The organism is Streptomyces sp. S3(2020) (assembly GCF_013044505.1).
In the GTDB taxonomy this organism is placed as follows: Bacteria; Actinomycetota; Actinomycetes; order Streptomycetales; family Streptomycetaceae; genus Streptomyces.
Genome location: NZ_JABERD010000014.1, coordinates 1 through 57671, shown reverse-complemented (window position 1 = coordinate 57671; position 57671 = coordinate 1). Strand labels below are relative to the sequence as shown.

Annotated in this window: 40 protein-coding genes (1 of these 40 running past the window's edge); 20 read left to right on the top strand and 20 right to left on the bottom strand. The window is 70.9% G+C overall.

All coding sequences use genetic code 11. The features are described from left to right. The 6 genes from HLK59_RS07440 to HLK59_RS07415 all read right to left on the bottom strand — a co-directional run. Nucleotides 1-1426, bottom strand: the 5' portion of a protein-coding gene (locus HLK59_RS07440; RefSeq protein WP_171140460.1) for an RICIN domain-containing protein. Its footprint begins 380 nt before the window's first position; 1426 of the gene's 1806 nt are visible here — the first part of the coding sequence; it begins with the start codon at nucleotides 1424-1426; its stop codon lies beyond the left edge, outside the window. Between the two features lie 41 nt (nucleotides 1427-1467). Beyond that, complete coding sequence (locus HLK59_RS07435; protein ID WP_171140459.1) at nucleotides 1468-3612, bottom strand: beta-galactosidase; 2145 nt, start codon at nucleotides 3610-3612, stop codon at nucleotides 1468-1470. Between the two features lie 55 nt (nucleotides 3613-3667). Continuing rightward, nucleotides 3668-4522: a carbohydrate ABC transporter permease gene (locus HLK59_RS07430; protein ID WP_240982268.1), complete on the bottom strand. Its 855-nt coding sequence runs from the start codon at nucleotides 4520-4522 to the stop codon at nucleotides 3668-3670. Nucleotides 4523-4602: 80 nt separating this feature from the next. Then, nucleotides 4603-5544 (bottom strand): sugar ABC transporter permease, encoded by a 942-nt coding sequence (locus tag HLK59_RS07425; RefSeq protein WP_171140457.1) that lies wholly within the window; start codon nucleotides 5542-5544, stop codon nucleotides 4603-4605. Nucleotides 5545-5624: 80 nt separating this feature from the next. Continuing rightward, nucleotides 5625-6977 carry an extracellular solute-binding protein gene (locus HLK59_RS07420; RefSeq protein ID WP_171140456.1) on the bottom strand — a complete coding sequence of 451 codons (1353 nt, stop codon included), beginning with the start codon at nucleotides 6975-6977 and terminating at the stop codon, nucleotides 5625-5627. A 456-nt stretch (nucleotides 6978-7433) separates the two neighbouring features. After that, entirely contained in the window at nucleotides 7434-8567 is a 1134-nt protein-coding gene (locus HLK59_RS07415; protein WP_171140455.1) for a LacI family DNA-binding transcriptional regulator, read from the bottom strand. A gap of 689 nt (nucleotides 8568-9256) precedes the next feature. Here HLK59_RS07415 and HLK59_RS51905 point away from each other — a divergent pair. Then, nucleotides 9257-9388, top strand: a complete 132-nt coding sequence (locus tag HLK59_RS51905) for a hypothetical protein (RefSeq protein WP_277349457.1) — start codon at nucleotides 9257-9259, stop codon at nucleotides 9386-9388. Between the two features lie 292 nt (nucleotides 9389-9680). Here the strand turns inward: HLK59_RS51905 and HLK59_RS07410 are convergent, their stop codons facing one another. The 3 genes from HLK59_RS07410 to HLK59_RS07400 all read right to left on the bottom strand — a co-directional run bounded on the left by HLK59_RS07410 (nucleotide 9681) and on the right by HLK59_RS07400 (nucleotide 16810). Beyond that, nucleotides 9681-10292, bottom strand: a complete 612-nt coding sequence (locus HLK59_RS07410; protein ID WP_171140454.1) for a glyoxalase — start codon at nucleotides 10290-10292, stop codon at nucleotides 9681-9683. Nucleotides 10293-10379: 87 nt separating this feature from the next. Next, complete coding sequence (locus HLK59_RS07405) at nucleotides 10380-12014, bottom strand: response regulator (RefSeq protein WP_171140453.1); 1635 nt, start codon at nucleotides 12012-12014, stop codon at nucleotides 10380-10382. Nucleotides 12015-12016: 2 nt separating this feature from the next. After that, nucleotides 12017-16810, bottom strand: coding sequence for a hypothetical protein (locus HLK59_RS07400; RefSeq protein WP_171140452.1), 4794 nt, complete (start codon nucleotides 16808-16810; stop codon nucleotides 12017-12019). A gap of 296 nt (nucleotides 16811-17106) precedes the next feature. On the opposite strand from HLK59_RS07400, the gene HLK59_RS07395 reads away from it, so the two are divergent. Beyond that, entirely contained in the window at nucleotides 17107-17724 is a 618-nt protein-coding gene (locus HLK59_RS07395) for a hypothetical protein (protein ID WP_171140451.1), read from the top strand. A gap of 102 nt (nucleotides 17725-17826) precedes the next feature. Here HLK59_RS07395 and HLK59_RS07390 read toward each other — a convergent pair whose 3' ends face one another. After that, nucleotides 17827-20838, bottom strand: coding sequence for a glycosyl hydrolase (locus HLK59_RS07390; RefSeq protein WP_171140450.1), 3012 nt, complete (start codon nucleotides 20836-20838; stop codon nucleotides 17827-17829). Between the two features lie 200 nt (nucleotides 20839-21038). On the opposite strand from HLK59_RS07390, the gene HLK59_RS07385 reads away from it, so the two are divergent. After that, nucleotides 21039-21470, top strand: a complete 432-nt coding sequence (locus HLK59_RS07385; RefSeq protein ID WP_171140449.1) for a hypothetical protein — start codon at nucleotides 21039-21041, stop codon at nucleotides 21468-21470. Between the two features lie 54 nt (nucleotides 21471-21524). On the opposite strand, the gene HLK59_RS07380 is transcribed toward HLK59_RS07385, so the two are convergent. Continuing rightward, complete coding sequence (locus tag HLK59_RS07380; RefSeq protein ID WP_171140489.1) at nucleotides 21525-21920, bottom strand: RidA family protein; 396 nt, start codon at nucleotides 21918-21920, stop codon at nucleotides 21525-21527. 145 nt (nucleotides 21921-22065) lie between these two features. Between HLK59_RS07380 and HLK59_RS07375 the strand changes: the two genes are divergently transcribed. Further along, the gene (locus HLK59_RS07375) at nucleotides 22066-23040 is read left to right on the top strand and encodes a WYL domain-containing protein (protein WP_171140448.1); all 975 of its coding nucleotides are present in this window, start codon (nucleotides 22066-22068) and stop codon (nucleotides 23038-23040) included. 70 nt (nucleotides 23041-23110) lie between these two features. On the opposite strand, the gene HLK59_RS07370 is transcribed toward HLK59_RS07375, so the two are convergent. Together HLK59_RS07370 and HLK59_RS07365 are read right to left on the bottom strand one after the other, a co-directional pair. Next, on the bottom strand, nucleotides 23111-24505 hold the full coding sequence (locus tag HLK59_RS07370) for a hypothetical protein (RefSeq protein ID WP_240982266.1): 1395 nt from the start codon (nucleotides 24503-24505) through the stop codon (nucleotides 23111-23113). A gap of 109 nt (nucleotides 24506-24614) precedes the next feature. After that, nucleotides 24615-25538 carry a MurR/RpiR family transcriptional regulator gene (locus HLK59_RS07365; RefSeq protein WP_171140447.1) on the bottom strand — a complete coding sequence of 308 codons (924 nt, stop codon included), beginning with the start codon at nucleotides 25536-25538 and terminating at the stop codon, nucleotides 24615-24617. Between the two features lie 112 nt (nucleotides 25539-25650). Here HLK59_RS07365 and HLK59_RS07360 point away from each other — a divergent pair, with 112 nt between their 5' ends. Genes HLK59_RS07360 through HLK59_RS07335 form a run of 6 tightly spaced genes read left to right on the top strand, consistent with a single transcriptional unit; the run spans nucleotide 25651 to nucleotide 32161 of the window. Beyond that, the gene (locus HLK59_RS07360; RefSeq protein ID WP_171140446.1) at nucleotides 25651-26802 is read left to right on the top strand and encodes a C45 family peptidase; all 1152 of its coding nucleotides are present in this window, start codon (nucleotides 25651-25653) and stop codon (nucleotides 26800-26802) included. Between the two features lie 51 nt (nucleotides 26803-26853). Continuing rightward, nucleotides 26854-28491, top strand: a complete 1638-nt coding sequence (locus tag HLK59_RS07355) for an ABC transporter substrate-binding protein (RefSeq protein WP_171140445.1) — start codon at nucleotides 26854-26856, stop codon at nucleotides 28489-28491. A gap of 6 nt (nucleotides 28492-28497) precedes the next feature. Then, complete coding sequence (locus tag HLK59_RS07350) at nucleotides 28498-29451, top strand: ABC transporter permease (RefSeq protein WP_171140444.1); 954 nt, start codon at nucleotides 28498-28500, stop codon at nucleotides 29449-29451. After that, nucleotides 29448-30302, top strand: coding sequence for an ABC transporter permease (locus HLK59_RS07345; RefSeq protein ID WP_171140443.1), 855 nt, complete (start codon nucleotides 29448-29450; stop codon nucleotides 30300-30302). The genes HLK59_RS07350 and HLK59_RS07345 overlap by 4 nt, the downstream gene beginning before the upstream one ends. A gap of 6 nt (nucleotides 30303-30308) precedes the next feature. After that, nucleotides 30309-31340, top strand: coding sequence for an ABC transporter ATP-binding protein (locus HLK59_RS07340; RefSeq protein WP_171140442.1), 1032 nt, complete (start codon nucleotides 30309-30311; stop codon nucleotides 31338-31340). Next, complete coding sequence (locus tag HLK59_RS07335) at nucleotides 31337-32161, top strand: ATP-binding cassette domain-containing protein (RefSeq protein WP_171140441.1); 825 nt, start codon at nucleotides 31337-31339, stop codon at nucleotides 32159-32161. The genes HLK59_RS07340 and HLK59_RS07335 overlap by 4 nt, the downstream gene beginning before the upstream one ends. A 16-nt stretch (nucleotides 32162-32177) precedes the next feature. Here HLK59_RS07335 and HLK59_RS07330 read toward each other — a convergent pair whose 3' ends face one another. After that, nucleotides 32178-32822 carry a hypothetical protein gene (locus HLK59_RS07330; protein ID WP_171140440.1) on the bottom strand — a complete coding sequence of 215 codons (645 nt, stop codon included), beginning with the start codon at nucleotides 32820-32822 and terminating at the stop codon, nucleotides 32178-32180. Nucleotides 32823-33055: 233 nt separating this feature from the next. Between HLK59_RS07330 and HLK59_RS07325 the strand changes: the two genes are divergently transcribed. Further along, nucleotides 33056-34147 carry an LLM class flavin-dependent oxidoreductase gene (locus tag HLK59_RS07325; RefSeq protein ID WP_171140439.1) on the top strand — a complete coding sequence of 364 codons (1092 nt, stop codon included), beginning with the start codon at nucleotides 33056-33058 and terminating at the stop codon, nucleotides 34145-34147. A gap of 107 nt (nucleotides 34148-34254) precedes the next feature. Then, nucleotides 34255-35115, top strand: coding sequence for a nuclease (locus HLK59_RS07320; protein WP_171140438.1), 861 nt, complete (start codon nucleotides 34255-34257; stop codon nucleotides 35113-35115). Between the two features lie 11 nt (nucleotides 35116-35126). Here HLK59_RS07320 and HLK59_RS51900 read toward each other — a convergent pair whose 3' ends face one another. Together HLK59_RS51900 and HLK59_RS07310 are read right to left on the bottom strand one after the other, a co-directional pair. After that, complete coding sequence (locus HLK59_RS51900) at nucleotides 35127-35810, bottom strand: peptidoglycan DD-metalloendopeptidase family protein (RefSeq protein ID WP_171140437.1); 684 nt, start codon at nucleotides 35808-35810, stop codon at nucleotides 35127-35129. A 9-nt stretch (nucleotides 35811-35819) separates the two neighbouring features. Next, the gene (locus HLK59_RS07310; RefSeq protein WP_171140436.1) at nucleotides 35820-36536 is read right to left on the bottom strand and encodes a peptidoglycan-binding protein; all 717 of its coding nucleotides are present in this window, start codon (nucleotides 36534-36536) and stop codon (nucleotides 35820-35822) included. Nucleotides 36537-36690: 154 nt separating this feature from the next. Here HLK59_RS07310 and HLK59_RS07305 point away from each other — a divergent pair, with 154 nt between their 5' ends. Both HLK59_RS07305 and HLK59_RS07300 read left to right on the top strand, forming a co-directional pair. After that, entirely contained in the window at nucleotides 36691-37512 is an 822-nt protein-coding gene (locus HLK59_RS07305) for a BTAD domain-containing putative transcriptional regulator (RefSeq protein ID WP_171140435.1), read from the top strand. Next, on the top strand, nucleotides 37419-38297 hold the full coding sequence (locus HLK59_RS07300; RefSeq protein WP_171140434.1) for a peptidoglycan-binding domain-containing protein: 879 nt from the start codon (nucleotides 37419-37421) through the stop codon (nucleotides 38295-38297). Before HLK59_RS07305 ends, HLK59_RS07300 begins: the two co-directional genes overlap by 94 nt. 21 nt (nucleotides 38298-38318) lie before the next feature. Here HLK59_RS07300 and HLK59_RS07295 read toward each other — a convergent pair whose 3' ends face one another. Together HLK59_RS07295 and HLK59_RS07290 are read right to left on the bottom strand one after the other, a co-directional pair. Then, nucleotides 38319-40274 carry a phospholipase D-like domain-containing protein gene (locus tag HLK59_RS07295; RefSeq protein ID WP_171140433.1) on the bottom strand — a complete coding sequence of 652 codons (1956 nt, stop codon included), beginning with the start codon at nucleotides 40272-40274 and terminating at the stop codon, nucleotides 38319-38321. A 40-nt stretch (nucleotides 40275-40314) separates the two neighbouring features. Then, a complete protein-coding gene (locus HLK59_RS07290) occupies nucleotides 40315-41508 on the bottom strand; it encodes a DUF2235 domain-containing protein (RefSeq protein WP_171140432.1) in 1194 nt (397 codons plus the stop codon). 197 nt (nucleotides 41509-41705) lie between these two features. Here HLK59_RS07290 and HLK59_RS07285 point away from each other — a divergent pair, with 197 nt between their 5' ends. From HLK59_RS07285 to HLK59_RS07260, 6 genes are read left to right on the top strand one after another with little or no spacing between them, the layout of a single operon-like run. Beyond that, on the top strand, nucleotides 41706-42929 hold the full coding sequence (locus HLK59_RS07285) for a hemopexin repeat-containing protein (protein WP_171140431.1): 1224 nt from the start codon (nucleotides 41706-41708) through the stop codon (nucleotides 42927-42929). Further along, nucleotides 42929-43276, top strand: a complete 348-nt coding sequence (locus HLK59_RS07280) for a hypothetical protein (protein ID WP_240982265.1) — start codon at nucleotides 42929-42931, stop codon at nucleotides 43274-43276. The genes HLK59_RS07285 and HLK59_RS07280 overlap by 1 nt, the downstream gene beginning before the upstream one ends. A gap of 39 nt (nucleotides 43277-43315) precedes the next feature. Further along, nucleotides 43316-44386 (top strand): WD40 repeat domain-containing protein, encoded by a 1071-nt coding sequence (locus tag HLK59_RS07275; RefSeq protein WP_171140430.1) that lies wholly within the window; start codon nucleotides 43316-43318, stop codon nucleotides 44384-44386. 12 nt (nucleotides 44387-44398) lie between these two features. Further along, on the top strand, nucleotides 44399-47299 hold the full coding sequence (locus HLK59_RS07270) for a DUF6603 domain-containing protein (RefSeq protein WP_171140429.1): 2901 nt from the start codon (nucleotides 44399-44401) through the stop codon (nucleotides 47297-47299). Beyond that, nucleotides 47296-49785: a hypothetical protein gene (locus HLK59_RS07265; RefSeq protein ID WP_171140428.1), complete on the top strand. Its 2490-nt coding sequence runs from the start codon at nucleotides 47296-47298 to the stop codon at nucleotides 49783-49785. Before HLK59_RS07270 ends, HLK59_RS07265 begins: the two co-directional genes overlap by 4 nt. A gap of 30 nt (nucleotides 49786-49815) precedes the next feature. Continuing rightward, nucleotides 49816-55725, top strand: coding sequence for a hypothetical protein (locus HLK59_RS07260; protein WP_171140427.1), 5910 nt, complete (start codon nucleotides 49816-49818; stop codon nucleotides 55723-55725). Between the two features lie 53 nt (nucleotides 55726-55778). Here the strand turns inward: HLK59_RS07260 and HLK59_RS07255 are convergent, their stop codons facing one another. Continuing rightward, on the bottom strand, nucleotides 55779-56531 hold the full coding sequence (locus HLK59_RS07255; RefSeq protein WP_171140426.1) for a hypothetical protein: 753 nt from the start codon (nucleotides 56529-56531) through the stop codon (nucleotides 55779-55781). Between the two features lie 104 nt (nucleotides 56532-56635). After that, nucleotides 56636-57499, bottom strand: coding sequence for a hypothetical protein (locus tag HLK59_RS07250; protein ID WP_171140425.1), 864 nt, complete (start codon nucleotides 57497-57499; stop codon nucleotides 56636-56638). Between the last annotated feature and the right edge of the window lie 172 nt (nucleotides 57500-57671).

The following is a 57671-nucleotide window of genomic DNA, read 5'->3' as shown; positions in this document are numbered from 1 at the left end:
TCCCGGTCCCGATCACCTGGTCCGTCCTGCGGTTCACCAGTTGGTAGTAGGCGCCGTCCGAGTGGCCGAGGTCGACCTCGGCGAACTTGAGCGTCGACGTGCCCTGGTTGTTGAGGATCACGACGCGGCCGGTGCCGTCGACGTACTGGAGGTTGCGGCTGTACGCGGCCGGTGAGGTCGTCTGGTACTCCGTCCACGTGCCGTCGACGCGTCCGCTCTCGTTGACCCAGACGTTGCCGCTGCCCGCGGCGTTGTAGACCAGGCGGCCACCGGGGAGCCTGATGAGGACCGGGCTGCCGTTCATGCTGAGGGGGTGCGAACCGGTGGCGACCGGCAGTGAGTCGACCCCTGTCCCGGTGGCCGATCCGGTGAAGAACTTCAGCGGGTCGTCGGCGAACTGGTAGCGGGTGTTGGCACCGCCGCCCCAGTACTCGTAGGTGATCATCCACTTGCCGTCCGTGGTGCGGACGACGTTGGTCATGCCGGGCCGGCCGCCTCCGATCTCCGTCTTGCCGCCGCCCATGTCCTGGGTCATACCGGCGATGTCGACGACGGGAGCGCTCCAGCTCGTGCTGCGGCCGTCCCAGGTCCTGTGGACGAGGATCTGGCCGAGGGAGTCCGTGGCGGTGTCGTTCGCGGGGTCGAGGGTCGGGACACCGGTGGTCGCGTCGAAGCCGGTGTAGTCGTTCTCGTCGGAGTAGTAGCAGACGAGCCGGCCCTTGTGGACCATCAGATAGGGCTCCCAGAGGGGGTCCACCTGGCGGTTCGTGTTGGCGGCGGCGATGTTCTGGCCAGTGGCGCCGGCGCTGCCGCCCTGCCAGCCTCCGGTGGCGACGACGTTGTTGATCTTCCAGGTCGCGCCGTCGTCGGTGCTGGAGTACAGGGCGATCGCCAGATCCTTGCGGTCACCGTCGTTGGACGGCGTCCAGTTGGGGTCGGCCGCCTTGTGCTCCTTGTAGTAGTGGTCATCGCCCGAGACGACCGTGGCGAGGAGCAGGGTGCCCTGCTTCAGGTCCCCGACGTCCTGGGGAAGCGTGTAGAGGTACGGGTTGGTCCAGTTGCTCGTGTACTTCGCGTACTGGGGATCGGTGGAGAGGTACGCCGGGGCCTTGACCTCGGACAGCGGCTGCCACGAGGTGCCGTCGTCATCGCTTTTGTAGACCGGGAGGGTCTGTCCGTCGGCGCTGCCCGTCGAGGTGACGACGGTGGACTTCTCGAACGCGGCCACCAGCCGACCGCTCGGCAGCTGGGCCGACTTGGGGTAGACCGCGCAGTTGCCGCGCCCCTTGAGGCACGGCTCGCTGCCGAGTTGGTACAGGGTGCCGCCCGTCGGGTTGTACGCCTGCGCGCCGGAGGCGGGTATGGCCAGCAACGCGGACGCGGCGGCGAAGGTGCCCAGCGCCCTGCCCAGGGATCTTCTCTGCATGGTTCCTCCGTCTGTGAACGGCCACGGTGGGGCCGGGGGGTTCAGCTGTTGTCGGCGGCGACAAGGACGCGTACGTCCCAGGGGCCCAGCTCCAGGGCGGTGCCGGCCGGAACGGGGGCGTCGCTCAGGACGTCGGAGAGGTCGACCGGGGCATAGGCGCGTGCGGGCTCCCAGCTCCAGTTGTGCACGATGTGGACGCGGCGTCCGTCGGGGGAGACACCGGTCGTCGCCGTCACGGATGTCGGGAGCCCCTGCCACCCGCTCTGTGCGGCCGGAGCGAGCCAGTCGGCCAGTGTCCGGGCGAGGTCGCGGCCGGGCACCGTGCCCACACAGGTGATGCGTCCGGCGCCGTGCCGACGGGTGGTGACAGCGGGCCAGCGGCCGAAGTGCGGGTGGTCGTAGGAGGCCAGCACGTCGGCGTCCACGGCCGTGAGGCACTCGATCCAGTGCGTCGCGGTCCCGTTCGCCCTGAGCGGGCCGCCGGGTTCGACATGGACGGGCACGTCGTGGGTGAGGTTGCTGAACTCGTCGTAGTGGATGCCAGCGGCCTCGGTGAGACGCCCTGGGGCAGGCTCGGTCCGGGCGCGGGCCTCGTGGTCGGCGTACGCGGTGCGCGGACCGAGCACGAGGTGGCCGCCCGCGTGGGCGTAGGCGGCGAGCCAGTCGAGCGTGGCGTCGTCGACGAGGTACAGGGCGGGGGCGACGAGGACCGGATGGCGTCGCACGGCCTCCTCGGCCGTCATTCCCTCCCGCTGTCCGCTGGGGTCGTGCAACTGGCGTGCGTGGACGATGCGGACCTGGCGGCCGGCGTCGAAGGCGCCGCGGTAGAAGGGGTCGAAGACGCGATGGTAGGAGGCGGGGTCGGGTTCGCCGTTCGGCCGGGACAGCGGCGGGTACTTCTGCATCAGCCACTTGCTCGGCAGCGAGTAGACCATCGTGATGTCGGCGTCCGGTTCGAGCCCGGCGACGAGGGGGCCGGCCTTGTCGAACTCGACGCCCAGGCGGGCCAGTTCGGCGTAGGTGCGGCCGGGCCGTCCACTGTGCGGCAGCACCCCGCCCCAGTACGTCTCCGCGCCGAAGCGCAGGGTCTGCCACTGCCAGTACTCGATCATCCGCGCACCGCGCGCGACGTGCGCCCAGGCGGCCTGCCGCCACTGGCCGTCGTAGCCCGGACGGTTGTCCCAGGGGAAGCCGATGGAGTTCGCGTTGGTCTCGGTGACGAGGAACGGCTGCTGCCGGGAGGAGAACATCCGGTCGGCCGTCTGGTACATCGCCCACACGCCGGTGCTCTTCCAGGCCTGCTCGTGCTCGTCCGGTGTCGGGTCGGGCAGCAGCAGCCCGTCCTGCATGTCGTAGTACGGGTTGCCGGAGGCGATGTCGAGACGGTCCGTCATCGCGTCGTCCTCCACCCCCTGGCGGGTGTACGAGATGCAGGTCGTGACGAAGTGCCCGGGGTGGGCGTACTCGCGGACGATGTCGGCCTGCCAGCCGATGAACTCGGTGACCTGCCGGGCCTGGAACTCCCGCCAGGCGACGTCGTACTGGGGCTGCTCGTTGCCGTCCGGGGTCCACAGATCGGCCCAGGTCGACAGGCGGTGCGACCAGTAGACCAGGCCCCACTCGCGGTTGAGGGTCTCGACGTCGCCGTACCTCTCCCGCAGGTGGTCCACGAAGCGCTGGAAGACGCCGTGGTTGTGGAAGAGGTGCAGGCCCGGTTCGTTGTCGACCTGCCAGCCGATGACCGCCGGGTGGTCGGCGTACCGGGCGACGATCTCGCGGATCACCCGCTCCGCGTGGAAACGGAACGCGGGGTGGGTGAAGTCGACCTCCTGGCGGGCGCCCCAGCCGATGCGCTCGCCGGTGCGCCGCTCACCGGTGATCTCCGGGTACTGGCGTGCCAGCCACGGCGGCACGGCGTACGTCGGTGTGCCGAGGACGACGGAGATGCCGCGCTCATGGGCGCCGTCGAGGACGGGTTGCAGCCAGTCGAGGTCGAAGCGGCCGCTCGTGGGCTCCCAGGTCGACCAGACCGACTCGCCCACCCGGATCACGGTGAAGTGCGCCTCGGCCATCAGGTCCAGGTCGGTCTTCAGCTGTTCGTCGGGACGCAGTCCGGGGTCGTAGGCGGGCGTGTACTCGTGGTAGTACGCGGCGCCGAAGAGGACACGGGCAGGCAGAGCCGCCATGAAGGGAAACCTCCGATGAGACGGGGAAACGGGGAAGGTACGAGCGTGGTGCGCGCTATTGCTTGACGCCGCCGGAGGCCAGTCCGCTCTGCCAGTAGCGCTGGAGCATCAGGAAGGCCACGACGAGGGGCAGGATCGAGATCAGGGATCCGGTCACGACGAGCGCGAGCATGTCGCTGCTGGCGCCCGCCCCGCCGTTCTGGGCCTGCGCGGCCCAGGACGAGAGACCGACCGTGATGGGGTACAGGTCCGGATCGTTGAGCATGATCAGCGGCAGGAAGTAGTTGTTCCAGGTCGCCACGAGGGTGAACAGCAGGACGGTCACCAGACCGGGGCCCAGCAGCCGCAGAACGATCCGGAAGAAGATCCGGGCCTCGCCGGCGCCGTCGATGCGGGCGGCCTCCAGGATGCTGTCCGGTACGGCGTCCTCGGCGTAGACGCGCATCAGGTACAGGCCGAACGGGTTGACGAGCGAGGGCAGGATGATCGCCCAGGGGGTGTTGACCAGGCCCGCCTTCGCGAAGAGCAGGTAGGTGGGGATCGCCAGGGCCGTGGTCGGCACCATGACGGCGCCGAGGACGAGGTTGAAGGCGGCCCGGTTGCCGCGGAAGCGGAACTTGGCGAACCCGTAGCCGCTGGCCGCGGCGAGCAGGGCGGCGCCGATCGCGCTGACACCCGCGTACGCGACCGTGTTGAGCAGCCAGCGCAGGAAGACGCCGTCGTCCTGGGTGAAGGTCTCCTTGATGTTCGTCAGGAGCTGAGGGGCGTGGGAGAACCACAGGCCGAAGCTGTTGAAGAGGTCCTGGGTGCTCTTGGTCGAGGCGATCAGCAGCCAGAACAGGGGGAGGAGGAAGTAGGCGAGGGCGGCGAGCATGGCGATGGTCAGCGGGGTGCTGCGACGACCGGACAACGGCCTGCGGCCCTTGGTGCGGTCCTTGCCGGCAGTGCGCCGAGAGGTGGGTTCGACGGCGGCCGGGGGAGTGAGGGTCGTCACGAGGTCCTCCTGCGGTTGGCGGTGAGCAGGACGCCGTAGGAGGCGATCACGATGAGGAGGCCCAGGAGGAAGGACACCGTGGCCGCGTAGTTGACCTGCTGGCCGGTGAAGGAGAGGGAGTAGGCGTACAGGTTGGCGGTGTAGGAGCTGCTGATGACGTCCGGGGCGACGTTCATCAGGAGCTTGGGTTCGTTGAAGAGCTGGAAGCTGCCGATCACGGAGAACAGCAGGGTGAGCAGCAACGCCGGGCGCAGTGCGGGGAGTTTGATGGACCACGCGATACGCCAGGCGCCCGCTCCGTCCACCGCGGCCGCCTCGTACAGCTCGGTGGGGACGGTGCGCAGCGCGGCGTACAGGATGATCATGTTGTAGCCGACGAACTCCCAGGTCACGATGTTCGCGAGGCTGCCGAGCATCCAGCCGTCGCTCAGGAAGTCCGGGACCGGCAGATCCAGGTGCCGGCTCAGCTGGGCGAACGGGCCGAAGTCCGGGCCGTAGAGGTAACCCCACATGAGGGTGGCGACCACGCTGGGCACGGCGTAGGGCACGAAGATGCCGAGCCGGATCACCCGGGCGAGCCGTAGCAGGCCGCTGTCCAGGGCGAGCGCGAACAGCAGCGCGAGCAGCAGCATGACGGGGACCTGGATCAGGAAGAACAGCGCCACCCGTCCGACTCCGTGCAGGAACTGCGAATCGCCGAGTGCCTGGGCGTAATTGTCGAGTCCCACGAACACCGTGCCGCCGATGAGGCGTTCCTGGAAGAGGCTCAGGTAGGCGGCGTAGCCGAGCGGCGCGAGGAACAGCAGGAGGAACAGCACCATGAACGGTGCGACGAACAGCGGCCCCGCCGAGGGGCGGTGGCCCTTGCCGCCGCGTCGGGGACGTGTCGGCCCGTCCCGGCGCCGGCCCTTGGCAGCGGCCGCGGTCGTGGCAGTCATCATCGGCCCTTTCTGGGGGAGGGGTTGGGCTGAGGTGGGACGGGCGGGCCCCGCGCCGGCGCGCGGGACCCCGCGAACCGTCAGGAGTGGACGGTGAAGCCCTGCTTCTTGGCGTAGGTGACGAGCCGCTCCTGCCAGCTGCCGAGCGCCGCGACCGTGTCGGACTTGTCGGCCAGGGAGGTGCCGACCGTCTCGGTCCAGTCGGTCGCCGCCTGGTCGAGGAACGGCGGCCACTGGAAGGAGGGCGAGACGGTGTCGCCGATGTCGGCGAAGACCTGGTTGACCTTCTGGCCGCCGTAGAAGGTGGGAGCGTCGCCGGTGAACGACGCGTCGGTGAGCAGGGCCTTGGTGGCGGGGAAGAAGAACTGCTCGGTGGCGAACATCTTCGCGCTCGCCGGGTCGCTGTTGAGGAACTGGGCGAACATCGCCGCCGCGACCGGGTTCTTGGTGGAGCGGATGACCGCGGTGGTGGAGCCGCCCCAGTTGCCCGAGCTGGGCTTGGCGGCGTCCCACTGCGGCAGCGGGGCCGCCCGCCACTTTCCGGCGGTGGACTTGGCGGAGCCGGAGAGGAAGACCGGGCCCCAGGCCGCGGTGAGCCAGGTGGCGTACTTGCCCTTGTTGAGGGCCGCGTACCAGGAGTCGGTGAAGTCCGGCTCGACCCCGATGACCCCTTCCTTCGCGAGAGTGCCCCAGTATTCGCCGAGCTTCTTCGAGGCCGCGTCGTCGACGCTGATGGTGATGTCGCTCTTGCCGGCGGTGACATACGGCTTGGCGTCCGCCTGCCACAGCAGGCCGTGCCAGGCGGCGGGCTGGTTGGCCGCGAGGTTGGTGAGGTAGACGTCGGGGTCGGCCGCGTGGAGCTTGCGGGCCGCCTCGGCGAACTCGTCCCAGGTCTCCGGCACTTCGATGCCGTGCTTGTCGAAGATGTCCTTGCGGTACAGCATGCCCATCGGGCCGGTGTCCTGCGGGATCGCCCAGACCTCACCGTCGCTTCCGCTGATCTGGCCCCAAGTCCAGTCCACGAAACGGTTCTTGAGAGCGGACGCGCCGTACGGCCGCAGATCCAGCAGGCTGTCGGTGATGGTGAAGGTCGGGATGGCCTGGTACTCGATCTGCACCATGTCCGGCGCGCCGCTGCCGGCCTTCAGCGCCGTGCGCAGCTTGGTGTACTGCGGGGTGCCCTGACCGGCGTTGACGACCTTGACCTTGATCGCCGGGTACTTCTTCTCGAAGAGGGCGACTTCCTTGGCGATGTTCGGGACCCAGGTCCAGAACGTCAGCTGGGTCGGCGTCTTCATCGCCTTGTCGATGTCGGCCTGGCTGACCGGCTTGGCGGAGCCGGACGAACTGCCGCTGTCGCCACTGCCGCAGGCGGACAGTACGGCTCCCAACGAGACCGCTCCCGCGGTGGTGAGGAAGAGCCGACGGCTCATCTGGGAAGGGCTGGGGGTGGAACTGGTTCTGCGCACGGTGAACTCCCGCCGATGACTGGGTGAAGGGCACGCCGGAGGCAGGCGTGCGGAGGAGGAGGTGACGAGGGAGAGGTGACGAGGGAGAAGGAGGGCTCGGGCGTGCCGGCCGTCAGGACCCTGGGGTCGACAGGGTGTGGGCGTACGTCCTCGGGACCTTCGCCGGTGGGCGTTCCGCTGCCGCTGAGCGGGAGGCCTGCGGCCGGGGAAGGCATGGGACGGAACGGAGCGTTGTCGCGGCGGACCTACTCGGCGGCAGCCGCGTGAGAGGAGAGGACGCGTCGCCCGGGTGACGGGGTCTCCGTGCCGTGCGAGGACGCGGTCGGTGAAGCGGCGAGGGATGCGGGGAGCGGTGCGGCGGCCCGCCGGGTGACCCCGCGCCCGGCGCTGACGGGCCCGGCTCGGGCCGGACCGCTCCGGTCAGTCATGGGCGGACGGACCTCCTTCCAGCGCCGGACCGTGCCGGGCCGCGCTCGGACGGGAGCCGGTGCCCCTACGACGACCTCGGGGTGTCCGGGCCGGTGGCGGAGCGGTCGAGGCGCGGACCACGAGGTCCACCGGTGGCTCACTCGCCGGCAACGGGTCCGCCCGCGGGTTCTCGATGGTGTGCACGAGACGTTTGACGGCCTCCTGCGCCACCACGTCGAACGGCTGACGCACCGTGGTGAGCGGAGGAGACACATAGGCCGCTACGGGAATGTCGTCGAAGCCGACGACACTGACGTCCTGCGGCACGCGCAAGCCGGACTCCGTGAGCGCCCGGATGAAACCGATCGCCATGTCGTCGTTGGCGGCGAACACCGCGGTCATGTCTCCGACACCGGCCAGTTCACGGCCCGCCGCATGACCGGAGGCCGCCGACCAGTCGCCCTCGACGACAGGTGGCACCGCCCTGCCGTTCGCGATGAGCGCGGATCGCCAGCCCTCCGTACGGTCACGGGCGGAGTACCACCGTCGTGGTCCGGCGAGGTGGTGGACCGTCGGGTGTCCCAGGTCCAGCAGATGCTCGGTGGCCGTCCGCGCCATCAGATCGGCGCCGACGCCGGCGGCGAGTGCCCTGGGCGCTGGCAACGGTGGCGCGCCCAGGACGAGGACCGGTACGTCGAGGCGGGCCGCGAGGTCACCGTCCTGCCCGTCATCGATCGGCTCGGAGATCACGATGCCGTCCACGCCCTGGTCGAGGAGCGAGTCGACGGCCCCGCCGATCCCGCCCGAGTCGCCCTCCATGGTGTTGACGACCCGCAGGGCGTAACCGGTGTCCCGTACGGCACGCTCCACCCCCATGATCAGGGAGGCAGGTCCGTACAGGGCGGTTCCCAGCGTCACCACACCGATGGAGCGGGTACGTCCGGAGGCCAGCGCTCGCGCGGCGTTGTTCAGCCGGTAGCCGAGTTCTTCGGCGGCATCGAGGACGCGTCGGCGTGCTTCGGCGGAGACGTACGGCTCGTCGTTGAAGACCCTGGACACCGTCTTTTGCGAAACACCCGCCAGCCGGGCCACGTCCACGCTGCGCGGCGCGCCGGAACTCCCGCCCCGCCCTGCCTCTCGCGTCATGGTCTCTCCCGAACCGAACCGTCGTGGTCCGCAGCAGTACCGGTGTCACCCGTCTGACTGCGCTGTCTGACTACGCTGACATGTCTACGCAGTCAGGCAGGGGTCGTCAAGTGTCCGGAACGTATTCGTAACCTCCCACGAACCCCGTGTTCGGAATGCCGACCGCGCGATGCGACGGAATGTGCCGCAAGGGTTGCCGCAGGGGATGACGGATGAGGGAAGGCTTTCAGCTACCGTCGGCAGCTGCTTCGGCCGGTTTCACGAGGGGCGCCAGGGTCTGTGGCAGGTCGTCCTCGGAAGTGAGCACCGCATGGTCCTGCCAGGTGTGCTCGGTTCCGACGTCGATGAAGAGCAGTGAAGTCGACCCCGACTCCCAGAGGGACACCCTCCCTGAGCGCCCGTCCGATTCCAGCGTGAGGACCACCGCTGTGGCCTTCGGCCGCCCTCCGGACGGGGTTCCCGTGGCGGGTCCCTTTACCGCCGAGCTGATCCCACGTGCGCGAAGTTCACGTTCGTGTGCGGCATGCCAGTCCCTGAGCCACTGAGCGATCTCTGACACCGCGCCCCTGCTTGGGCCTCGAACGGGCCGTCGCACCAGATCGTAGACCCGGCAATCGCCAGACGAAGGCCGTCCGGATGGAGGCGTTCGCGGAGGCGTCACATTCGAAGTGCTGTGTGCCGATGGTGCGGTGAAGTCCCTGGTGGACTGGCCGTTGTTGCCCGAACTCGGTCGTGGGCGCGGAGTGATGTACGGCGGTTCGACGGCGGACCGGCTGCTCACCAAGGGCCAGTGGCACACCGGACACCCGGTCCCATCGTGATCGTCAGCGACGCCGGCTAGGACGTCGCCCGCCCGGCTTGGGCCCTGCGTGACCTGCCGGTCGAGATGATCGGCCGGGTCTGCTCCGACCGCGTGACGCGTCTGCCGAAACCACCAACTACGGCCAGGCCGATGCCCAGGCGTGGGACCGCGTCCCCCGGTACCTATTTCGTGGCTTCGCAATGCCGCACACGAGGCAGTCACGCTCGTCCAGCGAGCACACTGCCACCCGACCACCTTGACCCACGACTGACCCACGACTGCCCACGACACGGGGCACCCCCCGGCTCACGTCATGCCACGGGCTCCCAAGTGAACCCGTCCGGGTCCGTGAAGGGGCCCGCGTCGCTGCCGATGGCGATCCGATGTGATCCGGTGCCCTCCGGCGGTACGCCGGCGACCTTGGCCAGGCCGCGACGGCCGTACAGGGACAGTTTGACCGGGCTCGACGAGGAGGCGAACTCGACGTACTTGCTGCCGAAGCTCTTGGCCACCGTGAGGCCGCGGTCGACATAGAACCGCTTGCTCGCGGCCATGTCCGAGACGCCCAGGAGCAGAACGATCTCGTCGATCTGCCGGCTGTCCGGGCCGGAGTCCTTCTTCGAGGAGGTCGCGATCTGCCAGACGGTTCCGTCCGGGGCCTGCACGACGCCGCCGTAGCCCCACAGGGACTTCTTGGCGGGCTTGAGGGTGGTGGCGCCGGCGTCGAGGGCGGCGCCGACGAGTCCGTCGACGATCGACGGCTGGGCGACGACGAGCGAGAGGGTGAACCCGCGGAAGCCGGAGGTCGGTACCTCGGAGGCCCGCAGCCGCAGCTCTTTGCCCAGGCCGAAGGCGTTCGAGTAGAACTGCTCGGCGGCCACCAGGTCGGCAACTTCGAGGGTGACGCAGTCGATGGAAGTCATGTCCTTCACGCTAGGGAACCTCGGCGACCGTCGCTTCTCGAATCCTGACCGGTCCGGGGGAGTGCGATGTTCATGACCACCTGACGGTCAGGGAACCAGCAGCTTGGTCACCTCACGCAGTTGGTCGTGCGCCGCCACAAGGGCGACCGCGCGCTTCGGGGAGGGTACGTCCGGGTAACAGGCGGCCCGCAGCAAGTAATCGGCGAGCATGACATGCCACTCCCAGGCCCGGTCCGGCTCGGCGGCGTCCGGACAGACCGAGTCCAGATGCGTGGCCAACCATGACAAGGCCACCAACGCGGCCTCCGGTCCGGGCGGCACCGCGAGCGTGCGCCGACCGAGACACAGGGCCAGCTCGCGCCAGGCCTGGAAGCGGGTGAAGAACATCGATTCCACTCCCGAGTCCACCGACCTCATCAGCAGGTCGACGCCGAACCGTGCCACGTCGGCGGCCCAGTTCAGCCGTGCGAAGGCGCTGGTGTCGATGAGGACCGGTGTCGGATGGTGTCCCTGACAGATCAACACGTTGCCGCCGTGCAGATCACCGTGGGCGTAGGTGGTCACCGTCGGCCGGGCCAACTCGCTCAGTGGCACGCCGAGCGGCCTGCCTTCCTCCAGGAACGACCTCAGCTCCCTCGTCAGCTCTTTCACATCCGACAAGCCACCGCCGTCGGGTCGAACCAGCGCGGGCGAGAGCTGCTCCAAGGCCTGGAGCACCTGTCGGCGCCGCAGGGGGCGAAACCGCAGCAGCTCGGTCAGAGGCGTGTCCAACTCGCGATTCTCGATGTGCGCCGCCCGCAGTCCCTCCCCGAACAGCTTGATCATCACGTCGGCGACATCCGCCTGCTCGGGACCGGCCGCCAGCCAGTCCCGCAGTGTCGTGGCGTGGTCGGGCAGCGGGGCTCCGAGTGCGTACCAACCGTTGACCGGGCCGACGGGCCGCTCGGGACGCTGCCGGATCAGCAGCAGGGCCGGGAACACCTTCGCGGCTCTGGCGTTCTGTTCCGCCTCGTGCACCAGCCCCTGCTCATCCCGGGACGCCTTGAGGACATGGCGCTGCACAGGACTGCCCGGAGTCGTGGCGGCGACCGAGCAGACGACTGCCCCGGAGGCGCCGGGGGTGAGGTACGTGAGGCGCATGGTCGCCGTCTCCGCGCCTTCCGCCTCCAGGATCCTGCTGTAGAGCTGGGACAAGGTGGGTTCACCGACCTCGTCGATGATCGACTGGACGGCGGGGTCCTCCGCGTCCGCGTCGAGCTCGACGGTGCGCACCGTGCCGTTGTTCAGAAGATGCTCACGCACGGCCTTCACGATCGCGGCCGGGCTGTTGTCGAGGGATCCCTGGGTGAACTCGTAGCGCCGGAAGACGTGGTGCGCCCCCGAGCGCCGCGCGCGGTCGAACAGATCGGGCATCGACTCATCGCCGGAGCTCACGGCGATGATGTACGTCCGGTCCGAGCGTTCCCTGGCCTCGGTGATGAGTTCCAGGCCGCGTGGTTCGATGAGCTCGGGCAGGTCCTCCCGTGCGAAGAGCAGGTCGACGAGGACGACGTCGTACGGCGGGTTCGCGAGCCGGATGCACTCCTGGCCCTCGTCCGGCTCGGTCTTCGTCTCCCAGCGCACCTGCCAGCCGAACTTCTCGAAGTGGGTGTTGAGCCGCGCTGTCGAACGCCGTTGGTTCCGTTCCTCGTCGTCGACCATCAGCCCTCTGATGACCTGCATGCTCAGGCCCCCTCCCACAACCGCAGTGCCAGGAGCGTCTCGAACGTCCAGTCCCCGTCGTCGAGCGCCTGTCCCGTGAGGGAGGCCCCGAAGGGTCGCAGCTTGGCGTCCAGTGTGCGCAGGCCTTGGCCCGGTGCGGGACTCGGCCGGGTTCCGGTGGTACGCAGCGAGACCCGAGCCGTACCGGAGGCCTCGTTCGTCCAGGTCACGTCGAGCCGGCACTCGGCGCTGGACACCCGATGACGCCGGGTGTTGTCCAGCACATGGTCCATCGCGTCGTGCAGCAACGGCCCGGGGCAGAACACCTCGGTCTCCGCCGCCGAGGCCGGCAGCACCACATGGACGTCGGTCACCGGCGCGCTCTGAAGGGTGCGTAGCGCGGGTTCCAGCAAGGTTGGCGCCGAGGAGACCAGGTCGACGACGAGTGCCCGTTTCCCCGTCTCCGGTAAGTGGGTGGCCAGGAACATCCGATACCACCAGTCGAGCCGGTCGAGGAGCTCGTTACGCGTGAGCTGCCAGTCCAGGTCGTCCACGCGTCGCGGCCCGCGCAGCAGGCGGTCCAGCCGTTCGGTTACCTCGCTGAGCGCGGTGATGCCGCTGGGCAGCAGTCGCATCAGCCGTTCGTGCTCGCGCCTGCCGAGTTGATCGTCCACATACTCCCCCGCCAGGATGTGGCGGAGCACCGGCAGGCACACCAGGGCCCGTTCGGCCAGGTGCCGCTTGCAGGACTCCCAGTCGGAGCGGGCGTCCTGGGTGGCGCGCTGCGAGGGCGCGGCGTCTTCCAGGTCCTCGACGTAGTCACGCACTCGCAGCAGGCCGGAATCCAGACGGTGCCGCATCACCGCGTGTCCCAGGTCCTCCCTCAGCTGTTCCCACGCCTTCTGCGGATCGTCGGGTTTGGGCCGTGCTTTGTGGTCAGCGATGGTGATGAGCTGCTGGACCACGTGCAGATGTTCGTCGGCGAGCCCGGGCGAGCCCGATGTGCGCTGCTCCTCCAGCACCTTGCGGCAGCGCAGCAGACTCTCACGCAGCCGTGAGAGGTCGATCGGTGAGTCGTGCGGCGGACGGCGCAGCATCCGGTAGCACTCCAGCAGCATCTGGTCCACGAGCAGCGGCTCGTCCAGGGCCAGAGCCAGCAACCGCGGCAGCACCTCGGTCAGTTGTTGGGGCGTGGTGGCCGCGAGCACCATCAGTGCCTGGACCCGCAGCCAGGGCGAGACGTTGGCCGACTTGCCGAGACCGGCCACGCACAGCTGCGCGAGCAGTTCGCGTCCCACCGTGAAGCGCAGCGGGGGCAGTTTGAGCCACTGCTGCTCAGCGGCGAGCAGGCGCAGCAGGTTGACCCGGCTGAACTCCTCGCCGCGCCCTGTGTCGTCGAGGAGGGCGCGTAGCCGGTCCACCACACCTTGCCGGGAGCCGGTGTCCCGCAGCGCCTGGCGCAGTAGTGCGCGCCAGCGGATGTAGTCGATGACGTCGTCGGAGCTGATCGGCACGGCGAACAGGTCCGCGGCGGCGCTGCTGAAGACTTCCTCTCTACGCCGTGGGCGCAGGAGTTCCCGCAGTTGGGCCGCGTGCCGACGCAGCCGGTCGGGAGCCGCCGTGTCGTCCTGCACGCGCATGCGGGTGGCGCAGATTGCGCAGTCATGCGCGGGCTCGCCTGGAACGCTGCTGGCGCTGACGAAGCGTACGACGGCCGGAACGGAGGTACCGCCGCCGGTCGGAACCACTGCCTGGAGCATGCGTAGTGCAGCCGCCTCCTGATGTTCGAGCCGGTCCAGGAGGACGACGGCCACGACCGCTGCGGCACCGCTCGCTGCCGCCAGCCGGATCATTTGCTGGAGGGTCGTCCCGGTCGTCGCCCGCCCGTCCAGAACGACGACGGTGTGGCCTTCCGATTCGTGCCGCACGGCGGTTGGGAAGATCCACTGGTTCCGCGCCACCCCACGTGGCACCGCGACCAACGGCCCCACTTCGTGGTCGAGTTCGCGCAGCCGTCGGTGCACGGCGACCGGAAGCCGGCTGTCGTACCGGTCGTCCGGAGTCCCGGCGTACCAGAGTTGCAGCGGCCGCCGACCGGCCGGTCCGGGCACGTCCTGCACCGTCGCCACGGCCTCGCGCAGCACTTCGAGGAGGATGTCCGTGATCCTCGTACCCGTCTCCGGGTGCCGCAGCGCGCGGTCGAGGTGCAGCATGGCGCTGGAGTGCGAGCGCGGCCCGGCGAGATGCCCCAGGGAGAGCGTGTCAGGGGCCCCGGTGCACAGCCGCAGGAAGTCGATCTCGGAGATGCGCGGGGGTTCCGGCGGCGAGGGAACCACGGGATGGCGCAGGATCGGGTCGATGTCCACGACGTCAGGGCCCGCCTCGCCCGCAGGCGGCGTGCAGCCGTCCGCGGGGTAGACGCCGATGGAGACATCGGTGAGGGAGACCACCGGAATACTGCGATTGAGCAGTTGGATGTCGCGGCGCTCCGGCCGGGCGTCCACGACGCAGGCTATGACGGCAGGTTCGGCTCCCGCCGCCACGATGGCGGCCGCGGCCCTGCGGGTGGTGTTCTCGGTCGAGAGAAGATCCGTGATGAGTACCACGCGTTCGCCTGCCTGGACCCGCTCGCTCGGATTCAGGCCCTCCAGGTCGAGTTCGCCGGGCATGGCGTGATGTCGGCCGCCGAGCGCCAGACTCTCACTGAGTCGGGCCGCCAGGGGCCGAGGCGCCGCCGAGACGTGGGCGACCATCGTAGGTGGCTCGCCCTTGCCCCGCTCGGCCAGTACCTTCTCCACCTTGCGGGCCAGCACATATGCGGCTGTGGCGGTACCTATCGTCGCTGTCAGCATCATGGCCGAGTCGACCCAGCGCCGGGTGATACGCAGACCAGGTGTTCGGAACAGGCCCTTGGCTACGCCCTCCCGCTCACCCCCGTCCTCCACGACCTCGGCCAGCTGGCGTTGGGTCTCTCCCTGGAGGGTCCGCAGCACACCGTGCGGGGACAGCACGAGAGAGACCTGGCCGTCCGACACGTCGAAGAGCCCGGGGCATCGGTCCAGCGTCTGCCACAGTTCCGCCCCCGGTGCTCCGTCGGCGGCCGTCCAGCTCCGCATCGCCGCTTCCACCGCCAGCACGCCGCCGTTCCGGCTGAGCTCACGCAGGACGGCACGCAGAGGGGAGGAGCCGCCGTACCAGATCGGTGAACCGTAGCAGCCGTGCACCAAGATGGGGCTGGACACCACGGCCGGTCCGCTGTGGTGTTCGGCGTGCAATCCGGTCACGCTGAGGTCGAGGACCTTGGGGTCCGCGTCCGGGAAGAGCACCGCGACAGCGGTAAGGTCGGCGAGCGTACCCGCGACACCGAGGGCGGACGTGAGTGCGTTCTGGAGGCCCGACCGGCTGAGGTGGTCCGTGTCCCGGAGCGACATCGACACCACCACGCCACCCACCGACGGGTCACCCGCCGCTTCCCGCGCGGCCGCCAGGAGGGTCGCCCGCCCCGTTTCGCCGAGTCCGCCCACCGGATCAAACACACAACGCACCCAACGCAGTTGCCGTCCCGTCGCCGCCTCCGGGCGGTCGACCCAGGACAGCGGGTTGCGGTGCGACTTCGGGTCGGTGAGCACCTGTACCTCGTGCAGCGTGCCGGGGGCGCGGCTGAGCGCGCTCTCTGGGATGGCGACCTGGCCGTCCGACTCCGTGTAGACGAGCCCGGCCAGCGCGTCGGCGGTGCGGACGACGACGCTGCCCCCGTAGCTCTTGACCAGGTGCCTCACCCGCCACAGCCCGTTGTGCGCGCCGCGTGTGCCGTAGCTGTCCGATGAGCCGGAGCTGTGTCCGAAGGCGTAGAACACCGTGTCCTCGGCTTCGGTGAGCCGCTGACCCGACACCGGCCGTACGCCGGAGGGAACACCGCGGCGCGCCTGTACCGGGTCCAGCCTTGTCACCAGGCCGCTGCCCGAGTCGCCCACCAGCAACCGCAGCACCTCGCTGCGGGTGGTCGTGGCCAGCTCGGCCAGTTCACTGGAGGCGGGTGGCATGTCCGGGTACCGGCGCCCGTACGTCACCGAGTCCAGGAGCACCGCCCCCACGAGGGAGTGCGGAGCCCGGCCGACGACGCCCGCTCCGGCGTGCTCGGCCACGTTCGACAGCAGTTCCACCAGTACGGTCTGGCTGAGCGCGTCCACGTCCGGCTGCGACAGGCCGAGGTCGCGTAGCCGCGCCACGATCCCCTGGAACTCCTGGGAGGCTCTCAACTCCTGCGCGTCCAAAGGCGGCAGCCAGTGGAACGGAAGAATCCGGCGGCGCACATAGGGGGATGCGTCCGGTGCGGCCGGCCTGGGGCCGGGCCCGTCCTCGGCGTGCGCGAGATGTTCGACGGTAGCCGCGTCGTCCAGTCTGACCGCGCCCTCCGGCCAGCGGGCCGGTACCAATGCGTCAAAGAAGCCGACTTGACGCATGAAAGCCCGTGCGTCACCGCGTCCACGGGCCCGCCGGGTCAGCAGTCGCTGTGCGGCGGCTCGGCTCCGCTCCTTGGACTCGGCGTTCACCGGTTCGCGTGCGTCGGGCAGTTCGGCCGTGGGCAGGGTGACACGCACCGGCACGCTGTCCCGTACGGCCGCGTCCACCAACAGCAGGGCCCGTGCCAGGGCCGACATGTCCGCGAATTCGACGCGCGAGAAGTCCAGGTGGAGCCCCTGCTCCTGGATCCGGCGGGTCCAGCGTCCGTCCGCCGCGAGCGGGGCACGCCGGGGCAATAACACGTTCTCCCAGGTGGTCGGGGTCAGTCGGGGTGGGAAGCGAAGTCCTGCCATGATCAGGAGCCCTCCCTGTGCGGATGCGTCGTGCTGCGAATGGTTCTGCCCGCATAAGCCATAGAAATATCCCTCTCTTCCGGATACTTCGACTGCCTGCCATCATCGGAGCGCCGCAGCAACACGGGTGCGACAAAGGGATGTTGATGTCACCATCCGGCTACCCGGCCGCGGGACCGCGGTCCCCACGGGGGCGAGCTGGTGATGGCGCGCCTCGGCAGTCGAGTCCGCGCCTACGACGGCCATCTGGGCCCGTAGCGGACAACGTTGATGTGCTCTTCCGGCAGGAGGAATGCGTGGTGCGATCGAACCGGCGCGGGCCCGGCTCGGAGGACGGGGTCCCGGATGTCGGGGACAGGCTGACCCTGCTGAGGTGGCATCTCGACCGGTACGACCGGCTTCGCGCCTCCACGGCTTCCAGAGCCTCCGTCGTACTCAGCGCGGGGGCCATCCTGTCCGCCGGGAACGCCGTTGTCCTGGCCCGCCTCATCGATGGCCCCGACTCGGGGCTCGGCATCGCGACCACGTTGGTCTTCGGCCTGGGCCTGCTGCTCAGCATCGGGCTGGTCGTGCTGTCGTTGATTCTGGCGACCGGCGTCCTGGTCACGCCGAGGCCCAGCCGCGACACCTTCACGGACGCCCGGGATCTCCCTGCGGCCCTGGTGTTCAACCCCACCGACACTGTAAGGGAGTTGCAGACCTACGACGCGTTCAGGGCAAGCGTCGAGAGTCAGTCGTACCAGGCGATCCTCGCGGCGGCGCAGATCGAGTTGTGGATCGGGATACGACAGCACCGTCACCGCTACCTACGGCTGCGGGCCGCCACCCGTGTGCTGCGCTGGGCTGCCGTCATGTTCGTCGTATCCCTCACCGGATTCGTCGTCACCATGCTGAGCGAGTCGCTGCGGACCTAACCGCCCGTCGAGCCCCCTACGGGCCGCTCTCGGGCCAAGCCCGTTCGGGCAACTGATCAATGCGCGTCGCGGTGCCGCGTGCTCTGCACGGGTGGTCGCCCGTCACCTCACCTGACCCTGAACGTACGGCACCAGGCGTACCGGACCGGCGAGGCCGTATGCCTGGCGGGTGGCCGTGCCGAAGACGGTGGGCCGGCTGACGCGGAGGCGGTTGATGAGGGGGGTGGCCACCTCGACCTCGATCGTGTTGGTGCCGGGGCGCAGGTGTCCGCCGAGGTCGACGACGGGGTGAAGTCGGTCGGCGGGGGCCAGCCGTGTGCCGTTGACCGAGACCCGGAAGGTGTCGCTGACGGTGCCCAGTTCGAGGTGGGCGCCGTGGGACGAGGTCCAGTCGGTGGGCAGGTTGACGGTGGTGCGGTAGCGGCCGATGCCCGCGGAGTCGGCCAGTTCGGGGATCTGCGACCAGGGGAGCAGGGCGTCCAGGGTGAGACCGCGCCGGATGATGTCGGTGTCGGTCGCCTCGGCGCCGGGGTACCAGTCCTCGACGTCGAGCCGCCAACGGTCCAGTGTCATCGGACCCGGTACCGCGGGCAGGGTGGTGGAGACCGTACGGCCGTGGGAGAGCAGGGTGGTGTACGTGCCGCCGGCGGTGGCACGGATGGCCAGCCCGCGGTCGGTGAAGAGCACACGGTCGGCGCTGGTCTCCACGGCGTGCTTGCGGCTGCCGTTGCGGTCCCCGAACAGGCCGGGCCGGCCGAGGGCGATGACGGTGGCCTGGCCGGGGTCGAGGGTGACGCGGAGGGTGATGGTGTCGTCGGCCTCGGTGTAGCCGCCGATCCGGGTCACCTCTCCCGTCCATGGGTCGAGCAGATAGGGGACGGTGGTGGAGTGCCGGGTGCGGCGCAGGGTGACGTCGTGGTCGATGGCCGCGACCGGCGGCTTGACCGTCTCGGCGTGCTTGCCGTTGCAGAGGTAGTACAGGTCGGTGTCACCGATGACGCGGTGGGCGTTGAGGAGGGTGGACGCGGCGGCGTAGCGGGCGTCGGGGGCGATGCCGAGGGCGGCGAGGGCGTCACCGACGGCGCTCTTGTCGGTGACGGACTTGACGTGGGGGAGGGCGAGGAGGCTCGTGAGGACCTCGCGCAGCCGCTCCGTCTCGTCCTGACCGGGAACGCCGGGCGTCAGGGCCTGGTCGAAGGAGCCGAGCAGGACCATGGGAAGGCCTGCCCGTGCCAGGCCCAGGAGCTTTTGGGCATCGGCGAGGGCGAGGGTCGGGGTGGACCCGTAGAAGAAGTCGCCCTCGACGAACAGGGCCTTGTAGGCGGGGCCTTGGGGCGCCAGACGGCCGTCCGCCACACGGGCCGAGGGCAGGTCGAGCAGGGGGCCGCTGAGGAACTGGTGGGTCCAGCCGAGCGGGACGCCGGTCGCGGTGAACCAGGAGGCGCCGATGCCGGTCGCGGTGTAGCCGGTCTGGCGGAAGACGGCGACGTCGGCTCGCGCCGTACCCGTCTGGAGAACCTGGTGCACACGCCCGAGATATCCGGCGATGTCCTCGGCATGCCGCCAGGTGGGCTGTCTGGGCCCCCACGACTCGCCGTAGCCGGGCGCGCCGTTGTAGGGGCTGAAGGCGGCGAAGCCGGGCCAGCTCACGCCGGGGGCGGTCGCGTACGAGAATCCGTGCACCACCGTCTGGTTGACTCCGGCGGCGTAGGCACCGCCCATGGTGCGCAGGAACCGGTCCCAGGTCGTGCTGTACGCCGAGCCGTTGTAGGCGCCCGACTCGCAGGACAGCACGGTGTGCCCGGCCATGTCCCGTCCGCCTGCCAGACAGCGGTAGTCGTCGAGGTTCTTGAAACCCAGTGACTCCCCCTCCGCGATGTCGAGGAGCGCCGCGGACGCGATCGCGTCGGTCTGCAAGCCGTAGGGCTGCGCCCGCAGTTCCATGCCCAGGGAGTGGGCCCAGTCCCGCAGGGCGGTGACGTGGTGCGTGTTGAAGAGGTGGGAGACGGTCTCCCAGAAGTCGTGCCGGATCTGCCGGGTGATCTGCGCCTCGAAGGCGAAGACCTGGTTGCTCTTGTCCAGGACGAGTGCCGGCAGGTACGGCAGCAGCGAGCGGCCGCAGCGCTTCTCGAAGGCGTCGGGCAGTGCCGAGGTCCACACGAGGGAGTCGGTCTCCAGCTCGATGGAGTCCTCGAAGAAGGCGCCGCCCGCCGCCCTGAGGAGTCTGCGCACCGAGCCGGTCAGGACGGAGCGTTCCCAGAAGCCGGTGACCGCGGCGGTGCCGGCCGGGCTGAAGTGGTCGACGACGTAGGCGGCCGGGGCGGAGTGCGGGCCCGACTCGGGTTGCTGGGCGGTGCCGCGCTGCCAGTAGGAGATCAGCACCCAGTCGCCCTCAGTGGGAGCGGTCCAGGTCAGGGTGCCGCCCTCGACGCCGGCGGTGAGGTCCTGGACGCTGGCGAGGTCGAGACCGGTCTCCTTGCGGGTGGCGTTGGCGGGCTCGACGCGGGCCGCCTGGACGGCGAGCAGGCTGCGCCGGGTGACCTCGCCGGCGGCCGCGCGCACGGGCTCGGGCACCGGGCCCTGGTAGGTGGTGCCGCCGGTCACGGTGAGGCGCCCGTAGGCGAGTTCCTGGGCGGCGGCCTCGTCGTCGGGGGTGACGCCGGGGACGGCGACGGGCCAGCTGGGACCGAGGGTGAGGTCGACGGTCAGGCCACGACGGGCGGCCTGGCGCAGGGCTGCCTCGACGCCCTCGCGCCAGGGAGTGCTGCCCCAGCCGTGGTGGGCGGTGTCGAGGACGGACTTGTCCTTGACGCTGTGATGGACGGCGGAGATCTCGGCGCCGCCGAAACCGGCGTCGGCGATCTGGTCGATCTCGCGGGCGATCTCCGCCGGGTCGACGAGTCCGTCCGGCCACCACCAGCGGAACTTGGGGCGCACCGAGCGCGGGGGAGTGGCGAACCAGTCGCCGGGCAGGGGCTGATGACCGGTCAGAGGAACGGCGACGGCGTTCCCCGCGCCCGTCGCCGCGAGCGCCGTGGCGGCGCTTGTGGCGAGGGAGGCGGCGAGGACGGCGCGCCGGGATATGCCGCCACGCTGCGGGATGGGCTTCTGCATGGTTCGCCCCCAAGGAATGAAACGTTTCAACTCGCTGCAAACGCGGGAACGTTAAGCCGGGATTCCTCGGCGGGTCAAGATCGGCGCACCAAATCCCTTCGCTGCGACGACGCGAACTGCCCCGGGTACGCAGCCCACGGCCTGTCCGCTGCCGTCCGCTACTGTCCGTCGAAGGTCGGCACGCAGGCGGGACGGTGGCAATGCGGACATGGGAGGCGGCGCTGGACAGGCTGTGCGCTGTGCGGGTCCCGGAGGACGAGTCCGCTGAACTACCGGACGAACTCTTCGACGCTGTGGACGGTCTCATCGACGCCTACGGTGCGGACGACATCGCCGAGATCGTGGCTCAGGCCGTGGACTCAGGGCGTGTCACGGTGCGGCAGGCGACCACGTTCCTGCACGTCGCCCAGTGGTCCGGCACGGACAACGGTGCCTCGATGCAGCACACTCTCGACGACTGGTTGCGGCGGGCGGACGATACGGTCCGTCTGCACATGGCCCTCCACCAGGGGATATTCCCCCTGCCGACAGCCGTGGAAATGAACGCCGTACTCACCGAGATCGCTGCCCGCCACCCGGAACGCCGAGCCATCTGCGAACACCTGATCGCTGCTCGCCCCGCGTCCGCCTGACCTCACCACCGTTCACGCCAGGCGCGGTTCGGCGGCGGGAACGGCGAGTTCACCTCACGCGACGGCGGTCCCTTCGAGCTCGACCAGCTGGCCGGGGACCGCCAGTCGCGCCACCCCGAGCATGGTGCTGGCCGGGGCCACCCCGGCGGCAGCCAAGCGCGCCGCCAGCACGCCGTAGTGCGGGAACAGCAGATCGACGTCGGTCGTGTAGACGTTCAGCCGGACGAGGTTCGCGAGAGACATGCCGGCCTCCCCGAGAACGGCCTCCAGGTTGTCGACGCTCAGCGCCAACTGCGCCGCCATGTCGCCGTCATGCCGGGGCTTGCCGTCGCCGCTCATCGCGGTCTGCCCCGAGATGTACAAGGTCCGAGTGTGCCCGGAGACGACCTCACCCTGGTTGAACCCCATCTCCACCGACCAAGCCACCGGGTTGACCGCCGTACGTTCCACTGCCACTTCAGCTCCATTCGAGGCGTCGGGAGTGCGTACGTCTGCGGCTCGGTAACGGGCGGCTTCGACGTCGCGTGAACGAGCCTCCCAACAAATCACGACACCCTCAGTCACGTATTCCGACGTACTCGGCTAGCGTTCTCGCATGCGCGCCGACCGTCTGGTCTCACTGGTGCTCCTACTGCGTCAGCGCGGTCGGTTGACGGCGGACACGCTGGCCCGCGAGCTGGAGGTGTCCACCCGCACCGTGCTGCGCGACATCGAGGCGCTCTCCGCGGCCGGTGTCCCGGTCTACGCCGAGCGCGGCCGGCACGGTGGCTTCGCGCTGATGCCCGGTTTCCGGACCGAGCTCACCGGACTGAACCACGACGAGGCCCTTGCCCTGCTGGCCGCCGGATCGGGGCGCGGTGAGCAGGTGTTCGGCCTCGGTCCGGCGCTCGCCTCGGCCATGCGGAAGGTGCTCGACGCGCTGCCCGACAGCCACCGGACCACCGCGAGCGACGCGGCTCAGCGTTTTCTCGTCGATCCGGAGTCGGACCTGCTGTCGCGCCGACTGGTCACCGAAGAGGTACCGGACACGACGATGGTCGAGGTCCGGCGCGCGGTGCTGGCCGGGCACAAGTTGCGTATCCACTACGCGGCTTCCGGCCAGCCGGCACGGTGGCGCACGGTGGACCCGATCGGTCTGGTCACCGTACGCGAGCGGGGCTACTTGCTGGCCACGAGATCTGGCGCGGACCGCACCTATCGGCTGTCCCGGGTGCTGGCCGCCGAGGAACTCCCCGAAGCGGCACAGCGACCGGGTCAAGTCGATCTGGACCGGATCTGGCGGGACCGCTCGGCGCGGTTCCTCTCCGGCGGCGACCACATCACCGTGCGGGTGCGGGTGGATCCGGCGCGGCGCGAGGGCCTGCTGGACACCGCGCTGGCCGTCCGCGCGGAAGACCCCGACATGGACGGCTGGCTGCGGCTGGAGGTGACCTTCCAGGACGCGGAGCACGCCGAGTGGGCGCTGTGGCAGCTCGGCACGGACGCGGAGGCCCTGGCCCCGGAGTCGCTGCGCACCTCCTTGCGTGACCGCGCTGCCGCTATGACCGCTCGTTACGGGGATCCGTCGTGAAGTGACGGTATGGCCGTATGGCCGTATGGCGCTATGGGGGCGCTGGCCTTGCTGATCCTCTCTCCCCGCGTCAGCGAGGGATGCCCGCATCGTCCAGGTACCGGTGCATGACCTCCGCGGGAAGGCTGGGGTTGCTGAGGGCGTGGGCGGAGAACTCCGGGTTGGCGCAGCTCTGGAGGATGAGGTCGACCGGCAGCGCGGGGTGCGCGGCCGCCATGGCGCGTACGCGCTCGTCGGGGTCGGCCAGCAGCCGGACCACGGCGTCGACGGGTGCCTCGGGGTCGAGCCCCACCAGGCATCGTTTCGCTGGATCCAGGTCGTCGGCGAAGCGGGCTCCGTTGCCCGCGCGGGGGAAGTTCGGGTGGTCCAGCAGGAAGCCCTTCGTGATGACCTGGCAGTCCAGATAGGTCTGGAGCACCACTTCGCCGTCGACGGCCGGCTGGTTCTCGCACAGCAGGAGCCGCACGGCGTAGTCGTCGTCCCGCGACAGCAGGTCGATCGCGTCGGCGGGCAAGTGCCGGCTGTAGGCGGCGCTGCGGCGCAGCAGGATGTTGGCCGACCTGGCGCAGTGGCGCAGCAGGTCGGGATCGGTGCACCGGCGGACCCATTCGACGGGAGAGAGCCGGTGGTACTCCTCGATGGTGATGTCGATGGCGGTACGTTCGGTCTCTGTCAATTCCGGTCGTACCGATACCGCCAGCCGGACGTTGTGTGCGTCGTCGTCGGCCAACGTCCTGACGAGGTCGATGGGCACGCCCAGGTTGGTCGCCAGCTCCTGCCGGTCCTCGTCGTCGGAGCTTGCCGCGAGCCGTTCGGCGGTCGCCGTGCTCATGGCGCCGTAGCGGATCACGTCGTTTCGGCGGAAGCGGCCGATGTCCGAGTCGAGGAGGAGATCGGTGCAGCCCTCGTCGTCGCGGCAGGCCTCGATCATGGCCGCCTGTCGTACGTCGTCATCGTCGTCGCGCAGCAGACGGCTCCGGGTGTCCTCGGAGAGCAGGGTCCATGCGCGGCACGCTGCCCGGCGGAGGTCCGCGTCCTGGTGGTCGGCGAGTTCCGCGACCAGGCCGGGAGCTGTCTGGCGGCAGGAGGCCGCTGATCGGCGAACGGGGAGTTCCGGATCGGCCAGGAGGCGTTGCTGGGCGGACAGGGGCAGTGGCCGCGCGGTGACGCGGAACCATTCGGGTCCGATGGCGAGATAGTGGCGGACGCTCGGATCGGGATCGTCCACGAGGCGGGCGCGCTGCTGCGGCGGCACCTCGGTGTTGCCGGTGAGCGCTGTCCTGAGTCTGTGGTCGGGATGCGTGACGAGGGCATCGACCACCTCGTCCGGCAGTGCGCGCCAGGCGACCGTGTCCCAGGCCGCCTTGGCTTCCTTGCACAGCAGTCTCGTCAGGACTTCGGCAGGCGCCCCGGGATTTCGCGCAATCGCGGCGATGGTCTCGTGGTGACCGCGGTCTCCGCGCATGGTGTCTCCCCCTGTTCGACAGTGGGGCGGGCAGGAGCCCCCGCCGCGCCTCCCGGGTCCGAGGTCGCCGCCGCCCTCGGCGTGCCCCCTCCGGAGTACCGGTGCTGGGTCAGCTCCTGCGGTGCCGCGGCTCCCCTGAGCCGAGCAACTGTCCGCGCAGCGCGTTGAGTTGATGGGAGTGTTCCACGGCCGAGGTCTCGTCGAGGGCGGTGAGGGCGAGGACGAGGACGTCGGCGACGACCAGCCCGGTCAATGACTCGTTGGTGTTCCCGGTGGGTGTGTAGGGCGCGAGGAGCACCGCCTCGACCCGGTCCGCGAACACCTCGCTCAGTTCGTCGGTGATGAAGACGACCCTGGCGCCGACCGCGCGGGCCCGCTCCACCAGCACGGTGAGCTCGGGCAGTTGCCGTCCCGGCTGGAAGATCACGACCGCGTCCCCCTGTCCGAGGGCGAGCAGCGGGTCGGCGAGGGCGAAGCCGGTGTCGCCGACGAACCGGGCCCGGTGGCCGATGCGGCCCAGGGCGCGGGCGAGGTGGCGGGCCGCGAGTTCGCAGGCGGCGACGCCGTAGCAGAACACGTCCCTGGCCTCGGCGAGCACGGTGACCGCCCGCTGGAGCGCCTCGGTGTCGACGAGGCTGCGGCACTGGTCGACGCGCTCCTGGGTCTCGTCGAAAACGTCGTTACAGATCTTGTCGAGATCCTTGCCGACATGGGCGATGCGCTGCGCGAGGCGGACGTCGGGGGCCTGGGCCGCGGTGAAGTCGGCGGCCAGTTCGCGCTTGAGGGCGGGCAGCCCGGCGTATCCCAGGCGCTGCAACGCGCGTACGACGGTGGCGTTGCTGGTGCCGCTGGCCGTGCCCAGCTCCTGGGTGCTGGCGAACATCACCTGCTCGACCGGGGCGCTCACCAGGTACTGGGCGACGGTCCGCTCGGAGGCGGACAGCTCGTCCCACAGGTCGCGGACGATGGCGCGCAGGCGGGTGAGGCCCCCGGGGGCGGCGCTTCCGGCACCCCCCGGCTGTGAAATCTCCATTACACCTCTTGACTCTCGCGGTACCGACGTTACGCTCTGAACACCTTGTTCCAGGAGCGTGAATATCTGGAACAGATGTTACAGCGCTCGTGCCTTGTCGAGGAGCCTCCCCATGAAACACAGCCTTCCGGTCGTCGAGATCTCCGGGACCCCGTCCCAGAGAGGACGACAGTACGGAGAGGCCGTCGCCCCGCAGCTGCACACCGCCCTCGGCTACTACGCGGAGGCCTTCGGTGTCTCCTCGGGTCTGACCTGGAAGCAGGTCACCGCGCGGGCCGCCCGCTGGCTGGAACCCGTCCGCGACCACGACCCGGATCTCCTGACGGAGATGGAGGGCATCGCCGACGGCGCCGGTGTCGGCCTGCTCGACGTGCTCGCGCTCAACGCCCGCGGCGAGGTCATCTACGACGACTCCTTCACCCGCATGCGGACCGGCGCCGAGGCGCCGGAGGAGCCCGCGGAGGGCTGCACCTCCTTCGCGGCCTACGGGCCCGCCAGCGGCGACGGCCATGTGTGGGCGGGGCAGAACTGGGACTGGCGGGCCGGTGTCGCCGACACCGTCGTCATGCTCCGGATCGTCCAGCCGCCCAAGCCCACGCTCATCATGCAGGTGGAGGCCGGACAGATCGGCCGCCAGGGCGCCAACTCCGCCGGGATCGCCTTCAACGCCAACGGCCTCGGCGGGCGTTTCGACGACGCCGTCGGACTGCCGCAGACCGTGATCCGGCGCACCGTCCTCGACCAGTCGAGCATCACCGACGCGCTGGACGTGCTCTGCCGCACCCGCGCCCACATCGCCAGCAACGCCCTGCTGACCTGCCGCGAGGGCTTCGCCATCGACATCGAGACCACCCCCGCCGGCCATGGCTGGATGTATCCGGACGACGGCCTCCTCGTCCACGGCAACCACTACCAGGCGGGCGTCCCCGCCGCCCTGGCCGCCGACTACCGGCCCCTGGCCCCGGACTCCCTGGTACGGGTCCCGCGCGCGGAGGAAGGACTGCGGCTGCTGCGCGACGCGAACGGCCCGGACGAGACCCGCAAGCTGATCAAGCACGCGATGTCGGACCACCTCGGCTTCCCCGAGTCCCTGTGCACCCACGCCGACCCGCGCAAACCCGAGATCAGGCACTGGGCGACACTGGTGTCCTCCTGTGTGGACCTCACCGCGGGCGACTACCACGTCACGGCCGGGACGCCCTGCGACCGCGAGTACCAGCACCTGCCCTGGAACCTCTACGACGGCCCCCACGCACCCGCCTGACCATCCGCTGCGCCCCTCCTCGCCCCGTCCCGTCCCGCCCAGGAGCCCGCCATGAAGCCCACCTCCCGCCTCGCGCCGCTCTGTCTCGCCGGCACGCTGGCCCTCACCGCCGCCTGCGCAGGCGCCGACACCACGACGTCCAAGGACACCGCGGGCGTCGACGTCTCCCAGCTGAAGCTCACGCCCACCACCGCCGCGGCCACCGGCACCGTCGACTCGGTCGACTGGCTGCTGGAGGACGAGCCCGAGTCCCTCGACCTCGACACCCAGGGCGGCAGCGCGGGCCGCACCGTGCTCAGCAACGTCTGCGAGCGCCTCTACCAGCTCCAGCCCGACATGTCCGTAGAGCCCTCCCTCGTCGAGAAGGAGACCAGGCCGGACCCGAAGACCCTCGTACTGACCCTGCGTGACGGCGTCACCTTCCACGACGGCTCGACGATGACCGCCGACGACGTCCTGTTCAGCCTGCGCCGGCACGCCGAGCCGGAGATGGAGCAGTCCGACGAGTTCGGCAACGTCAGCGCGATGACCAGGACCGGCGACCGCGAGATCACCATCACCTTCAAGCAGCCCGACGCGCTGTTCACGAAGGCACTCGCCGGTGACGCCGGGCTCGTCTACGACAAGGCGCTGGTCGAGAAGGCGGGCAACGAGTTCGGTACGCCCGGCCAGGGCGACGCCTGTTCCGGCCCGTACGAGCTGACGAACTGGAAGTCCGGCGACTCCATCACCCTCACCCGCGCCGACGACTACTGGGGCGACAAGCCGCTCACCGGACAGGTCGTCTTCCGCTGGGCCGAGGACAGCGCGATGGTCAACGCGCTCAGCACCGGGGCCGCCGACGGCGCCTACCTCGACACCGTCAGCACGGCCGCCGCCCTGACCGGCAAGTCCGGCCTGAAGCAGTACTACGGCCCGAGCACCGCCACCCTCGCCCTGATCCCCACCGAGCGCGGCGGCCTCGCCGACCCCGACATCCGCAAGGCGCTGTCCCTGGCCCTGGACCGCACGGGCATCGCCAAGTCCGGCTACGGCGGTCTGGTCGAGCCATGGGCGACCCCCGTCGGCTCCGGAGCCTGGGGCTACGAGAAGTCAGTCTTCGAGGCCGCCCAGAAGCAGCTCGACGCGGCCGCCCCCGCCGAGCCGGACCTCGCCGCGGCCAAGGAACTGGTCAAGAAGGCCGCCGCCAAGCCCGACTCGCCCATCGTGATCGGCACCGACAGCACCCAGGGCCGACTCGTGATCGCCAACGCCGTACGCGCCGCCCTGACCCAGCTCGGGCTCAAGGCACAGATCAAGACGGTGCCGAGCGCGGCCTACGGGGAGTTCTACGGCGACAAGGAGGCCCGCGCGGACATCGACGTGCTGGTCGCCGACTGGTACATCTCCAAGAGCGACCCGCTGGGCTTCTACGACAACGCACTGTCCGACAGCTCCAACAACTGGGTCGGGTTCAGCAGCGCCGCCTACGACAGCAACGTCGAGGAGGCCCTGCGTACCATCGACGACGCGAAGCGGGCCGCGCTCGTCGTCGACATCGAGAAGGAATTCAGCGATGCCGCGGTCTGGATCCCGGTCGCGCAGATGCCGACCGTGCTCGTCATGAACGACGAACTGACCGGCCCGCCCGCCTCCATGGCGTACCTCTATTCCCCCTGGGCCGCGCGGCTCGGCGCGAAGAAGGGCTGAACAACCATGATCGTCGCCCTTGGACGGCGGCTCGCGGGACTGGTGGCCACCCTGCTGGCGGCGTCCTTCGTGATCTTCGCCGCCGTCTACGCCGCCCCCGGTGACCCCGCCGTCTTCCTGGCGGGGGGCCGCGACAAGCTCACCCCGGAACGGCTCGCCACCGTCCGGGCGCAGTACCACCTGGACGAACCCCTGGTCGTCCAGTACGGCCGCTGGCTGTGGGACTGCCTCCACCTCGACCTCGGCCGGTCCTTCCAGTACGGCGACCAGGTCTCCGACCTGCTGACCTCCCGCTTCCCGACGACGCTGGTCCTCGTCGGCTACGCCACGGTCCTGTTCGTCGTCCTGGGCGTGGGCGCCGGCATCGTCGCCGCCGTCCGGCGCGGGACGTGGGTCGACTCGGCCGTGGTCGGCGGCACCACGCTCGCCGCGTCCGTGCCGTCGTTCGTCGGCGGCATCGCCCTGGTCGCCGTCTTCGGGGTCGAGCTCGGCTGGTTCCCGGTGACGGGCAGCGGTGAGGGCTTCGCCGGCACCCTGCACCACCTCACCCTGCCCGCCGTGGCCATGGCGCTCGGCGCGCTCGCCGTGATCAGCCGGGTGACCCGGCAGGCCATGGCGGAGGCGGGCGCCGCCGAGCACGTGGCCGTGGCCCGCGCCGCCGGACTGCCCGAGCGGGACATCATCCGCCGGCACGTGCTGCGCAACGCCCTCGGGCCGATCGTCACCATGTGCGGTCTGGTCACCGCGGGCATGCTCGCCGGGACCGTGGCCATCGAGACCGTCTTCGGCCTCAGCGGGATCGGCTCACTGCTCGTCGGCGCCATCAACAGCCACGACTTCCCCGTCGCCCAGGCCGTCCTGCTGCTGATGGTCACCTCGTACATCGTCGTCACCACCGCCGTGGATCTCGTGCACCCCCTGCTCGACCCGCGCCTGAAAGCCCTGAGGAGCTCCGTATGACCGCCGCCGTCCCCATCGGCGTCCTCCTCCCCGCGGGCAAGCGCCCCCGCCGCCCCTGGGGCGTCACCGTCGCCGGCGGATTCCTCGGCCTCGTCGTGCTCGCCGCCGTCCTCGCGCCGCTGCTCGCGCCCTACGCGCCCGACGCCGTCGACCTGTCGTCCTCCCTCGTCGGCACCACCGCCGCCCACCCCCTCGGCACCGACGCCTCCGGTCAGGACCTGCTCTCCCGGGTGCTGTACGGCGCCCGGACCAGCCTGATCGCACCGCTCCTGCTGCTCCTGCTCGCCTCCGTCCTCGGCGTCACCCTCGGCACCCTCGCCGCCTGGCGCGGCGGCTGGGTGGACGCGCTGGTCTCCCGGATCACCGACGTCATGTACGCCTTCCCCGGCCTGCTGTTCGTCGTCCTGATCATCGCGGTCTTCGGCACCGGCATGACCACGTCGGTGATCGCCCTCGGACTGGCCTTCGCGCCGACCATCGCGAAGTACACCCGCAGCGTGGCCCTGTCCGAGCGGTCCAAGTCCTACATCGACGCCTACCGCGTCCAGGGCATGGGCGGCGTCCGGATCTGTGTGGCCCACCTCGTGCCCAACCTCGGCCGCCCGATCGTCGGCTACCTGGTCGTCCTGTTCGGCGAGTCCCTGATGAGCCTCGCCACCCTCAGCTACCTCGGCTTCGGCGCCCAGCCGCCCAGCTCCGACTGGGGGCTCATGGTCCAGGAGGGCCAGGCCGCGATCGTCCAGGGAGCCCTGCTCCCGGCCCTCGTGCCGGGCACCGCCATCGCCGCCGTCGTGGTGGCCTTCAACATGGTCGGCGTCTGGGCCGCGGACCGCCTCGGCGCCAGGAGGTAGCCCACCATGCCGAACGACACGCTGCTCGACCTAGCGAACCTGAACCTGCTCCTGCCCGGCGCCGCCCGGCCCCTGCTCGCGGACGTCTCCCTCCAGGTCGCCGCCGGAGAGGTCGTCGGCCTCGTCGGGGAGTCCGGCTCCGGAAAGTCCACCACCGCCAAGGCCGTGCTCAACCTCTTCCCTGACGACGCCCACGTCACCGGACAGGTGAGGGTGGGTGGCGACGACGTCCTCGCCATGACCGGCGCACAGCTGCGCGCCCACCGCGCCCGCACCGTCGCCATGGTCCACCAGGACCCGCGCTCGGCCCTCAACCCCGTACGACGGATCGGCGACTTCCTCCTCGAACGGCTCGCCCGCACCGGCCTCACCGACAAGCGGGCGGCCCGGGCCCGGGCCGTGGCACTCCTGGACGCCGTCGGTCTGCCGGACCCCGCCCGCCACCTGCGCCAGCACCCCCACGAACTCTCCGGCGGCATGCTGCAACGCGTCGTCATCGCCGGCGCGCTCGCCGCCGAACCCGAGCTGCTGCTGGCCGACGAGGCCACCAGCGCGCTCGATGTCACCACCCAGGCGGACATCCTCGCCCTGCTGCGCACCCTGCGTGAGGAACGCGGCCTCGGGCTGCTGTTCATCACCCATGACCTGCACCTGGCCGCCGCCTACTGCGACCGCGTGTACGTCATGTACGCGGGCCGCGTCGTCGAGGAACGGCAGGCGAGCCGGCTCTTCACCGCCGCACGGCACCCCTACACCCAGGGGCTGCTGGAGTGCTCCCCGGAACTGGGCGAGACGTCCCGGGCCCTGCGCCCGATCCCCGGCCGCCCGCCGTCCCTCGCGGACGCCTTCACCGGCTGTCCGTTCACGACCCGCTGCGCGCACTCCGAACCCGCCTGCGACACCTGGCGGCCGGAGCCCGTGCCCACCGACGGCGGCGGCACGGCGGCCTGCCGACGCCTTCCCGAACTGCCCGGCCGCTCCGCGGAGCCCGGCCCGCCCGCGCACCCGATCACGCAGACCACCGGGAGCACCCGATGACCCCCGCCCCCGACGCCCCGCTGCTCGTCGTCGACGCCCTGCGCAAGACGTACCGGCTCCCCGGCGGCACCCGTCTGACCGCCGCCGACCAGGTGTCCTTCACCGTCGCCCGCGGCGGATCACTCGGCATCGTGGGCGAATCGGGCTCCGGCAAGAGCACCGTCGCCCGCACCCTCGTGGGCCTGATCCGGCCCGACAGCGGCACGATCACCGTGAACGGCGCCGACCGGACACCGGGCCGGGGCCGGCGCACCCGGCGGGACCGGCTGGCCCGGGCCCGCGAGATCCAGATGGTGTTCCAGGACCCGTACGTCTCGCTCGACCCGAGGCTGACATCCCGCCAGTGCCTGCGGATCGCCCTGCGCCTGCACGGGCACCCCTCGACGGACCCGCACATCGAGTCGCTGCTCGACCAGGTCGGCCTCGGCACCCGCGAGGCGGACGCCCGCCCCCACGAGCTGTCGGGCGGGCAGCGGCAGCGCCTCGCCATCGCCCGGGCGCTCGCCGTCGATCCACGGATCCTCGTCCTCGACGAGGCGGTGGCCGCGCTCGACGTCTCCGTCCAGGCCCAGATCCTCCTGCTGCTCGACGAGATCAGGAAGGACACCGGGGTCGCCCTCGTCTTCGTCAGCCACGACCTGTCGGTGGTGCAGCACATCACGGACGAGACCCTGGTGATGCGCCGCGGCACGGTGGTCGAGCAGGGCCCGACCGGACGGGTGCTCAGCGCCCCCGAGCACCCCTACACACGCCTGCTGCTCGACTCCGTCCCCCGCGAGGGCTGGGACCCGGCGGCGGCCCGGGCGCGGGCCGGGTCCTGACCGTCGCGCGCCGGGCTCAGTAGCGCTGGGCCTTGGCGATCTCGGCCGTCAGCTTCGGCTCGGCGGGCTTGCGACTGATGGCCAGCGGCTGTGCCTTCTCGCCCGGCTCCAGGTCCTCCGCACCGACGAAGCGGGTCTCGACGACCTTGCCGTCCGGGTCCCGGAAGTCGACCTGGACGGCGTAGGACGCCGTCTTGTCCGTCCGGTTGGTGATGTTCACGACGAGGGCGAGCAGACCGCCCGTCTCCGCCCGCGGCAGACCGGTCATCGAGACGTCGGCCGTCGCGTTGCCCCGACCGTCGACGTCCGCGAGCTCCTTCTGCGCCGCCTTGTTGGCGCGTTCGGTCTCGGCGGACACCGATGCCTCGAACTCCGAGGCCCGCGCGGAGGCGGAGGAGGCCGCGGCCGAGGCCGCCTCCTTGGCGGACGCCTTCACCGACGCCCCGATCGAGGCCAGGGCGGACGGCGACGTGCCGGAGAACGACGCCGTGTCCGCGGCCGTGGGCGTCGGACTGAACGAGGACGCGTCGTCACCGTCGCTGTCGGTGCTGCACGAGACGAGCGCCGCCACACTCACGGCTGTCAGCACGAGCCCGACGACCGGGGCCACGGCCCGGCGCCGCTGTGAAGGGTCCTTTGCCTGTGACACGTCGGCACTCATGCGGTGAAGCCCCTTCCGGCGGCACATATGACAGTCTGCGGCTTTTGCCGCTCCCATCCTGTGCCTCACCGGACCACCGGGCCACTTCAGGGGGCCCAACGGGCTCGGTGCCTCAGCTCGGCACCCACCTCCGCGCTGTTCCGCTGTCACCCGGTGCCGGTCACACGCGGTCCTGCGACGGGAGCTGCCATGCTGAGCGGGTTCGGTTTCCTGCGGACTCCTTGGAGGCTTTGATGCGGGCGGGCGTCGTCGTCGCAGCGCGACCCGGTGTGGAGGAACTCGCTGTGCGCGCCGAGGAGTTGGGGCTGCACAGCTTCTGGGTCAACGACACTCCGATGGTGCATGGGGACCCCTTTGTCGCCTTGAGCCTGTGCGCGAGGGCCACCAGTCGCATCAGGCTCGGTATCGGTGTGACCTCACCGGCGCTGCGCTCGGCCCCGGCCGCCGCGAGCGGGCTCGCCGGTCTCAACGCCCTGGCACCGGGCCGGATCATCTGCGGAGTCGGCACCGGGAACACCGCCCGGCGCACCCTGGGCATGCGGCCGACCCCGGCGGCCGGCATGGAGGGCTTCACCGCCGCACTCCAGGACCTGTGCGCGGGCCGTCCGGCCGAGTACCGCGAAGGTGACCGGGTCAGCGACATCCGGTTCCTGCACGCCGGGGCGCACGTGAACACCGTCGACCCGATCGAGTTCGTCGTGGCCGCGCTCGGGCCGCGGGCCGCCGCCGTCGCGGGCCGCCGCGGCACCGGCCTCATCTCCTTCGGCCTGCTGGACCCCACCGCCTGGCACGCGCTGCACGACGCCCGCCGCCAGGCCGCACCCCGCGACTCCGACTCACGCCCGGGCTCCTACGTGGTCACCTCGCTGCACCTGCTCGACGAGGACGAGGACCCCCACGGCGACGCGGCCCGGGACGCGACGGGCCACCTCGTGCTGTCGCTGCTGGCCTACGCCGCGGACACCGCCGCCGACACCCCCGCCTTCGCCGATCAACTCGGCCCCGACGAACGCGAGGCGGTACAGCGGCTCCTCGACCGGCGCGGCACCACCGCCACCGCGCCGGACCGGCACACCAAGCTCTACCCCAACTACCTCGGCCGCATCGCACCGCAGGACCGGGACCTGGTCCTGCCCTCGTTGATGAACACCCTGGCCCTGGTCGGCACCCGCGACGACCTCCTCGCCCGCATCACCACCCTCGAACAGGCCGGCATCGACGAACTCCTCATCCAGCCGGTGATCGACCCACCCACCGAGATGGCCCGGCTCGCGAAACTCCTCCCGCAGGACATGCGGAACCGCCGTGCGAGGCGCACCCTTTGAAGTAGGGGGACGACGACCTGTGCGGGTGGTCCCGACGAGCCGTACGGGAGGGGTTCCGGCCGCGGCGATCTGCTTCCATCCGCCGTCGAACCCGTGGAGGTGTCGTCATGCCGATGCTGCTCATCAAGGGCTTCTACGACGTCAAGGGCTCGCAGCCGGACGGGGACACGGTCGGTTTCACGGCCGACGACCCCTCGCAGTGGAGCCTGGTCGGCGGCGGGTTGGGCCGTGCCGTCGAGCACAGTGTGACGGGCCGGGCGAAGCTACGGCTGGACGCGATCGACGCGCTCGAGACGCACTACGGCGCCAACCGTGTCCACCAGCCACTGCCGTTCGCCCACGCCGCACGCGACGAGCTGCTGAGCTGGCTCGGATTCACCGATGTCCAGCACCGTCCGGACGAGACGGTCACCGCCACCACGCCGGAGACGGTCCCCGGGTTCGTCCTCACCCGCGGTTCCGACGTCCACGGACGCTGCATCGCCCTGGCGGGGCGCGGAACACCGCCCGGGACGAGCGGCCTGGAGATCGACGTCGACGTCACGGTGCTGAGGACGACGGTCAACCACCATCTGCTCACGAGCGGGTTGGTGTACCCGACGTTCTATCGCAGCCTGTTCACCAGCCTGCGGGTGGAGATGTCCACCACGGCGACGCAGGCCCGGGAGGCGGGGCGCGGTCTGTGGCCGAGCGATGTCACCACGACCGGCGCGAAGATCACCGGCCTGGCGTCCCTGACGGACGATGCCGTGCTGCTGCCGAAGCTGTTCCGCCGCATGGTCGACTACCTCGCCCTCGACATGCCCGTCACATGCTTCCCCGCGTACCTGGCCGGCGCCAGGGACCGCTACTCCATCCTCTCCACCGGCGAGCGCTGCGTGGGCCTGCACAAGGTCGTGGAGGTCACGAACGGTCAGACCGTGCGGATGACACACCCGCCCGAGGACCTGCTGTTCGAGGACGCCTGACACCAGCCGCTTCACCAGCTGGGCTTGGCGACATCGCCGTAGGACCAGGTGCGGCCCTTCGACATCTCGAAGTGCAGGTGCGGGCCGGTGGAGTTGCCGGTGCTGCCGACCTTGCCCAGCTGTTGGCCCGCCTTGACGTGCTGGCCCGTGCGTACCTGGCGCTGCGAGAGGTGGCAGTACGTGTAGACGTGGCCGTTGTCCGCTGCCAGGCCGATCCAGTCGCCGTATGCTCCGCCGTTCTTGTTGGACCAGGCGATGGTGCCGCTGCGTACGGCGACGACGGGGGCGCCGGACTTGGCGGCGAAGTCCTGCCCGGTGTGGCGGCCGACACCGGCGGGCTTCCAGGCGTAGTTGCCGCGCTCGAAGAACTGGAAGCTGACTTTGTGGCCGGGCACGGGGGAGGCGACCCGTCCCGTGGCGGGGCGCGGCGTGGCAGGGCGTGCCGCTTTCGCGTTCACGGAGAATCCGGTGAGGCGGCCGAGGGTGGCCAGGGAGGTGGGGCCGGGTATGCCGTCGGCGTCGGTTCCTGTGAAGCCTTGTTTGCGTTGTTCGGCGCGGTAGGCGGCTTTGGTCTGTTCGCCGAAGAAGCCGGTGGCGCCGTCGGGGAGTTTGTGTCCGCGTTTGATGAGGGCTTTCTGCACGGTGCGTACGTCTTCGTTCCGCTTGCCGAACCGGACGTTGGACAGTGCGACCATCGGAGGCTCCTAGTACCAGTGGGGAGCCCGGTTCGGATCGGCCTGCTGGACGCGGGCGGCGAAGTTCGAGCCGGACTGGTTCACGTCGTAGCGGTCGCGCACGTAGTTGACCGTCGCGCACATGCAGGCGACCACGTCGTAGGGCGTGGTCGCGGTGCCCGCCTGGTGGTGGTGGGCGAACGTGGTCGGAATGCACTGCGTGGCGCCCCGGGAGCAGTTCAGCGGGTGGCCGTCGGCGGCGCGGGCGCCGTGCGCGTTGGAGTCCGTCCTGTTCACACGGAACATCGGGTGGTTGGAGGCGGATTCGCGCTTGGCGATGGTGGCGAGGGCCGGGACACCGAACTTCGGGTCCATGCCGGTCAGTTCGCACGCCTTGCGCGCGTAGCGCTGCATCGCCGTCGCCCCGGACTCGTTGCCGGGGTCCCGGAAGGTGACCTGGGCGAGCGCGAGCCGTCCCTTGGGGGCGGTCGGTGCGCTCGCGCCGTCGACGGAGAATCCGGTGAGGCGGCCGAGGGTGGCCAGGGAGGTGGGGCCGGGTATGCCGTCGGCGTCGGTTCCTGTGAAGCCTTGTTTGCGTTGTTCGGCGCGGTAGGCGGCTTTGGTCTGTTCGCCGAAGAAGCCGGTGGCGCCGTCGGGGAGTTTGTGTCCGCGTTTGATGAGGGCTTTCTGCACGGTGCGTACGTCCTCGTTCCGCTTCCCGAACCGGACGTTCGACAGAGCGACCATGAGGGGATCCCCTTCGGGTTTCGCGAGGGGCGGCGTTTGCTCGAAGGTACGGAAACAGGTGTCACCTGAGCGTCACCGCGGCGTCAGCGGTGCTGAATTGCACGGTGTGGGAGCGGGACCGAAAATGGTACTGACTCGTCCGTGGGAGAAGGCGATGAACGTGGTGTCTGCTCCTCCCCGGCTACGACTGCTCGGCCAGTTCCGGCTGGAACGGGACACCGGGACCGTCGAGCTGGGACGCAACGGCCAGCGGCTCCTCGCCTACCTGGGACTGCGCGGGCACGCGTCCCGCACGGTCCTGGCCGGCACCCTGTGGCCCGAGGTCACCGAAGGACACGCGCGGGGCAGCCTGCGCACCACCCTGTGGAAGCTGCCGCCGGGCGAGCCGCCCCTGATCGGTTGCACGGGGGACGCCCTTCAGGTCGCCCCCGCGCTACGGGTCGACGTCCACGCCTTCATACGGACGGCCCTGCGCGTCGTACAGGGCGACGGCCCGCAGACAGGGCCGTCGCTGGACCTCCTGACCGGCGAGGACCTGCTGCCGGGCTGGGACGAGGACTGGGTGCTGCTGGAACGGGAACGGCTGCGGCAACTGCGGCTGCACGCACTCGACGCGCTCGCCGAGGCACTGATACGGCAGGGCAGACCGGCACTCGCGGTGGAGGCGGCCTGGGCGAGCGTGCGCGCGGAGCCACTGCGCGAGAGCGCGCACCGGGCGGTGGTGTCGGCCCATCTCGCGGAAGGCAATGTCGCCGAGGCGCTACGTCACTACGAGGCGTTCTGCCGACTGCTGGACGAGGAACTCGGCGTAACGCCCTCGCCTCGGTTCACCAGGATGCTTCCCGAGCGTCCACGAGACAGCGGCAGGAAGGCGGCAGCATCATGCACCAGAGCGTCCGCGACTACTGGATCACCTTCAACGACCCCCTGGAAGGACGCGTCCGCTTCATGTACCTGGACGTCAAGGGGTACGTGAGCACCGGAATAGGCAACAAGATCGACGAGACGGCCCGGGACAACTCCGCCCCGACAGCGGCGGAACGGGCCGCCTCCCTGGCCGCCGCCAACAGGCTGCGCTGGCTCGTCAACGACGTGGACACGCAGGCCACGCCCGAGGAGGTCGCGCTGGACTGGGACGCGGTGAAATCGCATCTGGAGCTGGCGCCACAGGGGCTGCACGGGAAGTTCCAGCAGTTCACCCGCCTGCACGTCGACGACGCCGAAATCGACCGCCATGTCTTCGAGAAGCTCGACGAGATGGAGTCGGTACTCGTCTCCCGCGACGGTTTCCACGACTTCGCCGCCTGGCCCGCCAACGCCCAACTCGGCGCGCTGAGCATGAGCTGGGCGATGGGCCCGATGTTCCGCTTCCCCAAGTTCCAGGGGCATGTGGGAGTCCGGAACTGGGTGGGCGCGGCCGATGAGTCCCACTTCACCCCGGACGTGGGCACGATCAGGATCCGCAACAAGCTCGACCGGGCCCACTTCCTGCTGGCCCGCTCCGTGGACGACCAGGGCCTGCCCCTCGAACAGATCGCACTGGACGTGTCGGACGTGTTCGGCGTACAAGGCGCGCTGCTCGCCCTGGGCTTCGGACCGCTCGCCCAGGACGGTGTGGACGGCCCCCTCACCCAGGGCAAGGTCAGGGAGTTCCAGTCGGCCAACGGCCTGTCCGGGAACGGGGCGTTCAACGACCCCGACACGGTGTCCGCGCTCGCCGCACAGCTCTCCGGCCTCGGATTCACCGTGCAGGGCGCCTGACCGGCTCAGCAGACTGTGTGCTCAGCAGACGGTGTGAGGGTTGAGCAGGCTCCGCAGGAACGACTCGGGGTCGGGGATCAGGTCGGCGAGGCTGCCCAGGTCCATGCCCGGCACCAGCGTGAGGGGCAGGGACAGCGGGCCGAGCACGATGGGTGCCAGGAGCTGCCAGTTCTCCATCTCCTGGACGGAACGCAGCAGTTCGCGCACCGTTTCACGCCAGTCCACGGCGGGAACCTGCGCGGGAACGGGGAAGTGGACCAGATGGCCCGTCTTCCCTCCGGCCGAAGGCATACGCCCCAGCCCCACCAGCGGGTCCTCGTGCAGCGACGGATCCTCGTTGAGGTGCTCTCCCCAGATCTGTGTACGCAGCTCACGGACGGACCTTCCCGCCCGGTGCGGCGCACCCCCGATCGCGCTGTCGATCAGCTCCGTGTCGAAGACGCCGAGCTGGAGCTCCGAATCCGTGGTGTGGGAGCGGAAGTTCAGATTGGCGCTGCCCGCGGCGGCGTACTGGTCGTCGGCGATCAGCAGTTTGGCGTGGACGTAGACCTGAAGGCTGGTCGCCGCCTGCTCCAGATGGAAGCAGTGGACGTTCGCGGGAGCGGCGGAGGCGATGCGCTGGAGGGCCTCGGCCCGCAGTGTCTTGTGGACGTCTTTCAGTCCCGGCGCGTCGAAGTCGCGTGCGGTGACCAGGATGACCTGGACGCCCCGGGCAGCGGCGTCGCGCAGGTCGTCGACGACGGGCGAGGGCCACAGATACTGGTCCTCGACGTAGATGAAGTGCCGCGCCCGTCGGATGGCCTTGCGGTACCCGGCCAGGACGGTGAACTCGCCGCCCGGCAGGAACGAGTAGACGCTCTTGCAGGTGAGCGTGCGCAGCACCTGCACGGCCTGGGTGCCCGAGGTGGCCGGCGGTCCGGGGGCCTCCGACACGGGGATCGGCGCGGGCGTCGCATCGAGACGGCTGGGCGGTGTGGGGTCGTTCCAGCGCTGGACCAGGCCCTGCCAGATCTGGCCGACGGCGGGCCCGAACACCGCGCACTGCACGTCGTGCCAGCCGGGCAGCGAGATCTTCTGCCCGAGGAAGTCCGGCTCCCGCTGCCGTACGGGCGGATCGACGTGGGCGGCGTTGTCCCAGCGGTCGAGACAGACGTCGATGCCGCCGACGAACGCACAGGGCCCCTCGGCGGCGCCCTGCACCACGGCACACTTCTGGTGGTGGGACCCGAAGTGACCCACCCGGGCGTCGAGGACGGCCTGCGCCCCGGCATCGACCAGAGCGGTGCGGAAGTCGAAGTTGTCCTTGGAGGGAAGGGTCGGAACCCTCGGCCTGCGCACCGGCAGCGTGGAGAACTGCGAGCCGTACAGCAGCGCACGCACCACCACGCCGTCGGCGTGCAGCTTGAGAAGCCGGTCGAGGAACCCCGGTGCGCCCGCGACCGCGGGAAGCAGCTTCTGCTCGGGTGAGAACCGCCAGCCCGCGAACAGCACCCGGTCTCCGGCCGCCAGACCGTCCAGGCGAGCGGCCAGGGTGTTGTAGTAGGCCTCGCCGTCGACGAAGAACAGGACCAGGTTGTCCAGGGTGAAGGCGGGGGAGCGGAAGCCGCCCATCTCGGCGTCGGTCAGCAGCCACTCCTCAGGAGCGACACCCGGGACGGGCGGGACGGGCGGGTGTTCGACGGCCGCACGGATCTCGTCCAGCTTCAGGACCGTCAAGGGGCCCACGTCATCGATGATCTCGGCCGGCGGAACCCCGAGCACCTCCGCCTTGAACCGGGCCACCGCACCCGCCGTCTCGTCGCCGTAGTCGCCGTCGGCCCCGAACCGGGGCAGACAGTTCGGGTCCTGGTCCAGCAGAGCGATCTGCACCTTCCGCACAGCCGGATCGGTACGGTGCCGGGACCGGGAGATACGGTCCTGGTCCTGTGCGATGGCCTCCAGCAGGGGATCGCCGGCCAAGAGTGCGGAGGTGAGCATCGAGGGGCTCCTTCACGCTCGGACGGCCCGGATCGTGATGTCACGGAGCCCGGTGCGATCCCTGGGAGGTGTCGGCCGGCGCTCCCGGCGGGATCGGCGGCAGGCCCGCCGCGAGGCCCGGCAGCAGCACCGGCTCCAGACGCACCCGCTCCTGAGCGCCGAGGTAGCGCTCCAGCTCCCGCGGCCGGTAGCCGGGGTCCCGGTCATAGCGTTCCTTGGCGGGCACCGCGAGGAACTCGTTCCCGTCGGGTGCGCCCTTGTCGTCCACCGCCGCGCCCAGCGGCCGGTGCAGTGGCTTGGACAGCCGGTACATGCCCGTACGGGAGTCGTGCAACAGTCCCGCACCGTCGGGCCGTACCCGGAAGTCGATGCTCTCCAGCGGCTTCATCACCTTCGGCCCGGCCTCGCCGAGCACGTCGCTGTCGAACTCGAGGCCGTACCTGCGGGCCTGATCGACCATCCACAACAGGGCCACGTCGGAGAGGCCCGCGTCCTTGTAGCTGCCGCCGACATCACAGTGCACCCCGGCGAACCAGACCTGCTTGAGCTCCTGGCCCTCCCGGTCCGCGCCGGGCTGCTGATGCCACAGGGTCGGCCGGAACGCCGCACGCTGCTCGTCGACGGCCAGAGCGTGGAAGGCGGACCTGACCCAGCTGCTCAACTCGGTGTTGTGGAACGCCCAGCGCCGGTTGAACCGGTCCGCCGCCGGACGCAGCCAGGCAGTACCCGGGACCGGGATGCCGAGGGCACCGACCGTGTCCCACACCCCGATGAACCGGATCTCCGTCTCGCGCGCGTACGAGCGGCGGAACAACGTGGCCGCCGCGCCGTTCGGTTGCTCGATCCGGTCCCGGTACAGCGCCCACGCCTCCGGGATCCGGTCGACGTGATCCCGCCGCAGCACACCGCAGTTGCGCAACAGCCCGACCAGGCTGCGGGCGGTGAAAGCGCCCCGGCTGAAGCCGAAGAGGAACAGCTCGTCGTCGGGTTCGTACGTCTCGACGAGGAACCGGTAGGCGGCGACGACGTTGCGGGACAGGCCCACGCCGAGCGCGCCGCCACGCAGCCGCTCGTGCCGCTGGGTGCCAACGCCACTGTGGTAGTAGACGCGTTGTTCCTTACCGCCGGCGGATCCCGGGCGCAGGGCCAGAGCGACCTTCGCGACATTGGTCTTGCTCGGCTGGTCGGCGAAGTTCCACGTGCCGTCACAGCACACGACCAGACGCTTGGCCATGATCATCCCTCCTCGCGAGAGCGCGGAGCGGTGCGGAACACACCACCACCATGCTGGCACCGCACGGAAGACGGCGCCACGCGAGGTGCTCCCCGCCGCACCGCTCTTCCTCTACTCTTCCTCTACGCTGGTGACCGCATGTGTCGCATTGATCACCCACGGTCAACTGTGGGCCCGTGCCCGGGGAGGGAGCGTCTGTGGCTCAGGTACGGACCGTGTTCTTCTTCCGTGGCGGCAAGTACGTCCGCTACGAGATCGATCCGGTGAGCGGCGCGGAGACGGTCAACCACGACTTCTACCCCCGCGCCGTCGCCGACGCGTGGACCGCGATGCCCGCCGAGTTCGCCCAGGGCTTCGACGCGGTGGTGAACTGGCCCGACGGTTTCGTGTACTTCTTCAAGGGCTCCCGATACGTCCGCTGGGACGCGACCGACGACACGGTCGGCGCCTCGTTCTACCCGCACGACACCGCCTCCCAGTGGCCCGCTCTGCCCGCGTCGTTCGCCGCCGGAATGGACGCGGCGATCAACTGGGGAGACGGCCGGGTGTTCTTCTTCAAGGGCTCCAAGTACGTCCGCTACGACATCGAGAACGATCACGTCGATCACGGCGTCTACCCGCGGGACATCGCCGAAGGGTGGCCCGACTTCCCGGCCGCCTTCACGTCGGGCGTGGACGCGGCCGTCAACTGGGGCAACGGAACGGCGTACTTCTTCAAGGCCGGCCAGTATCTGAACTACGACATCAAGAACGGGAAGGTGCGCCCGGGTTACCCCCTGCCGATCACCGAGCCGGGGAAGTGGCCCGAACTGGTCCGGGCGGGATTCACCGGCCCGATCGGCGAGGCGATCGAGTGGCCGCAGGCCGATGTGGCGAGTGCCGATATTCCGGCTAGGCTGGTGAGTTGTAGCAAACGCACACAGCCTGATGTGCGCTGTGGCGGCGAATTCGACATGCACGCCGTGTTCACCGACGCGAACCCCTCCATCCCGGCCTGCGGCGAGTACCGGCAGTACATCCGAGGCGAGCTGGAGGTGAACGGACAGCCCGTCCGCTTCATCACCAAGGAGAACGGCGTACCGACGCCACGCCTGATGCGCTCCCGGCCGGACCCGGGCGCCACCGACGACCACTTCATCGAGGACGGACAGGCCGCGTCGAACACGGCCAACCCGTTCCATGTCGACCTGGCCTACGGCCATCGCCACGCCTCCATCGGAAACGGGAACCGCAACGACATGTATCTGCTGCAACGGCGCTCAGGGGCCGAGTACATCGGCCGGGACACACCGGGAGGCGTCGGGCCGCCCGGCTCCTTCTACTCGATCGATGTCGACTTCCGAGGGCAGCTGATCGATGTGTGCAACGGCGGAACCGTCCTGTCCACCCGTGAGTGGACCGTGAAGTGCAGGGTGCCGTGATGAGTCCGCTGCGGGAGGAGAACCCGCAACTCGCCGGTGACTTCTGGGTGTACCCCTCTGTCGCCGAGGCCTCCGACGGGTCGGTGCGCGTCAATGTGGCCATCGCGGTGGAGGAGCCCTTCGACCTCCAGGACACCGACGTCGCCGTCGAACTCGTCGCCGACGGACAGTCCCTGAGCATCGTCGAGGGTCCCGCGCCGGGCCCGCTCCCGGCCATCCAGCTCACCGGCGCCAACGCGTACGCGCTGTACCGCTTCGACAATCCGGACGGGCTTGTCCCGTCGACCGCGACGGTGACGGTCCGCGGCGGCAGCGCGACGTTCGACGTCTCACAGGGGATCGGCTAGCCGGCCCGCCGGATCGGTCAGGCACAAGGAGGTGCCGCAATGAGTGAGCCGGGTACCGTGGCGCTCCCGGTCGCGCACGAGGGATCGGTCCAGGCGCTCGCCTTCAGCCCGGACAGCACCCGCTTCGCCAGCGGCGGCAGCGACACGCTGCTGCGGGTGCGCACGGTCGGTATCGGCGCCGCGCTGGACGTGCCCGTCGACGGATCCGTCACCGGCATCGACTTCAGCCCCGACGGCGGCAAGCTCGCCGTGGCCGACTTCGAGAAGGTCCTGCTGCGGGACAGCTCGACCGGCTCGGCCGTCTGGGAAGGGCCGCTCGACCCGGGCAACTCGGTGAACACCGTGCAGTTCGGCCCGAACGGGCAACTGATCGCCGCCACCGACACCCTGGTCGCCGTACTCGACCAGGCCACCGGGACGGTCACCCGGCGGATCACCGTCGAACGCCCGCTGATCGCCGGTGTCGACCTGAGCCGCGACGGCACCCGGGTCGCACTGGCCGTGGACGAACGGCACGGCGGCGACCACCATCAGGCCGGGTCCGCACGGGTGATGGAGCTGGCCACCGGCGCTCAGGTCAGCCGACTGACCCCCGCCAACGCCGTGTTCGCCGTCGCGTTCAGTCCGGACGGCACGCTGGTGCTGTGCTGCGCCGCCGACGACACCACCCGGATGTTCCAGGCGCAGGACGGAGTACAGGTGTGGCCGACCCCGGAGGACATCGACGACCAGATCACGGCCCCCAACTGCCTGGCGTACGACCCGAAGGGCAAGTGGACCGTGGTCGGCGGGGCCGACGGGTTCGCCCGGGTCCTGGACGCGGAGACCGGGGTCGAGAGGGGCCGGGCACCCAAGCTGACTCCCGGCGCCCCGGACCCCGGGTTCGGAGCCGTCACCCATGTGGCGTTCAGCCCCAACGGAAAGCTGGCGGCCAGCGCCTCGATCGACAACGTCGTACGCCTGTTCAACATCGAGGGCAAGGAGCTGTACGCCGTCACCACCGACGAGGTGCTGGCCATGCGGTTCAGCCCGAACGGCCGCTGGCTGGGCCTGGGCACCATGAACAACGCGCTGGTCATCGACAACGGCGAAGCGAACCAGACGAAGTAGAGGTGAGCCGCCATGGATCCTCGCGAGCTCCTCGACCAGGTGACCGGCCAACTGCGCGCGCTCGCCCGGGACGCCGTGGACCGGCTGGTCCGTTCGCTGCCCGAACTCGGAGAGGACCCGTCCGCCGCCGGCACCGTCCTCGCCGGCCGGCTGCTCGCCGTACACGACCGGCTGCCCGCGGGTAACTCGCTGGTGGAACTCGTACGCGAGATGCTCGGCGATCTGGACTCCGCGTCCCCCGTACGCCTGCACGGCTGGCGCCGGGCACCGGGCGCCCCCCTCGGCGTGGCACTGGTGCTGACCGATCCGGCCGGTCCTGCGGCCGGGCGCGCGGTCCTCGGAGTCACCCCGGACGGGCCCGTGTTCGACGTGGTGGTCACCCCGGGGACGGCCCTGAACGCGCCAGCGGCCGGCCGGGCACCCTGGAGCGCGGAGGCGACCATCGCCGCCCCGCAGGGCTGGGACGCCGCCTTCGGCCCCGGTCTGCCCTCCGCACCGCCCGGCGGCACCGCGACGATCCGGCTGCGGCGCACCGGCCCACTCGCCGCCGGAATGGTGGACGGGCCGGGGGTCAGCGTGGAGGGCATCGCACTGACCGTGACCGCGAGCCCCGGCACGCCCGCCGCCGCGGAGCTGGAGTTGCAGGGCTTCAACGCGGCCATCCTGCCGGCCGCCCTGGCCAGGTTGCTCGGCATCGGCGGGGCCAGCCCCATGGCGGGCCCGCCCCCGCCCATCACCCTGCGGGCCGACCGGGCCGAGGGGCTGCGTTTCGCCGGCACCGGAGGCCTGCGCGTCCCCCTTCCCATGCGGCTGAACTCCCCGCTCGTGTCCAGCCGGGGCGCCGCCCTGGAGCTGACCTCAGACGAGAGCGGGCCACGCCTGGCCCTGTCCCTGTCGGCCAGCGCCGGACTGCCCGGTCTGCCGCTGCGCGTCCATCTGGAGGGCGCCGGTATCGACCTGCCGATCGCGCTGTCGTCGCCGGACACCCGGCCGGGCCTGGACCCGAAGGGGCTGCGCGACCTGTTCCCGGACGGCATCGGCACCGAGCTCAAGGTGCCGCCCATCTCCGGCGGCGGACTGGTCCGGCGCGTCGACGACGAGTACAGGGGCCTGATCGCGATCGACCTGGGCGTGCTGCGGCTCCAGGCCGTCGCCCTGTTCCGGCCACCCGACGAGCGCGGCACCCCGACCAGCTTCCTGGTGCTGCTCGCCGCCCAGTTCCCGGCCCCCGGCATCCAACTCGGCCTGGGCTTCGCGCTGGACGCGGTCGGCGGGCTCGTCGGCATCAACCGACGCGTCGACATCACCGCGCTCCAGCAACTGGTCTGTGACGGCAACGCCGACCATGTGCTGTTCCCGGACCGGGCCGTCGAGCGCGCCCAGGAGATCATCGGATCGCTGGGCTCGGCGTTCCCGACAGCCCCCGGGCGGGTACTGGTCGGGCCGATGATCCGCATCACCTGGGGCGGCCGCATGGTCTCCCTGTCCGGCGCGCTCATCCTGGAGCTGCCCGCCCCGGCCCGTGCCGTACTGGTGGGACGGCTGCTGGTCGGGCTGCCCGACCCGGTGGTGCCGCTCATCCGCCTCCAGGCCGGCGTGCTCGGCCGGATCGAACCGGCCGTCCCCCTCGTCGAACTGCTGGTGTCGCTGTCCGGCTCGTGGATCGTCGGACTCGCGGTGCGCGGGGAGATGTACCTCCTCGTACGCGGCGGCGAGCAGCCGCAGTTCGTCCTGTCGGCCGGCGGCTTCCACCCCCGCTACACCCGCCCCGCCGGGGTGCCCGCGCTGCGCCGACTCCAGGTCGACCTGGCCCCGGGCAACGGCTTCGGACTGCGGATGGAGGCGTACTTCGCCGTCACCTCCAACGCGGTGATGTTCGGCGGCCAGGTACAGCTGGACGCGTCGATCGCGGGCTGCGGGGTGCAGGGCTTCCTCGGTCTGGACGCGCTGTTCGTCTTCGACCCGGTGTTCGCGTTCTCCGTCCATGTACGGGCCGGGGTGGCGGTGCGCGCGTTCGGGCGCCGACTGGCGGGCATCGGGCTGGACTTCACCCTGGAGGGCCCGGCCCCCTGGCACGCTTTCGGCACCGGCAGCATCTCGGTGCTGTTCTGGGACGTCGAGCTGGACTTCGACGTCCGCTGGGGATCGGCGCAGGCGATCCGGCAGGCGCCCGGACGCAGTCCGCTCGACGCCCTCACCCCCGAACTGGCGAAGGCGACAGCCTGGTCGGCGGAGCGGCCGGCCGCCGAACGCACCGCGCTGCTGTTCACCCCCGACGCCGACGAGAAGCTGAACCAGGGGAGTCTGGTACACCCCGACGCCACCCTGCGCCTGACCCAGCGCGTGGTTCCGCTGGGCGTGCCGATCTCCCGGTTCGAGCGGCGGCCGGTACCGGAACAGACCTGGACGGTCAAAGAGGTCACCCTCGGCACCCCCCAACCCGCCGACCAACTCGCCTCGCTGCCCGAGCGGTTCGTCCCCGGCGAGTTCTTCGACCTCACCGAGGACCAGCAGCTCACCGAGCCCGCGTTCGTCAGCCACGCGGGCGGCCTGCGGGCCCGAACCGACGGCGTCCGGGTCGGTGACGGCCACCGGGTCGACGACACCTACGAGACGGCATACGAACCGCCCCTGCCCGAACGGCAGTTCACGACATGGTCGGGGTTCTTCCGGCGCGAGGCCGTCTTCGCGGTCAGCGCCGCCGAACGGCTGGAGAGGTGGCGCACCCCCGAAGCAGCCGTCAAGGTACGCCCGCCCACGCTGAGCGTCGCCGCCGCCGAGACCCTCACACCGCTGCTCGACGACGTCACCCTGGTCAACGCCACGACGGACGCCTGGGACGCCGTACGCGGACAACTCGCCGCACCGCAGGACGCGTTGCGGCTCGTCGAGAGCTGGGAGCTGCGGTCGTGAGCACGCGCTGGTTCTTCTCCTCGGCACGGGTCGGCGCCGGCGCCTCGGCCACGGGACAGGTGCTGCCCACGTCGGTGCGGTTCCACCGTGACATCGAGGGCCGCCGCGAGGAGCCGCCACCGGTGACGGGACCGACGCTGTCGCTGGTCGGCCCCGGAGAGGTGCTCGGCTTCGACCGCAGCATGGTCCTGCGGGAGGAACCACCGCCCGGCACACCCGACGCGGCGGAGAACGTGCTGGCCACCGTCGAACTGGCGCACGCCGACCTGCCCTGGCTGCTGTCCCCGGGAACCGCCCTCGCCGGGAACGGGCAGCCCACCCCGCAACCCTGGCTCGTGCTGATCGTGCTGGCCGAGGACGAAGCCGCCGCACCGCGCGAGGCCCGCCCGCTGCCGGTGCTCACCGCCCCGGTCGCCGCGCTGCCCCCACTGGCCGAGCGGTGGGCATGGGCGCATGTGGAGGCACGCCTGCCCGACACCGTCACCGACGGCCCCGGCGCGAAGCGCCTCGTCGAGCAGGGGGCGCGCAACCACTCGGCCGATGTCGTCGCCCGGCTGATGTGTCCGCGGCGCCTCCTCCCGGACCGTGGCTGGATCGCCGCCGTGGTGCCCGCCACCGCCGCGGGACGGGACGCGGGCCTGAGAGTGACACCCGGGGGAGCGGCCACGGCGGACGCCTGGCCGGTTCCCGGCCGGGACACCGTCGACCTGCCCGTCTACCACTGGTGGACCTTCCGCACCGGAAAGGCGGGCACCTTCGAGGATCTGGCCCGCCGACTGCGGTTCCGGCCCGCCGCCGAGGCCGGACTCGGCACCCGGACCATCGATGTCGCCAAGCCATGGCCCGCCGAGGAATCCCCCGGCCCGGCCACCCTGCCCATGGACGGCGCGCTGCGGGCACCCGGCACCGCGGCGCCCGAGACCTGGAGCGATGCCACCGCCCAGGAGCGCTTCCGGGGCCTGCTGCGAGAACGCGTGGACGCACCGGCCCGCCAGCGCGAGGAAGCCGTCGACGACCAGGACATCGTCGCCGTGGGCCCGCCCCTGTACGGCAGCCACCACACCGGGGAACAGACCGTGCCCGCCGAACCGGAGAGCTGGCTGAGCACGCTCAACCTGGAGGTCCGTCGGCGGGTGGCCGCCGCGCTCGGCACCCGGTACGTGCAGCTGGAGCAGGAGTTCCTGATGGCCCGCGCCTGGGAGCAGGTCGGTGAGATCCGGCAGGCCAACCGCCTTCTGGCGGCCGGGGAACTGGCCGCCGCCGCGGCCGAACGGGCCCAGCACAAGCACCTCGACGCGCTCGGGGTGGCCGATCTGGTCACCGTCATGGCACCCGTGGGCGGACGCCTGCCGCTGGCCGCCGCCCCACCGGAGGCGAGGACCCTGTCCGCCATGCTGGCCGCGACCGACAAGATGCCCACGGGAGCGGCCGGTACCTCGTTCGCCCGGCTGATCCGCTCGGGCGGGGCGCTGGCCCGGCGCGCCCGGCGCGGCGTCGACGGCGAGGTCCCCGACGACCAGCGGCCCGACCCGGTCCTGCTGCGGGGTCTCCAGGCCATGGACGTGGACGTGGCGGGGCTGTCGGGTGAGCTGCGTGACCGGATCAGCCCCACGCGACTCCAGATACTGCGGATGACCGACCGCGTCCCCGGCGACTTCTGGGCGGACCGCACACCGGACGACGCCCGCCCGCTGCGGCCGATCATGGCCCACCCCAGGTTCACCGTGCCGATCGCCGAAGAGCTCCTGGCCCGCTGGCCCGAGTGGGCGCTGCCCGGCATCAGCGCGCTGCCCCCGGACTCGGTGACCCTGCTGGAGACCAACCCCGAGTTCATCGCCGCACTTCTGGTCGGCCTGAACCACGAGTTCAACCGGGAGCTGCTGTGGCGGGAGTTCCCCACCGACCAGCGCGGCACCCCCTTCGCCCGGTTCTGGCCGAGCGACGGCACCGATGTCGAGGAGATCGCCCTGTGGCCGCGCGAGGCCCCGCTGGGCAGCCAACTGCGCACCGGAGGCGCGGGCAACCTGGTGCTGCTGGTGCGAGGGGAGTTGCTGCGCCGCTTCCCCGGCACCGCCCTGCTCGCGGTACGCGGCGTGGCGGGCAGGCTGCCCGAGGCGTTCGACGGAGTGCCGGCCACCCCGCTCGCACTGGACGAGTCCACCGTGCTCTACCTGTTCTCCGGTCTCGACGCGGCACGGGCCCGCGCCGAGGACTTCTTCTTCGTGTTCCGCGAACCGATGCGCGGTACCCAGTTCGGCTTCGACACCGGCGGCCAGCCCGCGCAGATGGCGTCCTGGGCCGACCTCACCTGGGACGGTGTCCACGTGGCGGGCGGCGGCTTCGCCACTCTGTCCCGCGCCCCCGCCAGCCCCGTCCCGGCGCCCGATCTCGCGGTGTGGGGTCAGGACGCGGCCGACATGGCCCGTATCGCCTTCCAACGGCCGTTCCAACTGGCCTTCAGGGCCACCACGTTGCTGGGCGGCTGAGCCCGCACCGAGGACAGGAGCACCCCCGCCATGAACGACGTGTTCGCCGCTCGCGCACAGGTGGACCGGGCCCGCACCGAGGCGGACACCGCGCAGGCCCTCGCGGACGAGCAGCAGGCCGTGGTGCGGCGCCTCCAGGACCACATCAGGGCCGGCCTGCCGGACCCCCTCCACATCCAAGGCCAGCGCCCCAGCCCCGAACTGCTCACCGAGGCGGAGGCGGCCCTGCTGGAACTCCGGCGCAGAGCCGAGGAGCTCAACGCCCTGGCGGCCGGCGCCGAGGAGGAACTCACCCGCGCCCTGGGCCAGAGCCCGCCCCTGTTCCCCGACGACAACACCGCCCCGATCGCCCTGCTGCCCGTGCGGGTGGAGACCATCTGGTGGGAGCCGCGCACCCTGCGGGTGCGGATCTACCCGGACGACATCCTCCTCACGGCCTTCGACCCGCGACTGACACCCGCCGAAGCGGCGGCCGCCGCCGCGTACTGGCGGAACCCTGGCCCGCAGGCCTGGCAGCAGGTCCTCACCGAACTGCGCCCGGCCCGCGCGTCCTGGGCGGTCCGCGCCGCCCGCCCCGGCGCACCCCCGCCGACGATCCGCACCGACGACCCCGGCGGGCACCGGCCGCAGACGGTCGCGATGCCGAAACGCTGGCGCTTCCTGGGCCTGCTCGACGGCCAGGTCGTGGTGGACAAGCTCGGCCGCCCGGTCCCCGACCCGCTGCCGATCGGCCTGCTGCGCGCCGAGGAGGAGGGCTGGGAGACCGACTGGTTCGAGGCGGTCAAGGCCGGGATGGGCATCGAACTGATCTTCCCGCCCGAGAACACCGAGCACCTGTCCGAACTGCTGGTCGTCGGAGTGCGCGACGACTCGGCGGCGGACGGCGCGCTGCGGCTGCGCGACCTCCTGCACGGCCACCGGTTCGGCGGCGGTCTGGGCCTGCTGCCGTCCGGCACCGCCACCAACAACACCCCGCGCACCCGCTCCGGCTGGTCCTCGGCGCCCGCCTACCCCGGCCCCGACCCCGACCCGGAAGCAGGACAGCGGCCCGTCGCCGACGCCCTGGCGGCACACCTCGGTCTGCCCGACGCCGGCTTCCTGCGCGGCTGTTCCGGCGCCGCCGACACCGAACCCTCGGCCGTCGCCGCGCTGACCCTGCTCACCTGGCCGACGCTCGGCAAAGGCTTCGCCGAGGCCGCCCTGAGCACCCTCGACCTGGGCACCCGGCAGGTCACCGGGGTGGCCCCCGGCCGGCCGTGGCGCGCGGTCCGCGAACACCTCGCCGAGCATGTGCGCGGTCGCGGGCCGCTGGCGATGCTGCGGGTCGGGCGCCAGCCCTACGGAGTCCTGCCCGCCACCGCGCTGGACGACTGGCGTGCCGAACGCGTCGGTGACGTGGACGCGTTGATCGCACCCTGGCTGGAGCGGCTCAGGGAACGCTGGCGGGCCGCGGTGAAGGGCGAGAACGCCATCGACCCCATTCCCAGAGTCCAGCCGGGCATGCCGGTCGACGAGGTCGCGGTGAACGCGTTGCAGCGGCTGCCCGTGGCGACGGGGCTGTCCATGTGGCGCATGGACAGCCCGGCGAGGGCCGTGGGGATGACCGACCGTACGGAGCCGCCCGCACGGCTGGGCCTGCCCGGTCTGGAGCCCCATGGAACGCTGCGCTGGACCACGCGGGGCGACGGCTTCACCTCCTTCGGCGGGGGCCTGGACGAGAAGACCGGCGTCCCGGAGTTCGTCGCCCGGCTCACCCCCGACCCTGAGGCCTTCCCTGCCCGGGCCGCGGCCACCGCGGACTACCTGGGCGCGGTACGCGCCTTCCTGGCGGGCGAGCTGAACGCCGAGGCCTACGACCAGGCGTGGCCGGTGGAGCTGTCGACGGGCCGGGAGACACCGCCTCGGCGCAGCACCTTCTTCGACCTTCCCGGAGGCCAGGAGGAGCCCGCGCCCACCGAGGAGGGCGAAGAGGAGCCCCAGGACGGCGAGGAGCCCCAGGACAACGGGGAACCGGCACCCGAACCGGACGCCGGCGGGTTCCTCGACGCCCTGCTGTTCCTCCCCAACTGGGCCTTCTTCCAAGGCGACGACGAGGCCACGGACGACCCGCTGCGCCAGGCGCTGGCCGTCACCGGCGACGTGGACCAACTGGTGGCCGACGTACTGGAAGGGCTCAACGAGCAGGAGCGCGCCGAACGGATCGCCACCGCCACCCGCGCCGCCACAGAGCTGCCCCGACTCGAACGAGCCCTGCGGACCCTGGCCACCGTCGAGGTGACCCGGCTGCCCGAACTCCTGCTGGAGGTCATCGACGTCCACTCGCACCGGCTGGACGCCTGGATCACCTCGCTCGCGTCACGACGACTGGCCGCGCTGCGGGCGTCCGGAGTGCAGGGCGTCCGGTTCGGCTGCTACGGCTGGGTGGAGGATCTGCGCCCGCCGGTGCAGCGGGAACAACTCGACATCGTGCTCGACGACATGGACACCACCGTCGAGATCTCCGACCAGGACGGCTACATCCACGCGCCCTCGCTCCAGCACGCGGCGACGGCCGCCGTACTGCGCTCCGGCTTCCTCAGCGACCCCGACGAGCAGACCTACGCCGTCAACCTCACCTCCCGCCGGGCCCGCATCGCCCGCTGGCTGCTCGGCGGCGTACGCCAGGGTCAGAACCTGGGCTCCCTGCTGGGGTACCGGTTCGAACGGGCCCTGCACGACGCCCGACTGGACCACCTCGTCGAACGGTTCCGACGCCGTTTCCCCCTGCCGGTCGTACCCGAACCGCAGGCGGGCCGGCCCGAGGCAGACCTGTGGGCACGCAGCGCGGAGGCGATCTCGGCACGCAATGTCGTCGACGGCATGGCCCTCGTACGCGCCGGGGCAGGCGCTCCCGCTCTGGCCGGCGTCCCCGACGACGACCTGGCGGCACTGACACCGCTGCTGGAGGACCTCGCCGACGCCCTGGACGCGGTCGGCGATCTGGTACTGGCCGAGAGCGTGCACCAGTTGGTGGGCGGCAACCCGATCCGCGCGGGCCTGACCGCCGACACCCTGGGCCGCGGCGAGGACGTACCGGACACCTTCCGTGTCCTGCGCACCCCGCACCGGGCCCGCGCACTGACCCACCGCATCGCCACGCTGCTGCCCGCCGCACTCACCCCGGCCGGCTGGCCCGCCGACCCGCTCGCCACGCTGCAACCCGCCCTGGAGGCCTGGGTCGCCCATCTGCTGGGCCCGGCCGCAGGCTGGACCCTGAACGGCACCGTGGGCCAGGAGCCTTTCACCCTCACCGTCGACACCCTGCGGTCGGGCGCGCTGCGCACCGTCCTGGATGCCGCCTCCGCCGAACCGGCCGGGCTGCGCCAGGCGGTACGGACGACGAAGGGCGTCACGCCGGACACCCCGGTGACCTTCAGCGGGCCCGGCTGGAGCGGTCTGCGAGGCCGCGCGGTCCGTATCCGCTCACTGCTGGCCACCGCCCAGCCGCTGCTGCCCACCCACCTCCCCGAGGACCCGGCCGGCCGAACCGTCGACACGACCGGGCTGCGAACGCGCCTCGCCGCCTTCGCCGAGGGCCACCCGGCCGGGGCCGCGCTGCGTGCGCTGGCAGCGGAACAGGTCACCCCGGAGACGGCCGAGGCCTGGCTCTCCCGGGCCCGCACGGCACTCGCCGAGACGCTCGGCGCGGAGCTCCCGCTCCTGCCCGACCTCAGCGCACCGATCCCGCCCCCGGCCGGCCGCGCCGATGTGCCCGGCGCCGCCCTGGAGGACTGGCTGCGGAGCAACGCGGCCGTACGACCGGTGGTGCGCACCCTGCACGAGACACTGCTGCTGGCCGCGACGGGTACCGACCGGGTCGAGCGACTGCGTGCCGCACAGCACCCGACGAGTACCGCCGACGCCTGGATCGGCGGCACCTTCCCCGCCGGGCAGCGCCCACCCGCCACCACCCACCTGGTCTGGCACGCACCCGTCGACACCGCGCCCGGAGCTCCCGTCACCGGCCTCGTACTCGACGAATGGATCGAACTGCTGCCCGGCTCCGATCAGCCGCCCCCGCCCGACGCGGCCGCGCCGCAGACCGAACTGACCGGTGTCGCCTTCCACTACGACCGCCCGGACGCCAAGGCCCCGCACAGCGTGCTCATCGCGGTGCCGCCGAACCTGGAGCGCGGCTGGACCTCCGACGGCCTGGCACAGGTCGTGCGCGAGACCCTCGAACTCGCCAAGCTGCGCGCCGTCGACCTCGACGACCTGCCGGAACTGGACGACCTCCTCCCCGGCATCCGGATCTCCCCGCACGGCGCGACGGGCCAGGCCCTGTCCAGGATCGAGACCCGCCGGCCGGGCACCGACCCGGAGGGCCCCTTCATGCTGGAGCCCCGCCACCGCACCTCCGACGTCGAGACCGGACTGGCCGCCCGCGTCCACGACCCGCTGTGGCTGCTCACCCGGCAGTGGCAGTTCGGCGAGTTCGCCGCCCAGGACGCCGGTTCGCCCGCGGTGGTCCGCATGGCCGGCGGCAGCTCGCCCATCGACGCCTGGCGGCCGGGCGGAAGCACGGACTGGGTGCCCTACGACCCGAGCCAGGGTCCCCTGGACAGCCACGTCGAGGACGAACCCGTACACGCCGACGAACGGCTGCGCGCCGAGGGCGGAGCCGCCCTGCTGCGGATGTCCGACGACGCCGGACTCCTCACCGCCGCCCTCGCGGCACTCGCCCCCCACCGGCTGCGGTCCGGTGACGCGGACAGCGGCCTGATCGGCTTGCTCGACGGCCGGCTGCCCGACGCCGAGTCGGTCGCGGCAGCGCTGGACGCGGGCACCTTCGACAGCGGACCCGACGCGCGGCTCGGCGAGGTGGCCGCCCGGTGGCGCACCTGGTGGGCCGCGCAGCTCGCCGAACGCGGCCCGGACTGCTTCGACCCGCACCGCTTCGAGTACGGCGCCGAACTGTCCACCGGCGGAACCGTGCTGCGCGCCGAGGAGTACCAGGGCGACGGCCTCGACTGGTACAGCCTGGACGTGCACCCCGACCCCGACGCCGAGGCGGCACCACAGGGCGAACGCAGCACGTTCACCGAGGAGGGCCTGCCCACGACGATCCGCTACGGCGGACTGCCGGCCGACCGGTTCTGGGAGATGGAGGACGCGCGCGTCGACCTCGGGGCGACGGACGTCTCCACGCTGGACACGGGCCGCCTGCTGCTGATCTCCTTCGCCACGGTCTTCGGCAACGACTGGTTCCTGGTGCCGCTGGAGGTGCCGACCGCGTCCCTGACCGTCCTGGACCAACTTCTCGTACGCGACGTCTTCGGCCGCCACCATCTGGTCCGCCGCGCGGGCCAGGACGACCCCGCCTGGTCCATGTTCACCCTGAGCAGCCCGGAGCCCGACCACCCGGCCGCCTCCGGACTGCTGGTCCTACCCACCGAACGCGGCCAGACGGGACAGCCGCTGGAACACGTGGCACTGGCCCGCGACGAACTGGCGAACCTGGCCTGGGCCGTTCAGCACCACTACACCGACGGGCGGGGCGAACAGGTCGACCGCCGCGACCGCTGGGCGCGCGCCACACCCCCCGAACCCGCCACGGCCGGAGAACTGCCCGCATACGCCGTGCAGAGCATCGTGCCCGACTACTGGTTCCCACTCGTCCCCGAAGCCGTCGGCACCGACCAGATCCGCTTCCGACTCGCCAGGCTCACCGGCCCCGGCCTCGACTCGCGCCCGGAGGGCCGGCTCATCACCCCCGGACTGTGGATGCACGAGGAAGAGGTGCCGCGCGACGGCGTCTTCGTCACCCGGCGCCCGGTGCTCGCCCGCTGGTTCGACGGCTCCTGGCACAGCTGGGTACGCCGTGAGAAGGCCCCCGGCACCGGGGAGAGCTCCAGCGGGCTGGCCTTCGACACGGTGCGGCCCACGGAGCCGTGGCCGTGACGACACTCCGTCATCCCTTTCACAAGGACGGCGGCCGTTTTGCTGGATCAGTCTCAGAGCTGCCCGGCCGCCACCAGTGCCGTGAGGACGCGGCGGGTCTTGTTCTCGGGGTGCTCGGAGAGCGCGACCCCGCGCTCCCGCACCGCCTCCGCCAGCTTTCGCTGCTTGCGCTCGGCCCGCCCGGTGAACTCCTCGGCGTCGTCCTCGTCCTTGGGCTTCACCCGGATCGAGGCCTCCAGGAACTCCATACCGGCGACCCTCCACGCCTCCAGGTTCACCTCCAGGTCGTCCAACGGAACGTCGTCGACCTTGGTCGCGAGGATCGGCCCCAGCGCGACCAGCCCGTCGAACCGGACGGTGGGCGCGCAGGCGTGCAGAAACTGGTCCTGCACCGCATCGATCGGCGCGGCGGGATCGCCTCCGGGAGCCACCGCACCCGACAGCGCCCCCGGCGGGTGACTGCGCACCAGGGAGGCGGCCAGCACACGGCTGTTCACCGACCAGTCCTCCTCGACCTTGTAGGTGAGCGGCTCCGCCTCGAACGGGGCGGAGAACCGGCCGACCAACTGCTCCCGGGTGCACGGACGCAACTTGACGGTCAGATCGTCCGGACCGCCACCGCTCCTGAACCGCACGATCACCCCGGCGTCCAGCAGCGCCACCCGGCCCTCGGCGGCGCCGGCCGGGTCCTCGGCGAACCAGATCCGGCGTGTGGTCGTCACGCCGTTCGCCGCGCCCAGGAGCGACAGGGCCTTCGCCACGTCACCCTCGATGTTGACCTTGATCTCGACCGGCAACAGGTCCATCGTCCCGCTCCCTCGTGTGGGTCTGACGGCCGTGAACGCTCGCTGTTCCAGGATATCCGCGCCACTGCGGGACCGCGGTCCGGAACGACCGGGAAAGGGCGGGCTCAGGGCTGGGGCATGAGCTGTACCCGGATGTCATCGCCGTAGGGGAGAACGATCGTGCGGTCCCGGCCCAGCTCCCAGTCCGGGGTGACGAGGAACAGGCGCCCGCCGGATGACAGCAACAGCCGGAAACCGGCGTAGCGGTGGTGGTACGTCCTTCCCTCCTTCTCGGAACCTTCGAGCCGGGTCTCCGTGACCCCGGTGGGCAGGCCGTCGAGTGGCTCCTTGGTGTCGATGACGACTTCCGGTCGCAACTCCAGCCTGGCGGCGTCCTCTTCGCCCCGACCGGTGCCGTACGCCCAGGCCAGTTGGGTGGAGGCCCAGAAGAGCCCGGCGATGAACAGCCCCACGGCGCACAGCGCGCCGTTGCGGGCCAGGCGTCGCGACAGCGGGAACCGCCCGCGCTGCCGCGTGTAGACCCAGACGCCGTAGGACACCGCCGCCGGTCCGATCGCCAGTGACAGAGGGGTGGCACCGATGACGACACTGGTGTCGGAGTCCTGGACGAACATTCCGATGATCGCCCTGGCGATGAGAAGGACGCCGACGAGGATGATGAGGTACGCCAGCAGGGCATGCGTGGTGGAGGCGTCGCTGCCCGTGTTGCGGGCGAGCAGCCACTTCACGACGGCATGGATCCCGACGCACGTCAGGACACCGAGGAACATCAAGGCCGCCGGGACGTACACCACTTCGAGTCCTTGCAGCATCAAGTCCTGATTGGACAGACCCGTCATGTCCAGGGGAACGCCGAAGTACTGGTAGCGCGCGCGGGTGGCGACGTAGCCGAAGTAGACGAGCAGGGCCGTGGCCAGCGTTGTCGGGCCGATGGTCTCGGCCAGTTGCCGGATACGGGCCGAGACCATCGGCCCGACAACTGTCTCTTATACACAACCCCGAGCCCACGAGCCCCCTGTGCACCTCCCCTGCCGCCATCTGCCTGCAAACAAAAACGACAAATCACGGCCAACCGAGCAGCACCTCGATCACACAACCGCGTGCCACGGTACGACCACCCACGCCCATGCAGCACGAGTA

Excerpts from the sequence above, each read along its gene's own strand:
- HLK59_RS07435 (WP_171140459.1), bottom strand. The coding sequence starts at position 3,612 with ATGGCGGCTCTGCCTGCCCGTGTCCTCTTCGGCGCCGCGTACTACCAC.
- HLK59_RS07425 (WP_171140457.1), bottom strand. The coding sequence starts at position 5,544 with ATGACTGCCACGACCGCGGCCGCTGCCAAGGGCCGGCGCCGGGACGGG.
- HLK59_RS07420 (WP_171140456.1), bottom strand. The coding sequence starts at position 6,977 with ATGAGCCGTCGGCTCTTCCTCACCACCGCGGGAGCGGTCTCGTTGGGA.
- HLK59_RS07415 (WP_171140455.1), bottom strand. The coding sequence starts at position 8,567 with ATGACGCGAGAGGCAGGGCGGGGCGGGAGTTCCGGCGCGCCGCGCAGC.
- HLK59_RS07410 (WP_171140454.1), bottom strand. The coding sequence starts at position 10,292 with ATGACTTCCATCGACTGCGTCACCCTCGAAGTTGCCGACCTGGTGGCC.
- HLK59_RS07405 (WP_171140453.1), bottom strand. The coding sequence starts at position 12,014 with ATGCAGGTCATCAGAGGGCTGATGGTCGACGACGAGGAACGGAACCAA.
- HLK59_RS07400 (WP_171140452.1), bottom strand. The coding sequence starts at position 16,810 with ATGGCAGGACTTCGCTTCCCACCCCGACTGACCCCGACCACCTGGGAG.
- HLK59_RS07390 (WP_171140450.1), bottom strand. The coding sequence starts at position 20,838 with ATGCAGAAGCCCATCCCGCAGCGTGGCGGCATATCCCGGCGCGCCGTC.
- HLK59_RS07385 (WP_171140449.1), top strand. The coding sequence starts at position 21,039 with ATGCGGACATGGGAGGCGGCGCTGGACAGGCTGTGCGCTGTGCGGGTC.
- HLK59_RS07375 (WP_171140448.1), top strand. The coding sequence starts at position 22,066 with ATGCGCGCCGACCGTCTGGTCTCACTGGTGCTCCTACTGCGTCAGCGC.
- HLK59_RS07370 (WP_240982266.1), bottom strand. The coding sequence starts at position 24,505 with ATGCGCGGAGACCGCGGTCACCACGAGACCATCGCCGCGATTGCGCGA.
- HLK59_RS07365 (WP_171140447.1), bottom strand. The coding sequence starts at position 25,538 with ATGGAGATTTCACAGCCGGGGGGTGCCGGAAGCGCCGCCCCCGGGGGC.
- HLK59_RS07360 (WP_171140446.1), top strand. The coding sequence starts at position 25,651 with ATGAAACACAGCCTTCCGGTCGTCGAGATCTCCGGGACCCCGTCCCAG.
- HLK59_RS07355 (WP_171140445.1), top strand. The coding sequence starts at position 26,854 with ATGAAGCCCACCTCCCGCCTCGCGCCGCTCTGTCTCGCCGGCACGCTG.
- HLK59_RS07350 (WP_171140444.1), top strand. The coding sequence starts at position 28,498 with ATGATCGTCGCCCTTGGACGGCGGCTCGCGGGACTGGTGGCCACCCTG.
- HLK59_RS07345 (WP_171140443.1), top strand. The coding sequence starts at position 29,448 with ATGACCGCCGCCGTCCCCATCGGCGTCCTCCTCCCCGCGGGCAAGCGC.
- HLK59_RS07340 (WP_171140442.1), top strand. The coding sequence starts at position 30,309 with ATGCCGAACGACACGCTGCTCGACCTAGCGAACCTGAACCTGCTCCTG.
- HLK59_RS07335 (WP_171140441.1), top strand. The coding sequence starts at position 31,337 with ATGACCCCCGCCCCCGACGCCCCGCTGCTCGTCGTCGACGCCCTGCGC.
- HLK59_RS07330 (WP_171140440.1), bottom strand. The coding sequence starts at position 32,822 with ATGAGTGCCGACGTGTCACAGGCAAAGGACCCTTCACAGCGGCGCCGG.
- HLK59_RS07325 (WP_171140439.1), top strand. The coding sequence starts at position 33,056 with ATGCGGGCGGGCGTCGTCGTCGCAGCGCGACCCGGTGTGGAGGAACTC.
- HLK59_RS07320 (WP_171140438.1), top strand. The coding sequence starts at position 34,255 with ATGCCGATGCTGCTCATCAAGGGCTTCTACGACGTCAAGGGCTCGCAG.
- HLK59_RS51900 (WP_171140437.1), bottom strand. The coding sequence starts at position 35,810 with ATGGTCGCACTGTCCAACGTCCGGTTCGGCAAGCGGAACGAAGACGTA.
- HLK59_RS07310 (WP_171140436.1), bottom strand. The coding sequence starts at position 36,536 with ATGGTCGCTCTGTCGAACGTCCGGTTCGGGAAGCGGAACGAGGACGTA.
- HLK59_RS07305 (WP_171140435.1), top strand. The coding sequence starts at position 36,691 with ATGAACGTGGTGTCTGCTCCTCCCCGGCTACGACTGCTCGGCCAGTTC.
- HLK59_RS07300 (WP_171140434.1), top strand. The coding sequence starts at position 37,419 with ATGCACCAGAGCGTCCGCGACTACTGGATCACCTTCAACGACCCCCTG.
- HLK59_RS07295 (WP_171140433.1), bottom strand. The coding sequence starts at position 40,274 with ATGCTCACCTCCGCACTCTTGGCCGGCGATCCCCTGCTGGAGGCCATC.
- HLK59_RS07290 (WP_171140432.1), bottom strand. The coding sequence starts at position 41,508 with ATGGCCAAGCGTCTGGTCGTGTGCTGTGACGGCACGTGGAACTTCGCC.
- HLK59_RS07280 (WP_240982265.1), top strand. The coding sequence starts at position 42,929 with ATGAGTCCGCTGCGGGAGGAGAACCCGCAACTCGCCGGTGACTTCTGG.
- HLK59_RS07275 (WP_171140430.1), top strand. The coding sequence starts at position 43,316 with ATGAGTGAGCCGGGTACCGTGGCGCTCCCGGTCGCGCACGAGGGATCG.
- HLK59_RS07270 (WP_171140429.1), top strand. The coding sequence starts at position 44,399 with ATGGATCCTCGCGAGCTCCTCGACCAGGTGACCGGCCAACTGCGCGCG.
- HLK59_RS07260 (WP_171140427.1), top strand. The coding sequence starts at position 49,816 with ATGAACGACGTGTTCGCCGCTCGCGCACAGGTGGACCGGGCCCGCACC.
- HLK59_RS07255 (WP_171140426.1), bottom strand. The coding sequence starts at position 56,531 with ATGGACCTGTTGCCGGTCGAGATCAAGGTCAACATCGAGGGTGACGTG.
- HLK59_RS07250 (WP_171140425.1), bottom strand. The coding sequence starts at position 57,499 with ATGGTCTCGGCCCGTATCCGGCAACTGGCCGAGACCATCGGCCCGACA.